Here is a 55,721-nt window from a genome sequence, read left to right as displayed (position 1 = left end):
GTCTCTTTCTCCGTTTTCTCGTTCTACATCCTCTTCACCAAGCTGTTCGAGCAGCAGAAGATCATCGGCCAGGGCAAGAAGGTCCGCTCCAGCTTCTGGAACAGTGCCAATCTCAAGGAAGCGTCGAGCAAGCTTGATCAGCGCAGCGCTTATCGCGCCATCGTTGACGACGCCCTCGTTGCGCAGGAGCAGCACGGCAAGCTGACCAACCCGATCGACCAGCATGACTGGATGGCAAACAGCCTGGCGCGTTCGCAGGGTTCCATCGGCGCGCGTCTTGGTGAGGGCCTGGCCTTCCTCGCGACCGTCGGTTCGACCGCTCCGTTCATCGGTCTGTTCGGCACCGTCATCGGCATCTACCGCGCGCTGATCAAGATCGGTGCTGCCGGTCAGGCCTCGATCGGCACCGTCGCCGGTCCGGTCGGTGAAGCGCTCATCATGACCGCGCTCGGCCTGGTCGTCGCGGTTCCTGCCGTGCTCGCCTACAACTGGCTGATCCGTCGCAACAAGTCGATCATGGAGGACCTCGCTGCCTTCACGAACGACCTGCACGGCTACATCATGTCGGAAGGCAAGGTTAAGCCGGCGATGATCGCTGGTGGCGCAGCCAACGCCGGTTCGGCTTCGGTTGCCCGCGGTTCGCAGACCCGCACCGGCGCCGCGCCGACCCCGGCCGGCACCCAGCCGCTGACTACCGGTCAGACGTCGACCGGCCAGCAGGCTGGCGGCACCGGTACTACTACGGTCGACCGCCGCTAAGCACAGGGACGTGAGGGGTCGGCGCTCATCGCCGGCCCCGCCCGACACTGAAAACAAGGAAGCCACACCCCCATGGCAATGACAGTCGGCAAGGAAGAGGGCGAAGACGTCCCCATGTCGGACATCAACACCACGCCGCTGGTCGACGTGATGCTGGTGCTCCTGATCATCTTCCTGATCGCCATTCCGGTGGTGGTCGAGACCGTTCCGCTGACCTTGCCCAAGGTCGCGTACATCCCGACCGAGACCAAGCCCGAGAACGTCTCCCTGTCGGTCCGCAACGAGCCTGACGGCAGCTGCGGCGTCTACTGGGGGATGAAGAAGGTCAATTCGCAGGACCTCCTCGATCTCTCGGTCAAGAAGCTCAAGGCGGCGGTCGACGCCGCCGGCGGACCCGACAATCTCAACGAAGAAAACATGCCGGAGGCGCACATCCGCGCCGACGTGAACACCCAGTACAAGTGCGTTGGTGGAGCGATCTTCACCATGCAGCGCGCCGGGTTCGCTCGCGTCGGATTCATCTCGGAACCGCCCCCGGGTTACCAGGCAGGCCGCCTGTAAGAGCCGCGGCCCTGGTGCCGCACTTGAACAGGGCTTGAGGAAAGGAACCGCCAGCCATGGCGATGCAGACGACCAGTAACAACGCCGAAGGCGAACCGATGATGGAGATCAATACGACTCCATTGATCGACGTCATGCTGGTGCTGATCATCATGCTGATCATCACCATCCCGATCCAGACTCACGCCGTGAAGCTGGATCTGCCGCAGAACAACAACCCGACACCGCCGCCGATCGACCCGATCAAGAACAAGATCGTCGTCGCCGGCAACGGTGCGGTGCTGTGGAACGGCGCGCCGGTGAACCTCACTCAGCTGCGTCAGTACCTGGACATCACCCAGCAGATGAACCCGGAGCCCGAGCTGCACCTGCAGCCGGAGCCGAACGCCCGCTACGAGCTGGTGGATCAGGTGCTGGTGGTGACCAAGCAGGCCAAGGTCACCAAGATGGGTTTCGTCGGCAACGAGGCCTACGGCACCTTCTAGGCTGAGAAGTTTCCATCGGGGCCATCCCGATGAATCCTGGGGGCGGCATCGCAAGGTGTCGCCCCTTTTTTCATGGTTCGAAGAAGTCCGAACTCGCAGAGACCCCGGTCCTGCGCGAGGCACCTCTCGTCGGCGAGGAATGACGAACGCCAGGCCCCGGCGCCGCAAGTCCGGCCGGGAACGCCGACGAACGCCGGTCGTGGGCGACCTGCTCTCGACTAGTGCCCTCCGAACTCCTTCGGTCCGGCGCGACGTCCTCGTGCGGGCCTGCGCGACCCGCTTGGGGCCCGCGAAAGCCGACGAACGCCGGTCCTTGGCGACCTGCTCTCGACGAGCCCGCTCGGAACTCCCTGAGGTCGTCGCGACACTCGCGGGCGGTATTGTGCGAGGCAGGTTCCCGGCACGCACAGGCCCACGAACGCCGGTCCTTGGCGACGGGCTCTCGACTAGTGCGCTCAGAACCTCCTTCGTCCGTCGCGGCGCCCGCGGTTCGATGCGAGGCCTTCTTCACCCAGAAGGGGACCGCTGCCGTCCTTCTGCCGCGCCCCGGTTCCCTGCGAAGGCGGCCGATGGTCAGCAGGTCGGCAAAGGCGTTATGGTCGGGCGGGCTATTTTGGCCGGTGGTCGACCATGGCTTCCCGGCGTTTGCCAGCCGCGATGGCCGCATGCTCGGTCAGGCGGTCGGCCAGATCCAGCGCGGCTTCGGGAGTGAGCGCAATGCTCACATGGTCAGGGCCATCGAGTAGAACCCGGCCCTCTTCGGACGAGACGTCGCTCGCCCGGCTGTAGGTGTTCCTGCTCATGATGACACGACGTTACACGGACCGCATCTGTTCCGTATATTGCACCAGCGTAACCGCCCGGTCGGTTGAAGGTGATGAAAAAAGTGGCCTTGCGAAGGGTCCGATAGCTGTGGAGCGTGACCCGGTTTGCTCACGCCAGTGAGCGCTGAGGGTAGATTCCGTGCACCCGTAAAGAAGGGGCGGCTCGCGCCGCCCCTCTTTCGTTTACTGACCGCTGATCACCATGGAAATGGCAATCGCGGGGCCGACCGGAAGGCCAGCCATTTGCCTTTTCGCACGGTCGATTGCCGCGGCGACCTGAGAGTCCGTGCTATGTATCGCGAAGCTGGTACATTCGCTCGTGTCCAGGTTCCCATTCAGGTCGAAGCAAAGCTGGTCCGCTGTTTGCCAAATTCGGCCTCTCAGCCGGCCCTGGTCGCGACGATCCACAAGGTTCAAGTCGGCATAGCTGACGCGGCGCTGTAGCGCCGGGTCGATCCGCTCGGCCTGGACTGTGACGTTGGGGGGCTGGGCAAACGCGTGAGTAGCGCTTGCGGTCAGTCCAACTCCGACGAACCCTGCCGCGATGATGCAGCCGATAGTCCGGGCTTCCATGACGTCCTCCTTTCGAGAAAAGGGCCTCAAGCCCCGAAAGGATTGGTGTCAGATCAGGTGAGTATCTTCATCGGTTTTTCGGTGTTTCGGGCCGGACGTTCTGCCGACTGATCTATCTTCGATGAATGGGCCTGAGGCTTGGTTGAACCGTTCGCAAGCAGGTGGGCGACGTCGCTGATGTGGCTTTTGGCGACAGTTTGCTGCGATCCATCGTTGAGACGCGCCACCCACCGACGCCCTGAGTGAGTAAGGCGGTCGATGAAGTCGACCCTGACGATCGCCGACCGGTGGAGTTGAATGAAGCGCTCGTCGAGTTGGCTGCGGAGCGAGCAAATCGTCGCGTGGATGAGGCAATGCCAGTCACCGATGAACAGACGCATATAATCGCCCTCGGCGATGACCTTGTCGATCAAGCCGACATCGATCCGCTTCCGACCGTCCTTGCATGGCACCCAGATGAACTTTTGGCTGCTGGCCGTCCGGACGATCTTGCTGCTCACGAAATTGCTCTCGATCCGCTCGACATATTTGGCGAGCGGAACGCGAATCGCCTCCATCTGCCTGGTGTATTCGGACAGTGAGTCGACGTGGCCCTGAACGATCATGTCGAATGTGCCTGTCACCTCCATTGCCACATCCACCAACGGGCATGAGCAAATGCAGCGACGGAAGGCGTCGAGGCCTTCGACGTCGGCGCGATGGTCGAATGACACGCATATGACGACGGTGAGTTCGGAGATGGTCCTGCTCCCCTGCGAGCAAGTGCGACATATTACGCCGACGCCAATTAACGATCAAGGAAAACGAGAATTTAACAATAAACTCTCGCCGACACGACGTCGTCGTACGGTCCTGCGCGAGGCGCTTCTAGCCGGCCAAGGCCGAAGCTCGACTGGTTGAAGGTAGCGAAAACAGCGGCCTTGCGGAGCCCCAAAGAGTATGAGACGTTACAATGTCTCATAGTGATGAGGAGGTTGAGCATGAGCCTGTCCGCCCCCGCCGTCCGCATGAATTCCTCGCCGATGGTGGAGATGAACACCACCCCGCTCATCGACGTGTTGCTGGTCCTGCTGGTGATGCTGATCATCACCATTCCCCTGCAGACCCATGCGGTGAAGCTGGATCTGCCCAACGGTGCGCCGCCGCCGGTGACGCTCGACCCCATCAAGAACAAGCTGGTGGTGACAGAAGGTGGTGGACTGCTGTTCAACGGGGTGTCCGTTAGCCGGTCCCAGCTGCAGGCACTGCTCGACTCCGCCGGCCAGGCGCGCGACGAGCCCGAGCTCCAGCTGCAGCCGGTGGCCGGCGCCCCCTACGGTCCGGTCGATGAGGTGCTGGTGATGACCCGCCGGGCCCATCTGACTCGGCTGGGGTTCGTCGGAAACGAGGCTTACGGTCAGTTCTGAGGCGAGGAGCGGTGCCGGACAGAAAGAAGCCGAAGTGGGACGCCGGCCAGTTGCCGCCCGGCGCCGCACTGAGATGATGGTGGGTGGTGTCGGTTGGTCTTGCGTTTCGCTTCAGACGTTTCCGCCTTAGCCGCGAGCCTCGCGTTATATTAACATTAACTTGCCAACTGTTTGCACCCGTGGTGATTGGTAACGTCTCGTCTCCGAGTCCCGCAAGCGCCGGGTATGCCTGCGAGCCGCGTTTGCGTGCTGAAAGCGACAAATGGCTTGTCGCTTGTTTGGGGGACTTACCATGAAAAAGCTGATGATCGCCGCCTGCGCGGGCGCGCTGATGTTCGCGAGTCCGGCTCTGGCGCAGAGCAGTTCCTATACGCCGGGCAGCTATTGGACCGTTTCGGACATCGAGGTCCTGCCAGGCCAGGCCGAGAATTATGCGGACTTCCTGGCCGGCCAGTGGAAGCGGACGCAGGAGTTCGCCAAGCAGAAGGGCTATATCGACGATTACTTCGTGCTCGCCAACGTCAACAAGCGGGACGGGGAGCCGGACCTTTACCTGGTTACGCGGTTCAAGGAGATGACGACCCGCGCGGAAGATCTCCGCCGTCAGGCCGAGTATGAGGCGTTCATGAAAAGTGACGCTCATGCCCTGGATACGGCGATGGGCGGTCGGGCCGTCATGCGCAAGCAGCGCGGCTCCATCCTGCTGCAGGAGCTGGACCTCAAGGGCAAGTAGGCTCGGCGGGCGCTCCGCTAATCCGCGGAGCGCCCTCAGCAAAGCCATGACGGCAAGGCGAAGCCTCGGGATCTCGCCTGCACTTTCGTCTTTCCCAAGCGGCTGGACGGCTGGCGCGAGTTCGCGAGCGAAGTCGTCATCAACCTCGGCCTGCGCGCCTTGCTACGCTCCGGTTGACTGCCTGCATGGGGTATTGCGCCGCCAGCAAAAGATCGAACCTCCTGCAGCTCTTCTGTTTGCGCTTCGTCGAAGCCAATGGGAAAGATCAGCCTGAAGTTGTCCGTCGAAGACCTGGCCGTCGTTGCGACCCTTCTTCGTGGTAGACGGAACGAGAGCTTCGGCGCAGATGGCATGCGTGATCGACACGAACTCCCCCAAATCGTCGGATCATCTGTTCCCGCACTCCGCCGTCGGTGCGCTGATGCGCACGAACGACTGGTCGACATCGTCGCTTGGTCCGCCCGAAGGCTGGCCGGCGGCGTTGCGGGCGATCGTCTCGCTGCTGCTCAATTCGCGCTTTCCCATGTTTGTCGCCTGGGGGCCTGAACTCGCCTTCCTCTACAACGACCCTTATGCGGACATCCTCGGAGAGAAGCACCCGGCGGCGCTGGGTAGGCGCTTTCGCGATATCTGGGGCGAAATCTGGGCCGACATTTCGCCGCTGATCGACGCCGCACTGGCGGGCGAGGCGAGCTTCCACCAGGACCTCCCGCTGCTGATGAACCGCAAGGGCTTCGACGAGCAGACGTGGTTCACCTTCTCTTATTCGCCGGTGTTCGACGACGACGGCCAGGTGGCAGGCATGTTCTGCACCTGCACCGAGACCACCGAAGCGGTCCTGCTGCGACGGCGCGAAGAGGAAGAGCGGGAGCGTCTTGCGCGGATGTTCGAGCAGGCGCCGGGGTTCATCACCATCCTGAAAGGTCCGGAGCACGAATTCGAGTTCGTCAACGCGACGTACCGCCGGCTGTTCGGAGACCGCGATTATGTCGGCAAGACCGTGCGCGAAACCTTTCCCGAGCTGGAAGGTCAGCAGTTCTTCAGCCTGCTGGAACAGGTCTTCCGGACCGGGCAACGCTTTGTCGCTGATGGCGTGCCGATCCGGATCGAGTCGCCGAACAGGGAACCGGCGCAAGAGCGGCTGCTTGATTTCATCTACGAGCCGCTGATCGATTCAAACGGGCAGGTCACGGGCATTTTCGTCGAGGGCCACGACGTTACGGCCCATCATGCCGCGGTTGACGCCCTGCGGGAGAGTGAGGCGCGGCTGCGCGCCCTGACCGATAATCTGCCCGGCGGTTCGGTCTACCAGATGTCCGGCAATGCCGACGGCAGCAATCGTCACTTCACTTACCTCTCGCAAAGTCACGAGCGGATGAGTGGACTGAGCGTCGAGCAGGTCATGGCCGATCCGACCCTGCCGTACCAGATGATCGTGGGGGAAGACCGGGAACGCTTTGCCCTGGCGTCGGTCGAGGCGATCCGTAATTGCTCGCGATTCGAGATCGAGGTGCGGTTCCGCCACGCCAATGGGGAGGTGCGGTGGGCTCACTTGCGGTCGGAGCCACGTTCGCAACCTGACGGAACGGTGGTGTGGGACGGTATCCAGGTCGACATCACGGACCAGAAGCGCGCGGAGGAAACGCTGCGCGAACTCAACGACACGCTGGAGCAGAGGGTGGCCGAACGGACGGCCGAACTGGAGCGGGCTCACGAACAGCTTCGCCAGAGCCAGAAGATGGAAGCGATGGGGGCGCTTACCGGAGGGGTTGCCCATGACTTCAACAATCTTCTGAGCCCGATCATCGGCTCGCTCGACCTGTTGCAGCGGCGGCAGGTGGGTGGGCAGCGGGAGCAGCGGCTGATCGACGGCGCGCTGCAATCGGCGGAACGCGCGCGCATCTTGGTGCAGCGCCTGCTGGCCTTTGCGCGGCGCCAGCCACTGCAGCCCCGGCCAGTCGAGATCGGCGAGTTGGTGGCCGGGATGGCCAACCTCATCGCCAGCACCAGCGGACCCCAGATCAAGGTGAAGGTGGAGATCGGCGACGCCTTGCCGCCGGCCATCGCCGATGCCAATCAGGTCGAGATGGCGGTCCTGAACCTGTGCGTGAACGCCCGCGACGCCATGCCTGACGGGGGCCTGCTCCGACTATCGGTCAGCGACCGGGGAACGAACGGTCCACGACCAACCGGGCTGGCGCCGGGCCGGTACCTCACCCTGTCGGTGTCGGACACGGGTGTCGGCATGGACCCGGCGACCCGCGAGCGGGCCATTGAGCCGTTCTATTCGACCAAGGGCGTCGGGCGCGGAACGGGGCTGGGCCTGTCGATGGTGCACGGGCTCGCCGTCCAGCTGGGCGGCACCCTGACCATCGAGAGCGAGCCCGGGCTTGGAACCAACGTCGAAGTCTGGCTGCCGACCACCAGCGATCTGGGCGATCAGGAACCCATGCGCGCCGATGCCGCGCCGGCGCCGCGGACAGGCGGCCGGGCGCTGCTGGTCGACGATGAGGAGGTGGTTCGGATCAGCACCGCCGACATGCTGACGGAGCTTGGCTTTTCGGTCGTCGAAGCCGCTTCCGCCAGCGAAGCGCTGCCGTTGCTGCTGAGGGGCGGGGAAATCGACCTCCTCGTCACCGATCACCTGATGCCGGGCATGACTGGCGCCGAACTGGCGCGCACGGCCAAGGCGAACAACCCCGCGCTCAAGATCCTGCTCGTGTCCGGCTATGCGGAAGCCGGCGGCATCGGCCCGGACCTCGTGCGACTGGAAAAGCCCTTCCGCCAGGAAGAACTCGCCGCCAAGCTCGCCGAACTGGATGACCTTGGAGTCGCGAGCTAGCACTGGCGGAGCGCTCCTGCCGGTCGATCAGAGCAGCTGGCAGAAGGCGGGCGGGGCCTGGCCGCTGCAGACGTCCGGCCTGGTGCGGCTTTTCGTCCAGTAGGCGATGAGCCCGAGGCTCCTGGCAATCTGTGGAAAAGCCGGATCGTCCAGGCTTTTGCGCATGCTTGGATACCAGAACAGCGACGGTCCATTGCCCGTGACCGCGGCGAGCCTGGCGACGATCCGGAGCGCCTCATGCGGTTTGCCGAGGTCGGCGAGCAGCATTCCGACAGCGGCGGTCTGCTGGTCCTGGGGAAGCGCGAGCAGAGCCTGGGCGGCGGCCGTGCGCGCGGCGGGGTCCTGTCCGGCGAGCGCGCGATAGCCTTGCAATAGCGCCGCCCGCACCGGGTTCGGGATCGGCAGGTCGGGCCTGCGCAGCGCCTCCGCATCCCTCGTCCGCAGAGCCTTGGTGGCGGTCAGGTCCTCCATGAACTCCGGGTTGGGTGCCAGGGCGATGGCGGCGTCATAGATTGGTTTAGCCTCATCAATCCGCCCGGCGGCGACCAGCACGTCGGCGAGCGTCAGGGGCGTGTAGACGTAAAGCGCCAGCATGTTGTTGGCCTGGTGAAGCTCTTCGAGCGCTTCGGCGGTGCGCCCGACATTGGCCAGCATCCAGCCATATTGATGATGCTCGCACCCGCAATCGAGGCGGCGCGCGGCGACTGCCCGCTTGAACAGGGCTTCGCGGGCGAGCCAGTCGGTCGGGTCCAGCAGCATGGCCTTGATGTATAGCGCCTCGCTGTTGCGGGGATCGATCGCCACGGCGCGGTCGGCCGCCTCACGTCCGCTGGCCCGCGCCTTGGCCGCGAGCCTTTCGTCGCCGGCCGTTCCGGCCACTTTCCAATAGGCACCGGCAACGGCGGCCCAGCCCCAGGAGAAGTCCGGGACGGCGGCCACCACCCGCTGCGCAGGGATCAGGGCATTGCGGCCTTCCGCCATGTCGGGGTTCCAATGCCCCTGGCAGAACTGGAGATAGTCGCTCAGCACATTGTCGGGCAGCGGCTTGCGGTAGGTCGACGCTCCGAACAGGCCGCACCGGACGACGTTGCCCGCGTCCACGGCGATGTGTCGCGGGATGTTCGCGACCTGATCGGCGCCATAATCGAAACTGCGGGACCAGAGCGTTTCCGTCGAGCGCTCATTGGTGAGGTGCGTGATGACCCGGATGTTGCGGTCGGTACGCTGCACGGTGCCGGCAAGCAGATAGGCCGGCGCCTGACCCGGTGGCGGACCGGCCGCCGTGGAGACGCCAACCACCCCGTCCTTGTTGAACGCGGCGACGATCTCATCGCGGATGGCGGTGCCGAGGGTGTCCGGCAGCTCTTTCGAGAGAAGCTGGAAGTCCGCCAGCCGGACCTCCATCGCATGCTGAACCGCGCTGGCGGGGCGGAGGGCGAACCACAGCCCGCCTATGCCCAGAAGCAGCAGCGCCAGGCTGCCGAGCACCAGTGACCGCCGCCGGTTCGTCGAGCCTTTCCCCGCCGCCACCGGCGGGTCTGCGGCAACGACGGCGTCGTCCGTTCTGGTGGCAGTGACCGGCAGGTCAGGTGCCTCGAGCGTCTGCGAATAGGCCCGGAGCTGTTCGCCATCGAGGCTCCAGGCACGCAGAGGCTCCCTGATGTTCTTCAGATCGAGCAGGCCCGCATCACTGAACGTCAGGGGCAGTCGCCGCAGGTCTTCCCACGCGCGATGGGAGATCAGGATGCCACACGGCGGGCTTTTCGGCTCAAGCCGCGCGGCGATGTTCACCCCGTCGCCGAACACGTCACCGTCGTCGAGGATGATGTCCCCGATGTTGAGGCCCATGCGAAGCCGGAGGTCTGCTTCTCCGCCGCCCTGTCCCTGAACGACAGAAGCGAAGTCGAAGGCGTCGAACACGCTGTCGAATTCGAACAGGAAGCCGTCGCCCGTGGTCTTGATCAGGCGACCGTCGAAGCGCCGGAGGAGCGGTTCAAGGCGATCGGTTCGTAAGCGCTTGACGGCGAGGTGGGTGCCTCGCTCGTCAAGGCCCATCAGGCCACTGTAGCCGATGACATCCGCGGCCAATATTGCCGCAAGACGCCGTCTCGATCGCTCTTGCGGCATGCCTTCCTCGGCCAATTTCCGCCGAAGGATCGTTCAACAATGGCTCGATTGCAAGGCGGCCGCTGGCAGGTGGCCTAGAACAGGCGGCCGCCGAGGGGGACTTCCTGGCTGGGGGTGACCAGCACCACCCTTCCATCCTCGTCCGGGAAGCCCAGCGTCAGGACTTCGCTAATGAAGGGGCCGATCTGGCGTGGGGGGAAATTGACCACCGCGGCGACCAGCCGGCCGGGGAGGTCGTCGAGGGTATAATGCTCCGTGATCTGGGCCGAGGAGCGGCGGGTGCCCATGGTCGCGCCGAAGTCGATGGTCAGCTTATACGCCGGCTTGCGGGCCTGCGGGAAGGGCTCGGCCGCGACGATCCGGCCGACGCGGATGTCGACGGCGAGGAACTGGTCGAAGCTGATCTGCGGAGCCGGCGGAGCGGCGGGGTCGTGGCTGAGGTGCATGAGGCTGTCTTAGCGCGCGTTCTGGTCAGATGGCAGCGGCGGGATCGTCGGGAAGGGCGTTGCGCCAGTCGGCCACCCGCCGGACGCGGGCGACCCGCTCGATCAGCTCGGCGGTCAACTCGGCGTGGGTCCGCTGGCGTTCGCTGGGGTGCGGGCGCCAGGCCTTGCCGAACCGGCGGCGGGTGTGGAAGGCCAGCAGCTGGAGCGCGGATTCAAAGCTGACTTCAGTGATCGGCCCGCTGTAGCGGGTGCCCTCGACCGTGTGCCGGGCGGCGGTGAGAAGCTCGCTTTCGAGCCGCAGCAGCCCTTCCTCCAGCGCCTCGTCCCAGCGGCGGGCGAAGTCGGCGTTGCGGCGGCGGCGCTTGTGCGCGCTCTGGAAACTGAAGCCAGCCGCCAGCGCGCTGGCCCGGATGTTGCAGCTGCCCTGCAGCGCCTGGAGGAAGATGCGCTCCGTCTCCGCGTTCCAGCGGCCGTTGCCCGGGACCCGCTGGAGCCCGTCCTTGCCCGGGCGCAGGATGGTGGCGGAGGGCGGAGTGGAGGGCGCGCTCATGTCGGCTTGGGAGCGCGGCAACTCCTACTAGTCAATCATCCTCCGCGCGCGTCGGTCAGGCGGCCTCGCCCTGGAACTGAAGGCGGGCGAGGCGAGCGTAGAGTCCGCCACGGGCATTCAGCTCGGCATGGGTGCCCTGCTCGACGATGCGGCCACCGTCCATGACGATAATTCGGTCGGCGGCGCGGACGGTGGCCAGGCGGTGGGCGATGACCACGGTCGTGCGGGTCTGCATCAGGCGCTCTAGCGCTTGCTGGACGGCGGCCTCGCTCTCGGCGTCGAGCGCGCTGGTCGCCTCGTCGAGGAGGAGCAGGGGAGCGTCGCGGAGCAGCGCGCGAGCGATAGCGAGGCGCTGGCGCTGGCCGCCCGACAGGCGAGCGCCGCCTTCGCCGAGGAAGGTGTCGTAGCCCTCCGGAAGGGAGAGGAGGAAATCGTGGGCGTTGGCGGCCCGGGCGGCGGCCTCGATGTCCGCGTCCGACGCGTCCCAGCGGCCGTAGCGGAGGTTGTCCTTGGCACTGGCCGCGAAGATCACGGTTTCCTGGGGGACGAGGGCGATGCGGCTGCGGACGTCCTGCGGGGTGGCGTCGCGGACGTCGACGCCATCGACCAGCACTCGGCCGGACTGCGGATCGTAGAAGCGCAGCGCCAGCTGGAACAGGGTCGACTTGCCGGCGCCGGAGGGGCCGACCACGGCCACGGTTTCCCCGGGCGCGACGTGGAGGGTGACGCCGTGCAGCGCCTTGTCGTCGGGGCGGGTGGGATAGCGGAACTCGACGTCCTCGAAGGCAAGGCTGCCAATGGCCGGGGTGGGAAGGGTGACCGGGTTCGCGGGAGCGCGGATCTCCGCCTTCTCGGCGAGGAGCTCGCCGATGCGGCCGGCCGCGCCGGAGCCGCGCAGCAGGTCGCCATAGGTTTCGGACAGCGCCGCGAAGGCGCCGCCGACCAGCACTCCGGTGAAGATGAAGGCGGCGATCGCGCCGCCGGTCATGCGGCCCGCGGCGACGTCGCGCGCGCCCTCCCAGATGACCAGCACGATGGCGCCGAAGAAGAGCGCGATCAGGACCACGGTCATCACGGCCCGAAGGCGCATGCGCGTGCGGGCGGTCATGAAGGCGCGTTCCACCGTGTCGCCGAAGCGCTGCTGCTCCCGCGGTTCCTGCCCGAAGGCCTGCACGATGCGCATGGCGCCGAGCACTTCGGCGACGTTGGCGCCGACGTCGGCGATGCGATCCTGAGTGGCGCGGGACAATGCGCGGACCTTGCGTCCGAAGAGCAGGATGGGGCCGAACAGGAGCGGGATGGCGACCAGCAGAAGGCCGGCGAGCTTGGGGCTCAAGGTGAACAGATAGACGATGCCGCCGATGCCGGTGACGATGTTCCTGAGCGCGACGGAGACGGAGGAGCCGACCACCTGTTCGAGGATGGCGGTGTCGGCGGTCAGCCGCGAGGCAATCTCCGAGGGGCGGTTCTCCTCGAAGAAACGCGGGGGGAGGGTGAGGAGGTTGGCCTGCACCTGACGGCGGAGGTCGGCGACGGTGCGCTCGCCCAGCCAGGAGACGAAGTAGAAGCGGCAACCCGTCGCAACGGCCAGCAACAGCACGATGGCGAGCAGCAGCTGGAAGGCGTGGTTGACCGCGGTGCTGTTGAGCGAGCCCTGACTGAAGCCCCGATCGATGATCTGCCGGAAGCCCCAGGGAATCGCCAGCGTGGCACCCGAGCTCAGCGCCAGGAAGAAGAGCGCGCCGGCGATCCGGCCGGGGTAGCGGCCAGCGGCCTTGTAGACGAGCTTGAGGTTGCCGAGGCTCCGGCTCCCCTTGTCCTTGGAGTCGGCAGGAGAAGCGGGAGCAGTGGCCATGGGCGGGCGATTAGCAGGGGGACGGTGCGAAACAAAGCCGGTCGAATGGTCCGGTGCGGGACGCGTGGTTGCGGGCCGGTAACGAACAGTCTTGCCGAGCAACCTTTTGCCCGCCACACCAGTTTGAAAGCAAATTGGTTTTGATCGGAAGTTGATGCTTTACGACGCCTATGAAGTGCAGCGCTCCTGGCTGGCGGGGGCGAGCCGCTGGGCCGACCTCTCCGCAAGCTGGCTGAACAGCGCCGCCAACCCGCTGCGCTATTCGGGCATGAGCCCCTACATCGCGGCCAGCCTGGACGTGTTCGCCCACGCCGCCGCGCCAAGAGGCAAGCCCTGCTTCGACCTGTTCGACACGAAAATCGACGGCAAGCTGGTGCCCGTGCGCGAGGAGATCGTGCTGCGGAAGCCGTTTGGGCAGCTCAAGCATTTCGTAAAGGAGGGCGGGCCCGAAGGGCAGCCCAAGCTGCTGATCGTGGCGCCGATGTCGGGGCATTATGCCACGCTGCTGCGCGGAACGGTGGAGCGGCTGCTGCCGCACCAGGACGTGTTCATCACCGACTGGCAGGACGCCAAGCTGGTGCCGACCGACAAGGGCAGCTTCGACCTTGACGATTATATCGATTATCTGATCGAGTTCATGGGCGCGATCGGGCGCGGCGGGCATATGCTGGCGGTGTGCCAGCCGTCGGTGCCGGCCTATGCCGCGGTGGCGCTGATGAACGCCGACCATGATCCGTGCACGCCCAGGTCACTGACCATGATGGGCGGCCCGGTGGACACGCGCGAGGCGCCGACGGCGGTCAACACGCTGGCGACCGAGCGGCCGCATTCCTGGTTCCAGCAGAATGTGATCGCGACCGTGCCCGGGATCTATCCGGGGTCGGGGCGGAAGGTGTATCCGGGCTTCCTGCAGCTGGCGGGCTTCATGACCATGAATCTCGGCAGCCATCTCCTCAGCCATTACGAGATGTTCAAGCATCTGGTGGTCGGCGACGAGGAGAGCGCCGATGGCACTCGGGCGTTCTACGACGAATATCGCTCGGTCTGCGACATGACGGCGGAATTCTACCTGCAGACGGTGGACGTGGTGTTCCAGCGCCACCTGCTGCCCAAGGGCGAGCTGACCCACCGTGGGCGTCCGGTCGACCTGGCCGCCATCACCGAGACGGCGCTGCTGGCGGTGGAAGGCGAGCGCGACGACATCAGCGGGCTTGGGCAGACCAAGGCGGCGCTGACGCTGGCGACGCGCCTGGCGGAGGGCAAGAAGCGCTACCTGATGGCCGAAGGCGTCGGGCACTACGGCATCTTCAACGGGCGCAAGTGGCGCGAGCGGATCGCGCCGGTGGTGGAGGAATTCATCGCCGCCAACGCCTGACGATAAGTTCTTGAAATTGCAGGAAGCGAAACCACATTCCTGTCATCGTCAACAAGTGAAAGGAGGTGGTCAGATGTCTCATTGTCCCAAGTCGGTGAGCACTGCCTCCAGCGAGGTTCTCGCTTAACGGTTCGGCTTGCCGAGCAAGACAATGGAACGGCCGCCGGGAGCACTCCCCTGGCGGCCGTTCTTGTTTGTGGGTCAGGCCTCGGCCACCTTGGCGCCCTGGGATGAGCCGGCGACGGTGAACCAGCTGGTGAGCCCGGCCGCGACGCAGACGGCGGCGCTGACCAGCAGGGCGGTGTGGAAATGGCCGACGAGCGCGTCGCCCCTGGCAGCCAGGACCGACCCGAGAAGCGCGGTGGCGATCAGGCCGCCGGTACGGGCGACAGCGCTGTTGAGGCCGCTGGCGGTGCCGCTGTGCTTGCGATCGACGGAGGACAGGACGGTGCTGGTGAGTGGGGCGACCGCCAGCGCCATTCCGCTGGCCATTACCAGGACGGCGGGCAGGACCTGCGCAAGGTAGCTGCCGCCCGCCTCGATCCGCTGGCCGAGCAGCAGGCCGGCGGCGACCACGATCGGTCCGGCGGTAAGCGGCAGGCGGCCGCCGATGCGGGCGGCGAAGCGGCCCATGATCGGCGACAGGACGGCGATGATGACCGCCAGCGGGGTGAGCGCGAGCCCAGCCTGAAGCGGCGAGTAGTGCCCGGCTTCGATCAGCACATAAGGCAGCAGCAGCATGACCGCGCCGAATGCTCCGTAGAGCAGGAAAGTCATCAGGTTGGTGCCGACGAAGCAGCGGTTGCCGAACATGGCGAGCGGCATCATCGCCTTGTCACCGCGCCGTGCCTCGATCCACAGGAAGGCGGCCAGCAGGGCTACGCCGGCAACCAGCAGGCCGGTCACGGCGGGAGTGAAGCGCAGCTGCACCGACCAGAGGGTGAGGCCGTAGGTCAGGCCGAGCAGTCCCAGGGTGGCGAGCGCGGCGCCCGGGTAATCGGTTCGGGCGGCGGCCTCGTTGCGGCTTTCGGCGGCGAAGCGCCAGGCGAGGAGGATGGCGCCGGCGGCGAGCGGCAGGTTGATGTAGAAAATGGAGGGCCAGCCGACATGCTCGACCAGCCAACCGCCGATCAGCGGGGCGATGGCGGCGGCGGCCGCGCCGACCGCGGCCCAGATGCCGATCGCCCGGCCGCGCTCTTCACCCTCGAAGGTGGCGTTGAGCAGCGCGAGGCTGTTGGGCAGCAGCAAGGCCGCGCCGATGCCCTGGATGACACGCCCCGCCAGCAGCCACTCCAGCCCGGGCGCGAGCGCGCAAAGCAGGGAGGCGGCGCCGAACAGGGCCGTGCCCAGCATCAGCAGGCGCTTGCGGCCATAATGATCGCCAACCGCCCCGCCGAGCAGCAGCAGGGCCGACAGCGGCAGCAGGTAGGCGTTCACCACCCACTGCACCTCGCTTGCCCCCGCGCCGAAGCCGGCGCGGATGGCAGGCAAAGCTACGTTCAGGACCGAGCCTTCGACAAAGCTCAGCGAGGAGGCGAGGATGCAGGCGAGCAGCGTCCAGCGCGGGTGCGCTGGCTTGCTTTCCTCAGGCGTCGCTGGTGGCACTGGCGGCAGCGATGGAGGCATCAACCATACGCTGCCACAAAGCGGGGTCGCCGGCGGACGCGCCGGCCCGGTCGGTTTCGCGGATCGAATGCAGGACCGCCAGCGCCGCGTTGCGATGTTCGTGCCAGACGAGGTCCACCTTCTGACCGGCGGACGGGTCGCTGCCCTCCGCATTGCTGCTGTGCGCCGCGCCGGCAAGGACCCGGGCAATGCGTTCGACGAGATCGGTTTGACCGCCTTCGGGCATCTGTCTTCTCCTGTTTCGGGTGCGTAACCCGTCAGGGACCGGTTGGGTTCATGCGCGTGGTGATGCGCCGGACGAACCGCCGCGCGGCAAGGACGAGCCAGAGCGAGGCGAGCACCAGGATCAGCGCGACGAGCGCGGCGGCGATGGGGTTGGCGAGGGCCAGCGCCATCAGTCCCGCGGTGGCAATGTCCTCGCCGGTGGAGACGGCGATGTTGCTGAACGGCTCGGGGCTGGCGTTGACGAGGGTGCGGGCGCCGGCCTTTCCGGCATGCGCGACGAACGCCGCTCCGCCGCCGAGGAGGAAGGCGGCGACCTGCCATTCAGGACGGCGCGGATCGACGATGGCGAGCGCCAGCAGCGCGCCGCCGAGCGGACGGACGAGGGTGTGGATGCCGTCCCAGACGCTGTCGACCCATGCGATCTTGTCGGCGAAGAATTCGAACAGGGCCGCGGCGCCCGAAAGGACCAGGATCCACGGGTTGGCAAGAACGGCGAGGCCGTGGAGCTGCTCGGGAAGCGGTAGCCAGTCGAGCTTCATGGCCAGACCGGTAAGGAAGGTGACGAGGTAGAGCCGCCAGCCGGCGAGAAGGCTGGTCGAGGCGGCGAGGGCGAGGAGGTTCACGCCGGTCATGGCCTGAGGGTAGCGACAAGCGGGGAGGCCGTCACGGGAGTAAATCCCGTGACGTCAGACCTGTCCCGGCGAGCCGGGCAGGCTGGCCGGCCTTCGCCGTTTCTTCGCAAAGCCGCGCTCGCTTCGCTCCGCTTGGCTTGGCCGCGGCGGCTTTGGCTTACAGGACTTCGAACAGCCCCGCCGCGCCCATGCCGCCACCGACGCACATGGTGACCACCACATACTTCGCCCCGCGACGCTTGCCTTCGATCAGCGCGTGGCCGGTCATCCGGGCGCCGCTCATGCCGTAGGGGTGGCCGATGGAAATGGCGCCGCCGTTGACGTTGAGGAGCTCGTCCGGGATGCCGAGCTTGTCCTGGCAGTAAAGGACCTGGACGGCGAAGGCCTCGTTCAGCTCCCACAGGCCGATGTCGTCAACCTTCAGGCCGAAGCGGTTCAGCAGCTTCGGCACGGCGAACACCGGGCCGATGCCCATCTCGTCGGGCTCGGTGCCGGCGACGGCCATGCCGAGGTAACGGCCGAGCGGCTCGAGGCCCTTCTTCTCCGCATAGGTGGAATCCATCACCACGCAGGCCGAGGCGCCGTCGGAGAGCTGGCTGGCATTGCCGGCGGTGATGATCTGCTCGGGACCCATGACCGGCTGCAGCGACTTCAACCCCTCCAGCGTGGTCTCGGGACGGTTGCCCTCGTCCTTGGCGAGGGTGATGTCCTTCATGCTGGTTTCGCCGGTTTCCTTGTTCTTGACCGACATGCGGGTGGTGACGGCGATGATCTCGTCGTCGAACTTGCCGGCGGCCTGGGCGGCGGCGGTGCGCTGCTGCGAGCGAAGGGCATATTCGTCGCACCGGTCGCGGCTGACCTGGTAGCGGCTGCCGACCACCTCGGCGGTCTGGATCATCGGCATGTAGACCGCATTGTGCATGGAAAGTAGCTCGGGGTCCGGGCCGACGCGCATGTCGGGGGTCTGGACGAGCGAAATGCTCTCGACGCCGCCGGCGACGCAGACGTCCATGCGGTCGACGATGACCTGCTTGGCGGCGGTGGCGATGGCCATCAGTCCGGACGCACACTGGCGGTCGATCGACATGCCGGCGACGCCCACGCCGAGGCCGGCGCGAAGCGCGGCGGTGCGGCCGATGGTGGTCTGCACGCCCTGCTGGAGAGCGGCGCCGATCACGCAATCCTCGATCTCGCTCGGGTCCACACCGGCGCGCTCGACCGCTGCGCGGATGGCGTGGGCGGTGAGGGTGGGCGAGGGCGTCGCGTTGAACGCGCCGCGATAGGCGCGGCCGATCGGGGTGCGGGCGGTGGAAACGATGACGGCGTCGCGGGCGGCGGTGGACATGGGCGAATTCCTACTGGTTGGGCGAAAAGGCTCAGGCGAAGACCTGGCCGATCCAGGTGGCGGTGAGGGCGGGCTTGTCCTCGCCCTCGATCTCGACGGTGACGTCGTGGGCGAACTGGTATTGGCCGGGGCGCTTCTCTTCGAAGCTGACGAGGGTGAAGTGACCGCGGACGCGCTTGCCGGCGCGAACGGGCGCAAGGAAACGGACGCGGTCGAAGCCGTAGTTGACGCCCATCCTGGTCGTTTCGGGGACGAGCATGACGTCGGCGGCCATGCGGCTCAGCAGCGACAGGGTCAGGAAGCCGTGGGCGATGGTGCCGCCGAACGGGGTCTGCTTCGCCAGATCCTCGTCGACGTGGATGAACTGGTGGTCCTCCGTCGCGTCCGCGAAGACGTTGATGCGGTCCTGGCCGACGGTGATCCAGGCGGATTCGCCCAGCGGCTTGCCAACGGAAGAGCGGATGGTGTCGAGGGAGGCGATGGGCATGAGCGGCGGTGTAGCGCGGCACCGAGCGGTGCTGCAAGGCGGGCCGTGCCGGCGCCGGGCAGCAGCGCCACTGTGCTTCCAAGGTTACAAACGCAGTTAGCAGCGTCCCGTTGGTGGACAGCACGGAACCCTTTGCCTCCCTTGGCTTTATCGCCCTGGAGGCCCCCGTTATGGGTGGGCCATTGGGGTTTGCGTCACATTCATATCCACCACCCGGTTGAGTGAACACGGACGAGCGTCGCGGGCAGCGGCCTTGAGCCGGCTGCCTTTGGTCAGGGAGTAGAAGATGTTCAATGAATTCGGCACCGAGAATGTGGTGCAGGCGCCGGCAGCGGGTCAGGTCGACGGCATTCCGCTGACGGTCGGCCTGGCGGGCGGTGGCTATGTGGTTGTCTGGCAGAGCTATGACGGCGACATCCAGAGCGATGTGAAGGCCCGCGTCTATGACGCGTTCGGAAACCCGAAGAGCGATGCCGTCATCATCTTCAACGACTATATCGGGTTCGAATTCCCCCATAACGTCGACGTGATCGCGCTTCCCAACGGCGGCTTCGCGGTGGCCAGCGTGCGGATCGATTCGCTCAATTCCGCCGGTGGCGCCGCGACCAGCGACATCGCGCTGCAGTATTTCAACGCCAACGGCACGGCCGCGTCGGGGGTCCTGTCGGCCAGCACCTCGGGCACTGCGCCGACCAACTACGTGTCGCAGCCGGAACTGGCCATTGCCGGCAACCAGCTGGTCGTCACCTGGGACAATGGCGAGGGCGCCGGTTCGTCGCTCAATGCCCGTGCCTATGACTTCAGCGGGACGGCGGCCACCACGGCCCCGATCACCCTGGTTGCCGGATCGTCCGCGACCGTCACTCAGGCCCCGTCCATCGCCGGCTTCGCCAACGGCGGCTATGTCGAGGTGTGGCGCGAAGGCGCGGCGCCCGGAACCGGCGGCGACGCAGGCGATATCCGCGCGCAATTCTTCAATGCCAACGGGACGGCGATCGCCGCCTCGTTCCAGGTCAACAACGTCACCAACAGCGTGCAGGCGCTGCCGCACGTCGCCGTGCTGAGCAACGGCAATGTCATCGTGACCTGGGCCGATTACAGCAACGCCAACGTGCAGATCCACGGCCAGTTGCTGTCCGCGACGGGCGTGCCGATCGGCAACGAGTTCTTTGTAGCCGACAACCACCGTTCCTCGACGGTGACCGTGAACGGCGTCACCAAGGTTGACGACACCAACCTCAATGACTTCTCGCTGACGGCGCTTCACGACGGCGGGTTCGCCTTGTCGTGGCGCGACGAAGGCGACCAGCACATCTATGTTCGCGAGTATAACGCCAACGGCGTCGCGGTCCGCAACGCGACGAGCCTGAGCGACGGCGCCGGCTTCTTCCCGCACATCAGTGCGCTGGCGGGCGGCGGCTATGACGTGGTGTGGAGCCTCAACGGCGCCGTGACGTCGCAGATGGTGGCCGAGATCAAGGCTCCCGTCGACGACCTCAACGGTGACCACCTCAGCGACCTGCTGCTGCGCAACACCGACGGCCGGATCACCGACTGGCTGGGCGCCGCGGGCGGCACCTTCGTCAGCAACCACCAGACGGCGCTCTACTCCGTTCCGACTGACTGGAAGATTGCGACGACCGCCGACTTCAATGGCGACGGCCTGACCGACATCCTGTTCCGCAACGACAATGGCGCGATCACCCAGTGGCTGGGCTCCGGGAACGGCCAGTTCATCTGGAACCAGGCGTCGAGCTATACGGTGGACGCGTCCTGGACCGTCGCGGCGAGCGGCGACTTCAACGGTGACGGCCGCGCCGACGTGGTGCTTCGCAACACCAACGGCCTGCTGACGGAGTGGCTGGGCAAGGCCGATGGGACCTTCTTCAGCAACGACGCCATCGCCACCTACTCGGTCCCGACGGACTGGAAGGTCGCGGGCTCCGGCGACTTCAACGGCGACGGCAAGGCCGACCTGCTGTTCCGCAATGACAATGGCATGGTCACGGAGTGGCTCGGCCAGTCGGACGGCACCTTTGTCTGGAACAGCGCCGCGACCTATGCCCTCAGCACCGATTGGAAGGTGGCCGGGATCGGCGACGTGAACGGCGACGGGCGCGACGACCTCGTCCTGCACAATTCGACGGCGGGTCTGGTCGTCGACTGGCTGGCCGAGGCGAGCGGCACCTTCTTCAGCAACCACGCAGCGACCACCTATTCGCTGCCGGCCGGTTGGAACATCGCGTCGGTCGCCGACTTCAACGGCGACGGCCGGGCCGACCTTGCCCTGCGCAACGACAACGGCCTGGTGACCGAGTGGACGGGAACGAGCGCTGGCGGGTTCGTGTGGAACTCGCAGGCGACCTACAACCTCGACACCAGCTGGCACATCTTCACCTGATGATGGCAGGGCGGCTCCTGGCGGGTCGCCGGTTCAGTGAAGCGTAGGATAGGAGCCGGTGACGCCAAGTCACCGGCTCCTTTCTCGTTGGGCGCGGGTCAGCTGTGCCAGTCGGTCGCGAGATTGTAGATGACGGCCGAATTCCAGGTGAAGGTTCCGCCCCACTGGCCGAGCCATTCGGTGACCGTTCCGGTGCTGCTGTTGCGCAGCAGGAGGTCGGACTGGCCGTCACCGTTGAAGTCGCCGACATTCGCCACCTGCCAGCCGGACGGCAACGCGTAGGTGGTCGCTGCGTGGTTGCTGAAGAAGGTGCCGGTGCCTTGCCCAAGCCAGTCGACGATGAGGCCGGCGCCAGCATTGTGGAGCACGAGATCGTCGTGCCCGTCGCCGTTGATGTCACCGATCCCGGCCACCTTCCAGTCGGTGCCGAGGGCATAAGTCGCCGCGCTGTTCCAGCGGAAGCTTCCGTCGGCCTGGCCCAGCCATTCCGTGATGGTGCCGTTATCGTTGCGGAGCAGGAGGTCGGCGCGCGCGTCACCGTTGAAGTCGCCGGAACCCGCGACCTTCCAGTCGGTGGGGATCGAGTAGGTAGCGATGGCGTCGTTGCTGAAGAAGGTGCCATCGGCCTTGCCCAGCCACTCCGTCAGCAGGCCGTTGACGTTGCGAAGCACGACGTCGGCGCGGCCGTCCCCGTTGAAGTCACCGGCGGCCGCGACCGTCCATGAAGGATCGACCGGATAGCTGGCCGCCTCGTTCCAGATGAATTGGCCGTAGCCCGTACCGAGCCACTCGGTGATTGCTCCATTATCATTGCGATAGAGGACGTCGGCGCGGCCATCCCCGTTGAAGTCGCCGGTGGCGGCAACCTTCCACTCGGGCGGGACAGAATAAAGCGCCGTCTCGTGATTGCTGAAGAAGGTGCCGTCAGGGTTGGCGATCCAGTCCGTCAGTCTGCCGTCGCTGTTGCGCAGCAGGATGTCGCTGCGCCCGTCGGCGTTCAGGTCATTGCTGACCGCGCGGGTGAACAGAACGAAGTCGGCGGCGCTGAGCTGGATGGCCGCGAGCCCCTGGAAGGTCAGGAAGGGCACAAGCTGGTAAGCGGTCCCGGGGCCGTCACGATCGACCATCAGGACGGTCTGTCCAGTCTCTTCCTGCAGGCTGAGGAAGCCGGCGGCGAAGGGATCGTCGTGATAGTCCCAGCCCAGCAGCTCGCTCTTGAGCCAATTGCCCCACATGATGCGGTCTTCGCCGGGCGTGTAGTCGAGCAGCGAGACGTGCTCGCTACCCATGACCGATACGTAGTGAAGCGAGAGGTCGAGGACGTCGGCGCCGGCGCCGAAACGGATGCTGAGGTCGCCTCCCTTGGCAGCCAGGATCATGCGATCGTTGCCGGCGCCGAAATCAACCAGCGTCGGGCCAGCGTCGAACTGCTGGAGATTGACGATGTCATTGCCGTCGCCGCCCACGATGGTCAGGCGCTCGTAGACGTCGCGATAGTTGCGGTAGACCAGGATGTAGTCGTCGCCGGTTCCGGCATCGACGAAATCAGAACCGGCGTCATGCTCGAGGTCGATGATGTCATGGCCGGCGCCGCCACTGATCACGTCGTCGCCGTAGCCGTCGGTAATCCAGTCGTTCCCGTTGCCACCGTCGATGTGGTCGTCTCCCGCCGAGCCGTCCAGACGATCGTTGCCGTCGCCGCCGATGATGACGTCATTGCCGTAGCCACCGCTCAGCGTGTCGTCGCCGCTGCCGCCTGTGAGAGTCAGCGGCGCGGCGGGAATGCCGTCCGGAGAGAAACCGCCGAAGTTCTCGGCCGTGAGGGTGGCCATGCTGACCCCACGGAAGATCAGCAGGTCCTGCGGCCCGGTGACCCAATAGGCATCGAGCTGGACCACCAGCACGGTGTCGGGGCCGCGCTGCTCCAGCCGGATGATGCCGAGCTCGAACGGATTGCTGTAGCCGTCCCATGCACCCCAGCGGCTGATGAGGTCGTACAGGAGCACCGTGTCGCCGCCCTGGCCGGGGCTGAAGTCGGTGACTTCCCGGACCGTCGACCCGTCCAGCCCGCGAGGGTCCAGATGGTCGAAATCGATGACGTCCTGGCCTGGGCCGAGCGCCAGGCGGTGATTGCTGGCCGGGGTCCAGATGACGATGGTGTCGTTGCCCGGCCCCGCATCGATGGTCACGAGACCGGACGACCATGTCCACGAGGTGATGGAGTCGTTACCCGCGCCGCCGATCAGCATGGCGTTTTCCACCAGCGTCCGGTCGAAGTGGTAGAGGGTGAGCGAGTCGTTGCCGTCGCCGCCGTCGAGCCAGTCACTTCCGCCGTCGGAGTCGTTTACGAAATCGTCGCCGGCGTCCCCGTACAGGTGGTCGTCACCAGTGCCGCCGCGAAGCTGGTCGTTGCCGCCGCCACCGTGGATGATGTCGTTGCCGCCAAGGCCAAGAATGACATCGTCGTCTGGAGTGCCGACCAGGTCATCGTCGCCAGCCGTCCCGGTAATCGTTCCCATGGCCAGCCACGCACCCCACTCGGCACAGAGGAAGCGCCAAAATGGAGGAAACGCAAGCGGCGGGCACGCGAGGTGTGCCGAAGCCTGACAGTGTCGACCCTGCGGACGTCAGGTCCTGGGCGCCGCCGCGTAGGGCATGACCAGCTTGCCATCCGGCGCGGCGGTGAAGGTGGTCTGGGTCGGATAGGCGAATTCGATGCCCGCGGCGGCGAAGCGGCGGAGGAGGTCGATCACGATCGCCTGGCGCTTGGCGAACAATGCTTCGGCATCGCGCCCCTTGTGGAAGAACAAGAGCTCATAATCCAGGCTGGAAGCCCCGAAACCGGTCAGCACACAGCGCTGGATCCGGCAGCCCGGCTGGGCCTCGACCGCCGCCTTGGCAAAACCGGGGATCTGCTCGAGCAGGTCGGGAGCGGTCTGGTAGACCACCCCGAACCGCAGCGTCTCCTGCCGCTCGCTGCCTTGGGCAAGGTTGCGGATCTCGCGCTCCAGCAGCTTGGTGTTGGCCATGATGACCATCTCGCCCGTGAGGCTCTTGAGGCGGGTGGTCTTGAGGCCGATCCGGTCGACGGTGCCGATGGTGGTGTCGAAGCGGATGGTGTCGCCGCGGCGGAACGGGCGATCGAACAGGATGGAGAGGGCGGCGAACAAGTCGGAAAAGATGCCCTGCGCGGCAAGGCCGATGGCGATGCCGCCGATGCCGAGGCCCGCGATCAGCGCGGTCACGTTGATCCCGAGATTGTCGAGAATGACGATCAGCGCGATGCCGAACACGGCGACGCTGACCAGAACCCGGATGACGCCGAGCGCATTGCCGATCGCGGTCTCGCCCGGCTTGTCGCCGGCGCGGCTGCCGATCACGCCGAGGATCAGTTCGCGGGCCCAGATGGCGCCCTGCAGCGCGGCGGCGATGGTGAACAGGACATCGAAGACGCGCTCAAGCCGGGCAGGCGGCTGAGCGTAGGTGACCACGATCTCGACGGCGGCGGCGACCATGAAGAAGATGGTGGTCTTCGCCAGCACGCGACCAACGACGGTGCGCCAGTGGAGCACGGTCGGATCGTCGGCGATCAGCTTCTGCCCGCCGAGGCGGACCAGCAGCATCAGCCCGACGAGGCCGAGTGCAACCAGGCTGCCGATGGCGAAGCCATCGAGGTTGGCGAGGAGCCAGTCGAACACCGTGGGGAGCTTCTTGACCATGAGCGCCGGAATGGCGGGTGCGGGGCAGCCGGGTCAAGGTTGACGAAGCGAGTCAGGCGACCGCTTCCGCCACCTCGTCGACCTTCGCGGGACCCTGCTCGGCGGCGGCGACCACCGCCTCGACGGCCTTGGGCTTGGCCCTGGTCGGCCGCTTGCGCTTGCCCTTGAGGAGGAAGTCGAGGAGCCCGACTTCCTCGCTCGACAGCCATTTGCGGGGCCGGGGGCGTTCGACCTCGCCGAGCGGCTGCTTGGGATTGTCGCGCGCGGCCTCGATCAGCTTGGGATGGACGTAGCTCTTGCGGCTGATCGCGGGAGTGTTGCCGAGTGCTTCGGCGACCGGTTCGAGCACGGTCTTGAGGCTGATCTTGCGGCGTTCCTCCTCCTGCGCCTCGAGCATCTGCTCGAAGGCGATGACACTGGCGCCCCAGGTGCGGAAGTTCTTGGCCGTGAAGTCGCCGCCGGTCGCCGCCTTGATATAGTCGTTCACGTCGGCCGAGGTGATGGGACAGGCCTCGCCCTCGTCCGTGGTGTACTGGAACAGGTTCTGGCCGGGCAGTTCCTGGACCTTGCCCACGATCCGCTTGAGGTTGCTGTCGCGGATGGGAACTTCGTGGACGATGCCGTGCTTGCCCTTGAAGCGCATCATCAGCTTGCTTCCGGAGCGCTTGAGGTGGCGGTTGCGAAGCGTGGTGGCGCCGAAGCTCTTGTTCGACTTGGCATATTGCTCGTTGCCGACGCGGATGAAATTGGTGTCGATCAGGCGGACCACGGCCGCGACCACGGCATCCTTGTCGAGCTTGCGCTTCTTCAGGTCGGCGTCGACCTTGCGGCGGAGCTTGGGAAGGGCGGCGCCGAACTCGATCGCGCCAAGATACTTGTTCTTGTCCTGCCGCGCGGTGAAGTCGGCATGGTAGCGGTACTGCTTGCGGCCCTTGGCGTCGCGGCCGGTCGCCTGAATGTGGCCGTTGGGATAGGGGCAGTACCAGGCATCGGTGTAGGCCGGGGGCAGGGCGATGGCATTGAGCCGGTCGATCTCCTCGCGGTCCGTGATGCGGCTGCCGTCGGGCGCGAAATAGGCCCACTTGCCCTTGATCTGCTGGCGGGTGATTCCGGGCGTGTCGTCGGTGCAGTGGCGAAGATTGACCATGCGGCATGGACGCATCGCGCAAGAGGACGGTTCCCGTGACGAAACGAATGCTGATCATGGCGAGCGACGGGTTCGAGCAGGACGAGCTGTTCGTGCCGCTGGAGGTGCTGCGGGGCGAGGGGTGCACGGTGGCGCTGGCGGCGCCCGGCACGACGCCCATTCAGGCGACGGTGCTGGACGATCCGGGCCGGACGATCCGCCCGGACTTGACGATCGCCGAGGCGGAGGTCGACGGCTGGGACGCGTTGTTGCTGCCGGGCGGGCTGATCAATCCCGATCACTTGCGCACCCGGCCGGAGGCGGTGGCGCTGGTCTCAGGGTTTGTGAGCGCGGGCAAGGTGGTCGGTGCGATCTGCCACGGGCCGTGGCTGCTGGTGGAAGCGGACGTGCTGCGCGGGGTCCGGGCGACGGGCTGGCGCTCGATCCGCACGGACCTGCGCAACGCCGGAGCGATCGTGACGGACGGGCCGGTCGAACGAGACGGGCGGATTGTCACCGCGGTGGGGCCGAGCGACAGCGCCGATTTCGCGCGAGCGGTGCTGGCGGCAACGGAGCGCTAACCAGTTCTGGCTAGAACTGACGCCATGATGGATAGTGAACGCGTCAGTGTTGTTGCAATCGACTGGAGCCTTGCGCTGCTGCTGGCTGCAGCCACGGGGTGGAGTGCGCTGCGGGTCGGAGTGCCGCTGCTGGCGGGCGGGGCCGCCTTGGTCGGCTTTGGCCTCGGGCTGCTGGCGATGCGCTGGGCCGGACAACGGCCGCGGCGATTCGTGCTTCCGGCTTTCGCCCTTCCCGAATTTCCCGCGCCCGATGCCGAGACCCTGCCCGAGGGCGTGGTGCGACTGCCGGCGCGGCGACTGCCGACGCCCGGCGAGCTCGAGGCGCGGATCAGGGCCTTTCGGGCCGAGGGTCCGGCGGCCACGGCCGAGATCGTCGAACTGAAGTCCGACGCCTCGGCCGCGCTTCGCCAGGCGCTGGCAGGGCTCAAGCGCGCCCGCCCCTAATCGTCGAGGGTCAGGGCTTCCAACTCGACCGGCACCGTGCCGTCCGGCTGGGCGTCGCCCGTCGTGACCGTGAGGTCGGCGACGAAGCGGCCACCACCGAGCGGCAGGTCGGCTTCGTCCAGCCCGTCCGTCCACCGACGGGCCAGATCGGCGGCACCCGGACCGGTGAGAAGGAACGACGCGCGGTGACGTTCACCGGCAAAGGTGAGCGATTGCCAGTCGACCGAAGTCCAGCTGGTCAGGATTATCCTATTTCGCTCGTCGTTAACCCTGGAGAGCAAGCAGCGGAGCAAGGCTCCACCGGCGACACTGAGCAGCGGGCGGCTCACGAAATCTGCTCCAGATAGGCACGAACCCTTTGAACTGTCTGGTCACGCGGCTCACGCCCGTTACGCAGATCGAACACGAACCGCGGATCTCTCACGGCTTCACGGCCGAAACGGGCCGCACTGTAGTTTCTGGAACGCAGGAATTTTTCCACATCACGCAATAGGTACACTTTACTGGGCCCCCCGGACCAACTTCGACTCGGCAACGTCTGATTCCCCGTTGCTTTCCTACTTGTCTAGGAAAATACCTCTCACTAGGTGAAACAAATGCAGAACAAAGCCGCAGCGGCGCTGGAGCGCCTATGCCTGGAACGGGGTGATGATTTCGCGGGCCTATCGCGCATGATCGGCCGCAACCCCGCCTATATCCAGCAGTTCGTCAGGCGCGGCATTCCCAAGCGCCTGGGCGAGGAAGAGCGCCGTCTGCTTGCCCGCTACTTCGGTGTGCCCGAAAGCCTGCTGGGCGGGCCGGAGCACGACGAGCAATTCTCCGGCATGGTGCGGATCCCCGCCTTGCCGGTGCGGGCATCGGCGGGGCCCGGCGCCTTTGCCGACGACGAGCGCCAACGCGCCTTCTTTGCGTTTGACGAGCGCTGGCTAAAGCAGCTCACGGGCGCGGCCCGAAGCGAGCTCAACCTCATCCGGGTCGAGGGTGATTCGATGATGCCGACCCTGACGGACGGGGACGACATCCTGGTCGACCGCAGCGACGCCAAGTCGCGGCTGCGCGACGGCATCTACGTGCTTCGGATCGAGGACGTGTTGATGGTGAAACGATTGGCGCTGCACCCGATCAAGCACCGGGTGACGGTGCAGTCGGACAATCCGGCCTATGCCGACTGGCCCGATTGCGATCCCAAGGACATCGATGTGATCGGGCGGGTCATCTGGAGCGCGCGGCGGATCGCCTGACGCGCTACCGCCCCGAGCGATTGCGGTCGTAGAGCCAGTAGCCGACCGCCAGGATGGTGCCCGCGAGTGCCCCGTAGATCAGGCCTGGGCCGGTGAGGCCCTTCGAGAGCCCGATGGTCAGGCCGACGAGGATGGCAAGGAAGAGAAGGCAGCCGGCGGCCTGCGGGGAGCGTTGTTCCATGGGTGGCCCTTGGCAGAAGCCGGACTGTTGGTGAAGGCCGTCTTAAGCACACCCGATGACCGGAGCGGTAAGGTCGCGCTGGTAACAGGCTGGCTATGCAGCAGACCTACATCGCCACTCGCGCCGCCCTCCGCGACGCCCAGGAACTCGTCGATCGCTTCGGCGACGATGCGGGGATGGAAGCGGCGATCCGGGCTGAGGCCAGCCGCGATCGCGATAACCTGATCCGCTTCTGCCACTGGCGGCAGATCGAGCGGGTGATCGTCACCCTGACCACGACCGAGGTCGACGGCACGGTTCACTAGACCAAGGTCCACTTCTCCCATGGGTGGCGGCGGCGGATTGCTGTCTGTAGGGTCCCACCATGGGAAGGTGGGGAGTGGGGATTGCCGCGCTGGCGGCGGGGCTGGCGAGCGCGCCGGTGACCGCGGCGCAGGGCGTGCCGCAGGCGCAGCCGCCGCAGCCCGCGCCAGCACCGCCGCCGTCCGCCGGAGCAGCGATCGATCCCTCCGCGCCACTCGATCCCATGCCCGACCTTGGCGTCGCCTGGCCCGACCTCGGCAAGCCGGACGCACCCGTTCCGGGGCAGCCTGCACCGGTCGCCGTCACGGCACCAGCGCCGAGCCGGGCAGACCAGCTGGCTGAGGAGCGGCGCTATGCCTGGTCCATTACCGGACTGGGCGAGGGAGAGGACGACAAGGCGCTGCTGCGGCGCTTCCGTGAGTCATCGGCGCTGGAGGGGGACCGCAACAAGCAGGCCAATGCAGCGCAGCTCGACCGCCGGGCGCGCGCCGATGCCGAGCTGCTGACCCAGTTGCTACGCTCGACCGGCCACTATGATGCGGCGGTTGAGCCCTCGGTGGAGGCGGTGGGCGACACGGTGCGCATCACCCTGGCGGCGAGCCCGGGCGCGCGATACCGGTTCGAAGCCGTCGACTTGCCCGGGTTGGAGGCGGCCGGACCGGATGCGGAGGCCCTTCGCAACGCCTTCGCGGTGAAGGCGGGCGATCCGGTCGATGCGCAAAAGGTGATCGATGCCGGGCTGGCGCTGCAGGTCGCACTTGGGCGGCTGGGTTTCGCGCGGGCGAAGGTCGGCGAGCAGGACGTGGTGGTCGATCACCAGACCCAGCTGGCGCGGCTGGTCCTGCCGGTGGCGACCGGGGAGTTCCAGCGGTTCGGCGCCATCCGGGTCAGCGGCAAGCCGGACTTCGGCGCCCGCCACGTCTCGGCCATCGCGCGCTTCGAGGCCGGCGACCGCTATCGGCAGGACCGGGTGGACGACCTTCGCCGAGCGCTGATCGCGACCGGGCTGGTCGGGGCGGCCGACGTGCAGCTGGTGCCGCTGCCCGATGGCAAGACGGTCGACCTCGCGGTCCGTTTGGAGCCGGCGCCGGTCCACACCATCGCCGGCGAGCTTGGCTATGGCACGGGCGAGGGCGTTCGGGCCGAAGCAAGCTGGCAACATCGCAATTTCATCAATCCCGAGGGCGCTCTGACGGTACAGGCGGTGGTCGGCACGCAGGAACAGAGCGCGGGCACGACCCTGCGCTTCAACAACTGGCGGCGGCGCGACCGAGTGCTGACCTTTGTCGGCAATGCGAGCCATCTCGACCGCCCAGGGTATGAGGCGCGCACCGTGCAGATCGGTGCGACGGTCGAGCGCCAGTCCAATTTCCTTTGGCGCAAGACCTGGACCTGGAGCCTGGGCAGCGAGCTGCTCGCCTCGGACGAGCGGGACGTCGACCTGTCGCGAAACCTGCCCCGGCGCCGAACCTTCTTTATCGCGGCACTTCCGGCCAGCCTGACCTGGGACCAAAGCAACGACCTGCTCGATCCAACGAAGGGCTTCCGCCTCGGTGGCCGGGTCAGTCCGGAGGCGAGCCTTCAGGGCAGCGCCTTCGGCTATGTCCGGACGCAAGTGGACGCGAGCGCTTACCATCCGTTCGGGGAACGGGTGGTGGCCGCCGGACGTATCCGACTCGGCACCATCGTCGGGGCGAGCCGTGACCGGATCGCGCCGTCGCGGCGCTTCTATGCCGGGGGCGGCGGATCCGTGCGTGGCTATGGCTATCAGCAGCTGGGGCCGCGCGACGCCAATGGCGACCCGATCGGCGGACGCAGCCTGGCCGAGTTCAGCCTGGAAGCGCGGGTGCGGCTGGGCAGCTTCGGCGTGGTGCCGTTCTTCGATGGGGGAACGCTGTCGACGAGCAGCCTGCCGAAGCTGAGTGGCTGGCAATATGGCGCGGGGCTGGGTCTGCGCTATTATTCGAGCTTCGGACCCATTCGGATCGATGTCGGAACGCCGCTCAACCGGCGGCCGGGGGACAGCCGAATCGCGGTGACCGTCAGCCTGGGCCAGGCCTTCTAGCGTGAGTGACGCCGCGACCCTCGACGATGCGCCGGTGCGGGTGGTGAGGGTGCGGCGGCCGTGGTGGAAGCGGCTGATCAGCGAACTGATCGTGCTGGCGGCCCTGCTTGCTTTGCTGGCGGCGGTGGCGGTGGCCTTTCTCGACAGCGCGCCGGGGCATCGTTGGGTGGCCGACCGCATCGCGGAGCAGGAGACGGCCAGCGGTCTCAAGATCCGCGTGGGGCGTATCGACGGATCGCTGTTCGGGGTCATGCACCTGCACAATGTGGCGGTGGCGGACACGCGCGGCGTGTTCCTGACCAGCCCGGATGTCATGGTCGACTGGGCGCCGGGAGCGTGGCTGTACAACAGCCTGCACATCGACCAGCTGGAAGCAGCGCGAGTGACGCTGGCCCGGCTTCCGCAGACCCGGCCGAGCGTTCGGCGCGGGCCGTTGCTGCCGGACTTCGACATCACCATCGGCCAGCTGCGGATCGACCGGCTGGAGCTTCTGAAGGATGTCACCGGAACGCCGCGCACCGGGCGCGTGAAGGGCAGTGCCGTGATCCGCGCCGGGCGGGCGATGGTCGATCTTGGTGTGCAGCTGAACGGCGGCGGCGACCGGCTGGCGCTGAGGCTGGATGCGGAGCCGGATCGGGACCGCTTCGATCTGGGGGTGGACCTTTCCGCTCCCGCCGACGGTCTGGTGCCGGCCCTGCTTGGGCTCAAGCGGCCGCTGCAGGTGCGGGTGGCCGGCTCCGGGCGGTGGTCGCAATGGAATGGCACGGGTGCGGTGAACGTCGCGGGGCGGCCGTTCGCGCGGGTGAAACTGACGGCGCAAAGCGGGCTATACAAGCTTGGCGGGCAGGTGGTGCCGGGCCCGTTGCTCAAGGGGCGGTTGGCGGCACTGACCGCGCCGCGTGTCACCGTGAGCGGGGAAGGTCGGCTGGAGAATCGGCTGCTCGACGGGCACCTGACAATTTCCTCCGCCAGCCTTCGGGCGGTCGCGCGGGGCGGCGTGGACCTGGCCGGCGGTGCCTATCGCCAGCTCCGGCTGGGCGTCGACCTGCTTCGGCCCCAGGCGCTGTTTGGGAACATGCGGGGCCGACAGGTGCGGCTGGTGTGGACGCTCGACGGCAAGTTCGACCGGGCGGCCTACAGCTATCGGCTGACCTCGCCGGAGGTCCAGTTCGACAACACCGGCTTCCGCGACGTGCGGGCGGAGGGCCGGGGGCAGCTGACGCCGTGGCCGATGCGGGTGCCGCTGCGGCTGGCCGCCCGGCAGATCACGGGGATCGGGGCGGAGGCCGGGGCGATCCTGGCGAATGCGCGGCTGGAGGGGATGCTCCAGCTCACGCCCCAGAACCTCAAGGGCGACCGGCTCCGGCTGACCAGCGACAAGTTGAACGCCGAACTGTCGCTGCTTATCGACTTCGCCAGCGGGCGGTTCGACGTGCTGCTGAACGGCGGGCTGACGCGCTATTTCATTCCCGGGCTCGGGGTGGTGGACGTGACCAGCCAGCTGCGGGTGGAGCCGGGGCCGGGCGGTCACGGAAGCCGCGTGGTCGGCACCGGGCGAGCGCAGGTGCGCCGGCTGGACAATGCGTTCTTCCTTGGCCTGATGGGCGGGCTGCCCCGGATCGAGGCGCGGCTGGAACGCGGGCCGGACGGAGTGCTGCACTTTCCCGAGCTGCAGCTGTTCAGTCCCAAGCTGCGGCTGTCCGGCAGTGGGTATCGGCGCAACGACGGCAGTTTTGTGATCGACGCGGTCGGGCGGCAGGCTGACTATGGGCCGGTGCGGCTACACCTCGACGGGCCGATCAGCCGGCCCCGGGTAGAGTTGCTGCTGGCGCGGCCGAACGACGGGTTGGGCCTGCGCGACGTGCGACTGTCGCTGAGCCCGTCGCCACGCGGGTTCGACTATCGCGCGGCCGGCGGAACGCGGCTTGGGCCATTCACCAGCAACGGCGCGATTCTCCTGCCGCAAGGCGGGGCGACGACGATCCAGGTCGCGGCGCTCGACGTGGCTGGCACCCATGCGACGGGCGCGCTTCAGCCGGTCACTGGCGGACTGTCGGGGCAATTGGCGCTGAGTGGCGGTGGCCTCGCTGGCCGGCTGCTGTTCGCGCCGGCGGGCGGCGGGCAGCGGATCGAGGCGCATCTGCAGGCCAACGGCTTCGTGACCAGCGGACCGCCGGCCCTGGCGGTGCGGAGCGGGCAAGTCGACGGCGTGGTGCTGATCGCGGGTGGGCGCACCAGCATCAACGGAACCCTTAGCGCGCGCGGGGTGGAAAGCGCGGGCGTGAGCCTCGCCCGACTGACTGCCTCCGCCAATCTGGTGGATGGGCGCGGGCCGGTGCGTGCCGCTTTTGCCGGGCGGCGGGGGAGCGCCTTCCAGTTCGTCGCGAGCGCCGATGTGTCCCCGGACCAGATCGTGGTGCGCGGCAATGGCGCGGTGGAAGGCCGACCGCTGACGCTGGCCAGCCCGGCGGTGATCAGCGCGACCAACGATGGTTGGCGGGTCGCGCCAACGCAGCTGCGCTTTGCCGGTGGCAGCGCGACGGTAAGTGGGGCGACGGGCCGCAACCCGCAGTTGAGCGCGGACCTGTCCGCCATGCCGATGAGCGTGCTCGACATCATCTGGCCGCGGCTGGAGCTGGGCGGAGTAGCGTCCGGGCGGTTGGCCTACGGCTGGAACGGGGGCCGGCCCAACGGACAGATGAACATCACGGTGCGGGGACTGAGCCGCGCCGGACTGGTGCTGGCCAGCCAGCCGATCGACGTCGGCATTGCGGCGGTGCTGAACGGCAGCCAGGCCGGGATGCGGGCGGTGGCGGTGAGCAACGGCCAGACGATCGGGCGCGCCCAGGCCAGATTCGCGCCATTGGGCGGTTCGTCGCTGGTCTCCTCCCTGATGAACGCACCGCTGTTCGCGCAGCTGCGCTATGCCGGGCCGGCGGACACGCTGTGGCGGCTGTCCGGAACCGAGCTGTTCGACCTGTCGGGGCCAGTGGCGATCGGGGCCGACGTGCGGGGATCGCTGACCGATCCCCAAATCCGGGGTTCGCTGCGTACGACCCAGGCGCGGCTGGAAAGCGCGGTGACGGGCACGGTGATCACCGACCTGGCAGTGAGCGGGAATTTCGTGGGCTCGCGGCTGGTGTTCAACCAATTGCAGGGCCGCACGCCCGGCAACGGAAGCATCGCCGGCAGCGGGTCGGTGGACCTGAGCGGCGGCAAGCCCGCGCTCGACCTCAAGTTCCAGACGCAAGGCGCGCGGATTCTTGCGCGGGATGACATCGCCGCGGACGTGACCGGTCCGCTGAGCGTCCGTTCCGACGGCAATGGCGGGACGATCAGCGGCGACCTGCGGCTCAATCGGGGGCGGTTCACGCTCGGCCGGGCGAGTGCGGCGGGGGCGGTTCCGCAGCTGGTGGTGCGCGACGTCGGCGTCGACAGCGACGAAGTGATCGAGGAAGCGGAGCTCAAGCCGTGGCGGCTGGACGTGGGCGTGCGCGGCGGGGAGCTGACCGTCCAGGGATTGGGCATCGACAGCCGCTGGACGACCGACCTCAAGGTTGGCGGCAGCGTTGCGGCGCCACGCTTCACCGGGTCCGCCAACCTGGTCCGCGGAAGCTATGATTTCGCCGGGCGCAACTTCCGGCTGAGCCGGGGAACCATCCGCTTCCGTGGCGAAAGCCCGCCGGACCCGCAGCTCGACATTGCCGCCGAGGCGCAGATCCAGGGGCTGGACGCCAGCGTGGTGGTGCGTGGCACGGGACTGAAGCCGGAGATCAGCTTCGCCTCCGTGCCGCAGCTGCCGCAGGACGAACTGCTGAGCCGGCTGCTGTTCGGGACCTCCATCGCCAACCTGTCGGCGGCCGACGCGCTGCAGCTGGCGGCGGCGGTGGCGGGGCTGCGCGAGGGCAAGAGCGGGAGCCTCGATCCGATCAACGCCATTCGCCGGGCGGCCGGACTGGACCGGCTGCGGATCCTGCCGGCGGATATCGCGACGGGACAGAAGACGGCGATCAGCGCCGGCAAATATCTGACCCGCAAACTGTTCGTCGAGGTCATCACCGACGGACAGGGCTATAGCGCGACGCGGGTGGAGTATCAGGTGACCCGCTGGCTTTCGCTGTTGTCGAGCATCTCGACGATTGGGCGCACCAGTGCCAACGTGCGGGTCAGCAAGGACTATTAGGGGGCGGCATGAAGCATTGGAATTTCCGCAAGGGCGTCGTTGCGCGGGAGGACATGGCCGAGCATCACCGGCTGGCGCAGACGCTATCCTGGCCGCACCTGGTCGCGCTTGGCGTCGGCGCCATCGTCGGCACCGGTATCCTCACCCTGATCGGGGTCGGTGCCGGCAAGGCCGGACCGGCGGTGATCCTGAGCTTCGCCATCGCGGGCGTGATCTGCGCCTGCGCCGCGCTGGCTTATGCCGAGGTCGCGACCATGATCCCGGCGTCGGGTAGCGCCTACACCTACAGCTACGTCGTTTTTGGCGAGCTCATCGCATGGATGATCGGGGTCGCGCTGATCCTGGAATATAGCCTGGTGGTGAGCGCCGTGGCGGTCGGCTGGTCGGGCTATGCCGCCGGGTTCCTCCAACGGATCGGCATGGCCTTGCCGGAAGCGATCACCAAGGGGCCGGCGCTGGGTGGCCTCGTCAACCTGCCGGCCGTATTCATCATCTGGGTCGTGGCCGGGCTGCTGATCGCGGGCACACGGGAGAGCGCCACGCTGAACGCCATTCTGGTGCTGGTGAAGCTGGCGGCGCTGGCCTTGTTCGTCGCGGTTGCCCTGCCGGTGTTCGATGCGGCGAACTTCACGCCGTTCATGCCCAACGGCTTTCCGCGCAGTGGACCGGCCGGAAGCGAGGTCGGGGTGATGGCCGCGGCGGCGATCATCTTCTTCGCCTTCTATGGCTTCGACGCGATCGCCACCGCCGCCGAGGAGGCGCGCAACCCGGGCCGCGACCTGGCGATCGGAATCGTCGGCTCGATGGCCGTGTGCGTGGTGATCTACATGGTGATCGCCGCCGCGGCGATCGGCGCCGTGCCGGTGGCGAGCTTCGCGCACAGCCCCGAGCCGCTGGCGCTGGTGCTGAGCGAGATCGGACAGCCGTGGGCCGCGCGCCTGCTGGGCGCATCGGCGGTGATCGCGCTGCCGACCGTGATCCTGGCCTTTTTCTACGGGCAGAGCCGGATCTTCTTCACCGTGGCCCGCGACGGGCTGCTGCCGCCGTCGCTGGCGCGGGTGTCGCGCCGGGGATCGCCGGTGCGCATCACCCTGTTCACCGCGGTGGTGGTGTCGATCGTGGCCGGCATCTTCCCGCTCGACGCCATCGCGGCGCTGGCCAATGCGGGAACGCTGGCGGCGTTCATTGCGGTCTGCGCGGCGATGCTGGTGCTGCGCCGGCGGGAGCCGAATGCGGAGCGAAAGTTCCGCGCGCCCGCCGCATCGGTGATCGGTGTGGGCGGCATCCTGGGGTGCCTCTACCTCTTCTACAGCCTGCCGCTGAAGACGCAGTTGTTCTTCGTCATCGCCCAGGCGATCGGCGTGGCGCTCTACTTCATCTACGGCCACGGCGCGGCGGCGAAGGCACGGGCGGACGGCACCGCCGCCTAGAGGTCAGCGGCCGAGCGTCTTCTTGAGCTGTGCAACGCTGAGGCGACCCCATTGGGATGCCCAAGGCGAGCTCTCGCGGCTGTCGTCCTTGAGGTAGTCGGGCTTTACATAGCCTTCGATCGCGACCTGCGGCTTGGCAGCGGCCAGTCGGGCGAGGTCGAAGGGCGCGGTGAAGGCAAGGCCGAACTGGTCACCCTGGCTCCAGCTGACCTGGGCGAAGACGTGGCCCGCGCCTTCACCGAGGTCGAGCATGATCTCGGCCCCGATCGGGAACTGGTGGGCGGATTCGATCAGTGCGCCGCTCGTCGAAATGTTACGCAGCCGGACCTTGTGGCTGTCGTAGTCGAAATGGACGTGGCCGTGCCAGATCATCGGATGGCGAAGCTCGTCGCGGCGGGACTCTTCGCGATCGCCGCCGTCAGCATCGGCTCCCGCCTCGAACTGCCCCGCAGTGGTGAAGGCGGCCGGCAGCGGATCGGCGTTGGCCTCGACATCGGCGAAGCTTTTCTCAAGCACTTCGCGGAGCAGGGCGTCGCAGGTCGCGCGGTCGGCGTCGATATGGGTTTCGGGCGCGAACTCGAGCCCCGTACGGCCGTGCTTGATCCAGCGTACCGCGCATTCGATGCGGCCGCGCGGATCGCCGCCGGCAAGCTCCAGCACGACCTTGTCCCACAACTTGAAGGGCGCGTCGCATTCGATCATCGCGCCGCCGCCGGACAGGTTGACCAGGGCGACTTCGAGCCGCTTGCGCTTGTGGCGAACCGTGATGGCAGCCTCGCGGGCGAGGCGGTGGCGATCTTCGAAGCGGTGGTCGGCGGCGCGCACTTCCTCACGCGGAATGACGACCTCGCCGAGGTTCTCGTCCCCGGCGGCGGGCGCGTCACGCTTGTCGCGCGGGTTCTTGGCCTTGAGCAGGTGCCCCGCCGGATTGTCGGCTGACTGAATGCGGGACCGGAAATCGTTCATTGTGAGCAACCCTGCGCGCCTGGGTGAGGGAACACCGTAGACGCGCAGGGTTAAGAGGAAGCTTACATCGAATAGTACATGTCGAATTCGACCGGGCTGGGGGTGGTCTCCCACCGCATCACTTCTTCCCACTTGAGGTCGATGTAGGCGTCGATCTGGTCGGCGGTGAACACGTCGCCCTTGAGGAGGAAGTCCTTGTCGGCGGCGAGCGAGGAGAGTGCCTCGCGCAGGCTGCCGCAAACGGTGGGAACGTTGACCAACTCGGCCGGCGGAAGGTCGTACAGGTTCTTGTCCATCGCCTCACCCGGGTGGATGCGGTTCTGGATACCGTCGAGGCCGGCCATCAGGATTGCGGCGTAAGCGAGGTAAGGGTTGGCCATCGCGTCCGGAAAGCGGAACTCGACGCGCTTCGACTTCTCGCCCGCGCCGTAGGGAATGCGGCACGAGGCCGAGCGGTTGCGGCTGGAATAAGCCAACAGCACGGGCGCCTCGAAGCCCGGCACCAGCCGCTTGTAGCTGTTGGTGGTCGGGTTGGTGAAGGCGTTCAGCGCACGGGCGTGCTTGATGACGCCGCCGATGAAGTAGAGCGCGGTTTCGCTGAGGCCCGCATAGCCGTTGCCGGCGAACATCGGCTTGCCGCCCGACCACAAGGAAAAGTGGGTGTGCATGCCCGAGCCATTATCCTTGGCGATCGGCTTGGGCATGAAGGTCGCGGTCTTGCCGTAGGCGTGGGCCACCTGGTGCACGACGTATTTGTAGACCTGCATGCGGTCGGCGGTCTGGACGAGGGTGCCGTAGGTCAGGCCCAGCTCATGCTGGGACGCGGCGACCTCATGGTGGTGCTTGTCGCAGGGCAAGCCCATCTCGAGCATGGTCGAGACCATCTCGCCGCGAATGTCGACGGCGCTGTCGACCGGCGCGACTGGGAAGTAGCCACCCTTGGCGCGCGGACGGTGGGCGAGGTTGCCGCCCTCATATTCGCGGCCGGTGTTGGTTGGCAGCTCGATGTCGTCGAGCTTGAAGTAGCTGACGTTGTAGCCGTCCTCGAAGCGGACGTCGTCGAACATGAAGAATTCGGCTTCCGGACCGACGAACGCCGTGTCGGCGATGCCGCTGGCCTTGAGATAGGCCTCGGCGCGTGTGGCGGTGGAGCGGGGATCGCGGGCGTAGAGTTCGCCGGTCGCCGGCTCGACCACGTTGCAGACCAGGATCATCATCGGCGTGGCCGAGAAGGGGTCGACGTAGATCGCGTTGAGATCCGGCTTGAGGATCATGTCGCTTTCGTTGATCGCCTTCCAGCCGCCGATGGACGAGCCGTCGAACATGAAGCCGTCGTCGAGCATATCCTCGTCGATGGCCGAGGCGACCATCGTCAGGTGCTGCCACTTGCCCTTGGGATCGGTAAATCGAAGGTCGACCCACTCGATCTCCTCATCCTCGATGCGCTTCATGATGCTGGCGGCGGTCACCTTGTCGGCCATGACGAATCCTTTTGCGTGAGAGCTGGCGGTGCGAAGACGGGCGACCGATTCCAGCAGGCTCGCGGCGGGTCGAGTCAGGTGTGAAGACTTCACCGGTCCGCTTGGCTGGCCATCTTGCCTGGCTAAGCTGTGAGCGGCGGAATTCCGGGATTGCCTACAGTTCGCCGTGCCGCTTTTGGCACAGTGGGAGGGAAACTCCCGGAGGGCGGATCGGTGCTGAGCACCGGCACCTACACATTGGCGCCAACGGCCAGAACTTCTTCAGTGCGCTCGGTGGCGCCTTCACCAGCGTGACGATCAGCACCACTTCGCAACTCAGCGATGTGCGGCAGATTCGTCTGGGCGGCATCCAGGCAGCGGCGGCCGTTCCCGAGCGGGCGACCTGGGCGCTGATGCTGATGGGCTTGGGCGCGGTCGGCTTCTCGATGCGCCGCCGGCGCGTGACGGCCCGGCCGACGGCTCAGATGGCGTAATTGTTTCGTGGGCTGGAGCCGCGTCAGAAGGCGCGGCGCTGGGCCTGCAGCAACATCCGGAGCAACATGGCGACGGGGCGGGGGACACCGACCTTGCCCTCGAGCCACAAGGAAACGGCCGAGCGGCTGACGCCGATCGCCTCGGCCAACTCGGCCTGCGTGCGATAGCCAAGCCCGCGCATGTGGGTGCGCAGTTCGTCGGGGCTCATCGAGGCGAGACGGGGATCGGGGGCCATTACGCTTGCGCCACCTTAGATCGCGTCATGCCCCCGGTCGCCAGTGCGGATGCGGATGGCGTCCGAAACATCCGACACGAAGATCTTGCCGTCGCCGATGCGGCCGGTGCGGGCAGCGGTCATGATCGCGTCCACGACATTGTCGACCAGACCGCTTTCGACCACCACCTCGACCTTCACCTTGGGCAGGAAATCGATCACATATTCGGCGCCGCGGTAGAGCTCTGTATGGCCCTTCTGCCGGCCGAAGCCCTTGACCTCGGTGACGGTCATGCCGCTGACGCCCACGTCGTGAAGCGCGTCCTTCACGTCGTCGAGCTTGAACGGCTTGATGATGGCTTCGATCTTCTTCACTCAGCCCTCACTCCTGCTGCGCGAACGAGCATAGAGCCCTCGCGCACGGTGAGGCAATCCGCCGCCTTACGCGTAGGGCGGTTTGTGCAGGCCGGCGGGGCTGAGCGTAAAGATCTCGCAGCCGTCCTCGGTGATGCCGATGGAATGTTCGAACTGGGCCGACAGTTGGCGGTCGCGGGTGACCGCCGTCCAGCCGTCCTCGAGGATCTTGGCATCGGGCCGGCCGATGTTGATCATCGGCTCGACCGTGAAGAACATGCCGGGGCGAAGCTCGGGCCCCGTGCCGGCACGACCGGCGTGGACCACCTCGGGGCTGTCATGGAACAGCCGGCCAAGGCCATGCCCGCAGAAATCGCGGACGACCGAATAGCGCTGTTTTTCCGCATGTTGCTGGATGGCGGCGCTGATGTCGCCGAGGCGGTTGCCGGGCTTGGCCTGTTCCAGCCCCAGCATCAGGCATTCGTAGGTAATGTCGACCAGCCGCCGGGCCTTCACCGACACGTCCCCTACCAGGTACATGCGGCTGCTGTCGCCGTGCCAGCCGTCGAGGATGGGCGTCACGTCGATGTTGACGATGTCGCCGTCCTTCATCGCCTTGTCAGCCGGAATGCCGTGACAGATGACGTGGTTGATCGAGGTGCAGCAGCTGTGCGTGTAGCCGCGATAGCCAAGCGTGGCGGGGACACCGCCGCCGGCGCGGATGCGCTGGTAAACGAAGTCGTCGATCTCGGCGGTGGTCACGCCCGGCTGGACCAGCGGGACCAGCGCGTCGAGCACTTCGGCGGCGAGCCGACCGGCGGCGCGCATTCCAGCGAAGCCTTCGGGTCCGTGAAGCTTGATGACCCCGTTGCGCGCCTCGCTGCGGTCATCGGCGCCGATGGTGATGTATTGCGTCATGGCCGATACATAGGAGGCGGTCGCCGTAAAGTCATGGCCTCAAGACCAGACTTGTGGGGGCAGGAGGCCGGTTCTAGGTCGACCCGATGACCGACAGCCGCACCTGGACCGCCGCCCTGCTGATCATCGGGGACGAGATCCTCTCGGGACGGACGCAGGACAAGAATGTGGCGCAGATCGCCAGCTGGCTGAACGTGCAGGGCATTCGGCTGAGCGAGGTTCGGGTGGTGCCCGACGTGGAGGCGAAGATTGTCGCGGCGGTGCAGGCGCTACGGGCCGAGAACGACTATCTGTTCACCACCGGCGGCATTGGGCCGACCCATGACGACATCACGGTGGATGCGATCGCGGCGGCACTGGGCGTGGGCGTGGTGGTCCATCCGGACGCCCGGGCGATCCTCGAACATTATTATGCGAACCGGGGCGGGCTGACCGACGCGCGCTTGCGGATGGCGCGGGTGCCGGAGGGGGCGGAGCTGATCGCCAATCCGGTGAGCGGCGCGCCGGGCATCCGCTGGCAGAACATCTTCATCCTTGCGGGCGTGCCGCACATCACCGCCGGCATGCTCGCCGGGCTGACGGGCCAGATCGAGGGCGGACGCCCGATAGTCAGCGCAACGGTGGGCGCAATGGCGCCCGAGAGCGAAGTCGCCGACCTCCTGCGCGAAACCGAGCGAGCCAATCCGGGCGTCAGCATCGGCAGCTACCCCTTCTTCCGCGAAGGCAGGACGGGCGCCAACTTCGTCGTCCGCTCAGAGGATGGTGAGCTGGCGCAGGCGACGGCCGACCTGCTCGCCGCGAGCCTCGAGAGCGCCGGCTATCCGGCCGTGCCGGGCGGGATCTGAAGGCTGGCATACCAGTCGGCGTAAGGCGTGTTCTTCGCCAGATGCCGGTTCCAGTCTGGTGCGCCGTCGTCCCACCACACGGGGCCGCGCTCCCCGAGCGCGCGCTTGGTGCGATCGACCTCGGCGCGGTCGCGGGTGCGGCGGGCGACCATCAACTCCTTCACCAGCACGGCCCGGCGCTCCGCGTTCAGCGCCGGGTTGCTGCAGCGCCACAGCCGGCCGCGCACCACGAAGTAGCGGCCGTCGGGCGTGACCGGATATTCGGCCGTCAGGCGTCGACCATGGCCGTGGGTGGGACGACCTGGCTGTGCTGGACCACGGTCCAGTCGTCATGCCCCCGGCGTATCATGGTGGAGCTGGCATAGCAGCGATAGGTTTCGTCGCCGCGCTTCGCCTCGACCTGATAGCCGATCACGATCAGACCCTCCTCGGGGCGAGAGACCTTCTGCTCGGAAAAGTTCACCTGATCCCAGACGGGGGTGTTCTTGACGGCCTGCCGAGCGGCGTCGCGTGAGAAGATGAAGGGTTCGGCGGGAAGGGCCATGACGACATTCTCGTCCACGAGCGTGTCGTAAACCTCGTCGCCGCCGCGCCAGAGCTTCTCTTCCATCTCCCAGATGCGGGCGTCTTCCATCTTCGTGTCTCCGTCGATCGGTTGAGGAGTGAACGAGCGGATGGCCGCAGCGGTTCAGGCGGCCTTTAGGTCAGGCCGCGACGGCATGGCGCTTGGGGGTGAGGGTCAGCGCGCCAAAGGTGAGGAGCGCGAAGCCGGCCGCGATGACGAAGGGGGCGCCGGGGAAATGGCGACCGTCGGCGGTGAAGTGGGCCAGCGCCGGGTTGTAGAGCAACGGTGCGATCACCGCGCCCAGCGACATGATGCTTCCGCCGATGCCCTGGATCTCGCCCTGTGCGTTGGCGGGTACGCGCTGGCTGAGCATGGCGGACAGGCTCGGCTGGACGAGGCTCTGCAGGGCCATCAACGGCAGGATGGCGAAGGCCACCAATGTCGAGGACGCGAAGGTGTAGCCGATGAAACCGACCGTCGCGGAGCAAAGCCCGATCTGCGCGGTATGCCGCTCCCCGAAGCGTCCGACTATTCGGCCGGTCAGGGTGCTCTGGACCACGGCCATCAGGATGCCGACGCAAGCGAGGCTGGCGCCGACCAGGGCCGGGGTCCAGTTGAACGCGGCGACGCCGTAGTAGGCCCAGATGCTGGGATAAACGAGGCTCGCGATCTGCCACAGCAGGTAGCAGGCGACGATCGGCTTGAGCGCTGGGGTGCGGGCGATCACGCCGAGCGCACCCAGAGGGTTCGCCCGTCGCGGGTCGAACGGGCGGCGCAGCTCCGGCCGCAGGGTCTCTGGAAAGACGGTGAGGCCGTAGACGAAGTTGATCCCGGCCAGCACCGCCGCCGCCACGAAGGGCGCGCGGGGGCCAAGCTCGCCAAGGAAGCCGCCGAGCGCCGGCCCGACCACGAAGCCGATCCCGAAGGCGGCGCCGACAAAGCCGAACAGCCGCGCGCGGTCCTCTGGCTCGGTGATGTCGGCCAGCGCCGCCTGGCACGGCCCGTAGGTTGAGCCGAAGATGCCGGCGAGCAGGCGGCCGAGGAACAGCAGCGGCAGCGTCTGGGCGAACACCATCAGCACATAGTCGATGCCGAGACAGGCGAGGCAGCCGAGGATGATCCGCCGTCGCCCGAAGCGGTCGCCAAGGTTGCCGATGGTCGGGCCGAGCAGGAATTGCGCCGCGGCGTAGGTCAGCGCCAGCCAGCCGCCGATCCGCGTCGCCTGCTCGATGCCGACGTGCCCGACATCCATCACCAGGTGCGGCAGCACCGGGATGACGATCCCGAAGCCGATCGCATCGATCAGGATCGTCACCAGCACGAAGGCCGCGGCGTGCGGCCGCGGAGAGGCGGCGGCTGTCGTCACCGCCGGCTCAGGGCGTCTTCACCACCGGCAGCCAGACGGCGCTGGCCTGCTCGCCGCCGCGCTCCAGCGTCACCGTGGCGGCGCGATAGTCGCTCTTCTTGGCCAGGAAGATGTTCGGCACGAACGTCTGCGGATTGCGGTCGTAGAGCGGGAACAGGCTCGACTGCACCTGCACCATGATCCGGTGGCCGGGCTGGAACACGTGGTTCACCGTCGGCAGGCGGAAACGGTAGCGCTGAACCTGGCCCGCCGGGATGGCGGTCGGGTTGGAGAAGCTGTTGCGGTAGCGGCCGCGGAAGATGTCGAGGCTGATCGGAAGCTGATAGCCGCCCATCTTGGTCTCGGTCGCGACTTCGTCCGGATAGACGTCGATCACCTTCACGACGAAGTCGCCGTCGGTGCCGGTCGTCTTGGCATAGATGTCGGCCACCGGCGGGCCGGAGACGCGCACCGCCGAGGTCAGCACCGGGCTGGTGTAGGTCATGACGTCCGTGCGCCCGTCGACTCCGCGCTGGTCACTGACCAGCCAGTCGCCCCAGCGGCCGTCGTCGAAGTTCACCGGCCGCGGCAGGTGCGGGACGGGCTTGTCGGGGTCGGACACGTAGCTGTCGCCGCCGGCCGCGCCCTTGTCCCAGCCGAGGCCGCCGCTTTCGCGCAGGTAGATGGGGGTGAGCGGCGCCGCGCAGCCCTGCTCGCAGGCCAGCGGCCACTGGCTGAGCTTGTCCCAATGGTTCTCGCCCGTGTTGTAGATGGCGGCCTGGGGCAGGTTCGCCGGCGGGCCATCCTTCAGATATTGATTGAACAGGGGCAGCACCATCTCCTCACGGAATTGGGCGGCGGTGTCGCCGTTCCAATTCAGCGGCCCGAGGCTGGTCCCGGTCCGGTTGACCTGGCTGTGCCGCCAGGGGCCCATCACCAGATAGTTGTTGCCGAGCTTGCCGGCGGCTTTCAGCGCCTCCCAGCTGTGGATCGCGCCGTACATGTCTTCCTGATCCCACAGCCCCTGTTCCCACAGGGTGGGCACGTTGGACGGATTGGCGGCGAGCATCTTGTCGAGCGCCTGGCCCTGCCAGAACTCGTCATAGGCGGGGTGCGCGACCATCCGCTGCCAGAACGGCAGCTGGTCGTAGCCCGACTTCTTGGCCCAGTCCCCGGCCGAGCCGACGGCGCGGAAGTTCTCGTAATCGTCGTAGCCGCCGCTCGGCGGCGCGTCGCCCGCGCCCTTGTAGCCGGTCTGGCTGCCGATCCAGCCGATGTTGGCGAGGCGGAAGGCGCCGTAATGGAACCAGTCGTCACCCATCCAGCCGTCGACCATCGGGCTTTCGGGCGCGGCGACCTTGAGCGCGGGGTGGGGGTGGAGGAGCGCCATCACCACGGTAAAGCCCTCGTAGGAGCTGCCGATCATGCCGACGCGGCCGTTCGACTGCGGAAGGTTGCGCTTGTTCACCAGCCAGTCGATCGTGTCGTAGGCGTCGGTGACGTGGTCAACCTTGGTGTTGTTGAGCGGGCCGACGACGGGGCGGGTCACGACATACTGGCCCTCTGAGCCGTACTTGCCGCGGACGTCCTGATAGACTCGGATGTAGCCGTTCTTGACGAAGATCTCGTCGGCCAGCGGCAGGGTCGAGAGCATGGACGGGCTGTCCATCCGGCTGGCCCGGCCCTTGGCGTTATAAGGCGTGCGGGTCAGGACGATCGGCGCGTTGACCGCATTCTTCGGGATGACGATCACGGTGTAGAGCTTGGTCCCGTCGCGCATCGGGATCATCACTTCGCGCTTGATGTAATCGCGATTGTCCGTCGGCGGCGTGAAGTTCTTCGGGATATCGCCGCTGGGCGGGGCGAGCAGCTGCGCCGGAGCGGCGGTGGCGGCGAGGGCGATTGAGGCGGTGAGCAGCAGCTTGAGCTTCACGAGGGCACGACTCCGCGAGGACTGGGCAAGGAGGCGGTTAGAGCCGTTCGTTTCGGCGCGCGCAACGGGGGGCGGTTACGACTGGACAAAGAGACAGGTCGCCTGGCGCGCCGCAAGCGCCTAAGTGGCCAAGCGGGGGGCAAGGAGTATCGTGTCCCGCATGTCCGCGAATTCATGCAGCCAGTCCGACGCCCGCGCGTTCCTGCGCCGATGTCGCAGAGGTTGTCGAACAATGGGTGACGGGCCGGGCACCACAAGGTTCCTTGCCCAGCGACTCGGCGCTCCGCTTGGCTTGATGAGCCTGCTTGGTGGTTGTTCGTCGGCGAGCGTGCTGAACCCGGCCGGCCCGATCGCGGGCGCCAATCGCACCATTCTCGTCAACGCGACCGTGATCATGCTGGTGATCATCGTGCCGACGATCATCGCCACCCTAGCCTTCGCCTGGTGGTACCGCGAGGGCAACGCGAAGGCCGACTACAAGCCGGACTTCGTCTACTCGGGCCGGATCGAGCTGCTGGTCTGGTCGATACCGCTGCTGACCATCATGTTCCTCGGCGGCGTGATCTGGATCGGGAGCCACCAGCTTGATCCGCACAAGCCGATCGCGGGCAAGACCGCGCCGCTGGAAGTGCAGGTGGTGGCGCTCGATTGGAAGTGGCTGTTCATCTACCCGCAGCAGGGCATCGCCACGGTCAACGTGCTGCCCCTGCCGGCCGGCGTTCCGGTGCACTTCCGGCTGACCTCCGCCAGCGTCATGAACACCTTCTTCATCCCTCGGCTTGGCAGCCAGATCTACACCATGAACGGGATGGAGACGCAGCTCTGGCTGCAAGCGGACAAGGTTGGCAGCTACCCGGGCCTGTCCGCCCACTTCAGCGGGGACGGATTCCCGCGCATGCGCTTCCAGGCCGTAGCGATGCCGCCGCAGCAGTTCGCCGCCTGGACCGCGCAGGCGCGGGCGGGCGGACGGGTACTGGACGCGCGGACCTATCCGCTCCTCGCCAAGCAGAGCCAGGGCGTGAAGCCGTTCACCATCGGGGCGGTTCAGCCGAACATCTTCGACGCGATCGTGCGTCAGCAATTGCCGCCGTCGGCCGGCCCCCAGGAGGGGCGCGGCGGGCCGGACGTCAAGCCGAGCGGAGGCAAGTAAATGCTGGGCAAGCTCACCTGGGCGGCTATTCCGGTCGACCAGCCCATCCCCCTGGCGGCGGCCGGCCTGGTCGGGCTGGTGCTGCTTGGCACGCTTGGCTGGATCACCTGGAAGGGCCACTGGCGTTACCTGTGGGACGAGTGGATCACGTCCGTCGACCACAAGCGCATCGGCGTCATGTATGTGGTGCTGGCGCTGGCGATGCTGATCCGCGGCTTCGTTGACGCCATTATGATGCGCACCCAGCAGGCGATGGCGGTGAATGCGCCGGGCTTCCTGCCGCCGGAGCACTACAACCAGCTATTCTCCGCCCATGGCACCATCATGATCTTCTTCGGTGCGATGCCGTTCATCATCGGGCTGATGAACTTCGTGGTGCCGCTGCAGCTGGGCGTCCGCGACGTGGCCTTCCCGACGCTCAACTCGGTCAGCTTCTGGCTGACCGCCGCGGGCGCGCTGCTGGTCAATGTCAGCCTGGTGGTGGGCGAGTTCGCGCGGACCGGCTGGCTTCCCTACGCACCCTTGTCGGAAACGGGTTACTCGCCGGGCGTGGGCGTCGATTATTACTTGTGGGCGATCCAGATTTCCGGCGTTGGAACACTGATGGCGGGGGTGAACCTCGTCACCACCATCCTCAAGATGCGGGCGCCGGGGATGAGCTACCTGCGGATGCCGATGTTCTGCTGGACCAGCCTCGCGTCCAACCTGCTGATCGTCGCGGCCTTTCCGATCCTGACCGCCACGCTGGCGATGCTGACGCTCGACCGCTACCTCGGCTTCCACTTCTTCACGAACACCGGTGGCGGCAACGCCATGATGTTCATGAACCTGATCTGGGCCTGGGGTCACCCGGAGGTCTACATCCTGATCTTGCCGGCGTTTGGAGTGTTCTCCGAAGTCATCTCAACCTTCAGCCGCAAGCCGCTGTTCGGCTATCGCTCGATGGTCGCGGCGACGCTGTTCATCTGCGTCGTCAGCTTCATGGTGTGGCTGCACCACTTCTTCACCATGGGCGCCGGCGCGGACGTCAACGCCGCCTTCGGCATCGCCACCAGCATCATCGCGGTCGGCACCGGCGTAAAGATCTTCAACTGGCTGTTCACGCTCTACGGCGGCAAGATCCGCTTCACCACGCCGATGTTGTGGTCGCTGGGGTTCATGACGACCTGGATCGTCGGGGGCATGACGGGCGTGCTGCTGGCCGTCCCGCCCGCCGACTTCGAGCTTCACAACAGCATGTTCCTGGTCGCCCACTTCCACAATGTGATCATCGCCGGCGTGCTGTTCGGCGCCTTCGCCGGGATGATCTTCTGGTTCCCCAAGGCGTTCGGTTTCACGCTGGACGAGCGGTGGGGGAAGTGGGCGTTCTGGCTGTCGATCACCGGCTTTGTCGTGGTGTTCACGCCGCTCTACATCCTTGGCCTCGACGGCATGACCCGCCGGCTGCAGAGCGTGGACAATCCGGCCTGGTCGCCATGGCTGTACGTGGCACTGCTCGGAATCGTCATCATGATGGCCGGCGTCGCGGCGCAGGTCGGCCAGCTGGTCGTCTCCATCCGCAACCGCGAGGCGCTGCGTGACCGCACCGGCGACCCGTGGGACGGCCGCAGCCTGGAATGGTCGACCACCTCGCCGCCACCGGTGTTCAACTTCGCGGTGCTTCCGAACGTCTCGGGCGAGGAAGCCTATTGGACGATCAAGGAGCGCGCGTTCGAGCAGCAGCAGCTCACCCCCAAGCCTGATTACGAGCCGATCCACATGCCCAGGAACAGCCCGACCGGCGTGGTCTGCGCCTTCTTCGCGACCTTCACCGGTTTTGCGCTGGTGTGGCATATCTGGTGGCTGGTGGTGCTGAGCCTGATCGGTGCCTATGCGACCTTCGTAGTGTTCGCCTGGCGCGACCACGACGAGTTCGAGATTCCGGCCGACGAGGTCGAGCGGCAGGACCGCATCCGGCGCGAGGAACGGCAGCGCTGGCTGGACCAGGGCCGGGAGGGCCTGGCATGAGCGCGCCTGCCGCCGCCCGCCCGCGCGATCCGTACCAGCTCGGCCACGGCCACGAGCATGGCCACGGCCACCACCATGCCACCGGCCATGGTGAGGGAGGGCCGGCGTCCAAGCGGATCATCACTGGCTACGGTTTCTGGATTTTCCTGCTCAGCGACTTCGTGGTCTTTTCCGGCTTCTTCGCGGCCTATGCGGTGCTTCGCGACCAGACGGCCGGAGGTCCCGCGATCCATGACATCGTTGATCCGGCGCGAGTCGCGTGGCAGACGGCGCTGCTCCTTCTGTCCAGCTTCACGGCCGGTCTCGGGAGCCTCGCCGCCCAACGCAAGAACCTCCTGTGGACGGAGCTCGCGCTGCTGGTCACCGGCCTGCTCGGCTTCGGCTTCCTCGCGCTCGAGTTCGCCGAGTTCGCCAGCATGGTACGCGAAGGCATGGGGCCGAACCGCAGCGCCTTCCTGTCGTCCTTCTTCGCGCTGGTCGGCTGCCACGGGCTGCACGTGTCCGCCGGGCTGCTGTGGCTCGGAACGATGATGGCGCAGATCTGGGCCAAGGGGTTCCGGGCCGACATCCAGCGCCGGCTGCTGTGCTTCAACCTGTTCTGGCACGCGCTCGACATCATCTGGGTGGCGATCTTCACCATGGTCTATCTGATGGGACTGGTCATATGAGCGAGGCAACGAGCAACGATCATCGGGGCCGCGACGACCACGACCTCGCGCCCGGCGACGAGGAGATCAACCAGCACGAGCCGGGCGGCGGGCTGACCGGCTATCTGATCGGGCTGGCGCTGGCCGGCGGCCTCACGGCGGCGTCCTTTCTGGTGCTGACCTCGACGGTGATCTGGCAGCCTGCCATCCCCGCCGCGCTGATCGCGCTGGCGATCGCACAGATGGGCGTGCACCTGGTGTTCTTCCTTCACATCACTACCGGACCCGACAACACCAACAACGTGCTGGCGCTGGCGTTTGGCGTGCTGATCGTCGGGCTGGTGCTGCTCGGCTCGATGTGGATCATGGCGCACCTCAGCCATCAGGTAATGCCGATGGGCGAGCTGATGAACAGGATGCGGTAAGAGAAGGGCGGACGGCCTCCAAGCGATTTGACTTGACCTCTTTGCCCGCGAGCACCGCTGAAGCCTCTGATGTATCTGAAGAGTGCTCCCGGGGGCCCTCAAGGCGGACTGTCGTTGGATCTTGCGTTTAGCCCCGCACCAAGTCTGCTTATGGTGGATTCGGAATGGCTGCTATCGGGTGAGCACTGGCTGAAAGCCGACACTCCGTCATGTGGTGCTGAGCGGCGCCTCAGCGCCCTTCCACGACAATCAGGCCGGCCCGGCGATCACCCGTGAGCGGACGTTCGTTCAGCTAAATAGCTAATGTCTGCCTTCGACCCATTGCGGACATTCGGCCATTCGGTCACTCTCAGAGCATGGCACGGCTGACCCGGACGAAGGCGCTGATAGTGATCACCGTGATTTTGGCTGGCGCTCTTGTCTTCAACTGGCAGTCACTTCTCTTTGCCAGCGCGGTTGCAACATCAGACCAGCGGCCAACGCTGCTGCGCGAAGCTGAGTGGGGCCAATCCGCGACTGCGAAAGCGTTTAAGCAGCGCTTTCATGCCGGCAGTTCTGAGGCGAGCCTCCTTGCATGGCTGCAAGCCGAAACGTTCAAGACCAACAGGCAAGCGCATGAGGCAACTCTCAAGGTCGGGGGAGCACCTTGCGCCGAGGATGTGACCGTCACTTGGGCCGCTGATCGAGGCATCATCAACAAGGCAGATGCGTTCGTTACTGAAGCGGGGTGCCTCTAATTGGCGTCCGCTTTCGACCCATTGCAGACTTTAGGCACAGCGGTCACGGTGGTTGAATGGCACTCCCCAGAATAGTCCGATTGGCATTGGGGCTGCTCGTGTGTGCGGCGGGGGCGTATGCGGCGATTTATACGACGTTCGGTGCGAGTTGGTTTAGGTTGGGCAGCCGTGAGCTGGCGCAAGTGGAGGGTTGTTACGAAGTCTCAGGCCAGCGGCTTTTTAAGGTTTTAGGCGGCACGATACTTACCTCAAACGGAACATTCGGCTTTGAAGGGGCGCACGAAAAAGACCGAGACGTTTTGATCGTGGATGGTCCCATCCGCGTGGCGCGGCATCCACATCTGACGCTGGAACGCGAAGGCACTCTCACAAAGATTCCGATCTCATACGGGCAGCCGATGAGCCTCAGCCTTTGGGATGAGAGTAACCAGCCGGTTGAGGCACACCGCATCGAGTGTCACTGACGTCCGCTTTCGACCCATTGCGGACATTCCGCCTAGTGAATATTCGTTTTGAGCGCTTTCAAGCATTCAGGGTCGATGGCGCTTCCGACTGCCTCAGTCATGATAGCGATCGCTTCGTCGACCGACAGCGCCGCTCGGTAAGGCCGTTCCGAGACCAGCGCGTCGTAGAAGTCGCATGTGGTGATGATACGGGTGTCGCGGCTGATCGCGGCTCCCGAAATGGCAAGCGGGTAACCCGTGCCGTCGAGCCGCTCGTGATGCGCGGCTGCGACGTCAGCAAGATCCGCCAGTGCGCCGATACGTCCGAGGATCGCTCGCGTGTGAGCGGCGTGGCTTCGCATTTCGACCCACTCGCGCTCGTCCAGGCCGGCTGGCTTTTCCAGGATCGCGCTCGACACACCTAACTTGCCGACATCGTGAAGCACGGCAGCGCGGCGAAGCCAACGGGCGCGCTCCCGGCTCATGCCAAAAGCACCGGCCAAGCGCTCGCTCAACTGGCCAACGCGATGCGAATGGCCGGCCGTGAACGGGCTCTTGGCGTCGATGACCTGGCCGAAAGCATCGGCAATCGCATCGAGGTAGTTGTCATCCAGTGGCACTTCGTTTTCTTGGGGCGCCATCCGGACGACTCGGGCCTCGATCGTCGGCGACGCAAGCGCCGACCAGAACATCGTGGACGCGCTGACGGCTTCGAACGCCTGCACGAGGGCCGGGTCGAACCACACGCTACTGCGGCGCCGCGCCTCGTCGATGGCGGCGGCTGGACCAGCATGGACATGGAAAACGTCCACGACCTGCGCCAGCAGGGCAATTCGCGAGAATAGTGGAATGGCGTCCCCCCGCAGCCGGCCGGGCCGGCCCGAAGCATCCCAATGCTCGTCGAGGTGGTAGATGCCGTCGCAAACCGCATCGGGAAAGCGCAACGTGCGCGCGATGTCGGCACCCCGCGTACAGCGTGATACGATCATCTCCTGAGCAATGGCGTCCCCGTTGCGCAGGATGTTGCCGATGGCCGCCGCGCGCTGCCGTAACGGGCGCCCTTGCGCCGTCTTGCGGAACACGAAGTGGAGCGTCGCCGCCAGGCTGGTGCCAACCGTCTTGTAGCCCTGCTTGAAGGCTCGATCGTCCGCCTCGTAGAGCTCGCAGATGCGTGCCGCGTTGCTGCTGCAGCCAAGGTCTTTCAGGAGCAAAGTGTAGTAAAGATCGCCGAGGTCCTGCGACGACAGGCCGATCTGACGGCCCACCTGCATCCCGATCCAGCACGCGCGGATGCAATGGCCGGCAGGCTGCCCCTCGGTGAGATCGAGCGCGTAGCTAAAGGCGGCAATCACCTCGGCCCGGCTGGCAGTGGGAACGGCGATCGATCGGTGCAGCATTGCAACTCATTATCGATTCGCGATTAGCAGGCTCTTCAGGAGGATGGTAAATGCGGCGTGTAGGCCCGGGAGCGCGATGTTCTTCGATGCGCCGCAAGGTCAAACGTCCGCCGTCCACCCATTGCGGACACTCGGCTAGCGTCTGCTACGAAGCTACCCGCACCTTACTGACGCTGACTGGGCATCAGCCAGCAGTGCCGCGCGCGACCTCAGGCTGCCTCAAGAATCAAAGCGGCTGCCTTCGCAGGCTCATCCCACATCGGAAAATGACCGCTGTGTTCGAACCAGATCAGGCGTGATCCAGCGAAGACCTCATGCGCTCTGCCGGCCTGCCTGGGTAAGCACAAGCGATCGTGTCGGCCCCAGCCGATTGTCACCGCATTGGACTCGGTTGACCCCATCTGAGCCGGCCCATACGCCAAGTCGTGGATGAGGCTGTTTGCCGTTCGCGTGTTGGCGAGGCTGGCAAGCTCATGACCGACGAAGTTGCCATCAAGCGTCCAAGGCCTCGCCGATAATTGAGCCAGCAGCGCACTACGGCTGACCACGTTGCGGGATAGTGCAGGAAGCGCCGCTTTGAGCGCACGCAGCAAGGCAACGGAAGCCGTAAGCGTGGTACTTACGAGCGTTCTTTCCCACCCCTGCCAAAAGCCGCCCGGATCAAGGGCGACAGTCGGACCGGACAAGCCTCGCCGGTGCATCTCTAAGACGAGGCGTGCGCCCATTGAACTGCCAACCATGGGGACATTGCTGAGACCCTCGGCCGCAAGCCAATGCTCCATGCTTCGCACCAGGCCTTGGAAGGTGCCCGAGTCCGCTTCGGAAGGGGTCGCACCGTGGCCGGGTAAGTCTACCAAGATGAGCTCTCGGTTAGGGAGCAACGGCAGAATAGGAGTCCAGGCAGCTCGGCTGCTGCCCAGACCGTGAACGAGAAGAAGCGGTCGGCCGGTACCCCGGCGCTCAAAGGCGATGGTCATGCAAGGCCAACGAACGCCGCAAGGATCGGACCCTTCGGCTTTCAAAGAATGTCCGCTTTCCACCCAAGCGGCGGCTACTCTCAGGCGTTTTGCGACCTCAAGACATTACCCACCGCGGCCGCCAGTTGCTCCTGTTTAACCGGCTTTTGAACGACCACCGCGTTCGGAGCCCGATCTTGCAATTCGTCCGCATAGCCGGTGATAAAAACGACGGGGATGTGGCGGTCTTGGCAGATCTGCTCGACCGCCCTTACTCCATCGCCGGGTAGCAGGCGGACGTCTGCCGTAATCAAGTCTATCGTTTGTGCTCCTGCCCCCATTACGGCGGCGTCCTCGGAGCGGGCAAAGCTGAACGTGGTGAAGCCCAAGGGCTCCAGCATGTCCCGCAGTGACTGGCCGATCAGATACTCGTCTTCGATGATAAAGGCGTGCATGTCGCTCGGGTTCCTGCAGGTTCCTAAACGTGACTCATCTGTCGGCTTAACGACTTAGCGGTGCTGGGGTTGCAGTGCGTGACACAAAGCCAGACGACCAGTGAACGTTTCCCAGATGGGTCCACCACGACGGCTCGTTCGCGTCGTGACTAACAATGAGCCGCAACGTTGAGTGGAGGAGGAACGTAGCCCTCCGCCGATTTTCACGTCGCGCTGCCCAAGCATTGCGGCCCGGCTCTTCAGGGGGAAGTGAGCCGGGCCGACTTTACGTGATCCCCTCCGACTTGGGGCTGAGAGGATCACTTCGGCTTAATTCCAGAAGCTTTCGGGAGTTCCTCCGGTCGGTTTGAAAAGCGCTCGGGAACGGAAGGTTTGGACAGTGTCGAAATAGGACACTGCCCCGCTTCCCTCTCGCCTGCCGTCAGACTGCCGGTACGAAGGCGGAGAACTCGGAGGGGCTTTCAATGCGCATTTCTCATCTAGCATTCGCCGCAGCGGCTTTGGCCGGTGCAACCACTGCCAACGCGGCAGCTACTGTTACCTTCACGGGCGGCGCGGGCGTTCAGCCGGGTGAAAGCGTTTTTGCTACTTTCGACGGCGGTCTGCCGACCTATGGCGGCGTGTCAGGCTCCGGCTATGTTGTTCAAAGCGGGAGCAATGGACAGGGCGCAGACCCCGCTGTTGCTCCGACTGGTGACCCGTACCTCTCGGTTCTCGGCGGCGGAACGGCGACCTTTGATTTCGGTGCTGGTCTTTCGAGCATCGGCTTGGACTACGGTTCGGCGGATGCCTACAACACATTCATCCTGACCTTCCTGAATGGTCCCAACCAGATTTTCACCGGTTCGGATATCATTGCGAGCGCTGATGGTAATCAGACTGATCCCCGCACCAATGGGCGGCTGACGTTCACGAGCGTCGGCGACAATGCAATCACCAGCCTTACGTTGCAGTCCAGCGCCAACTCGCTCGAGGTCGACAATCTGGGCACCGTGGCTGCGGTACCCGAACCAGCTACCTGGGCACTCATGCTTATCGGCTTTGGCGGCGTTGGCTTCAGCATGCGCCGTGGCCGGCATGCGTCACCTCGTCTCACTGCTCTCGCATAAACCATCCGACGGGTCCCAATGTTGGATGAACGGTGGGCGGTCCTTCGGGGCCGCCCATTTCGTTGCAGGTACCTGATCGCGAGTTGCTTCCAAGCGTCGGTATTCGAATTCAACTCGACGCTGTGCCTCTTTAGGAAATCACCACCGCCGGTCATGATGGATAGACGAGGGATTAGTCAGATATACCGACGGTTGCTCAGTGGCCGTCCAACACTTGGACGGCTTTGTTAAACTCGCCGCGCAAGGGCTTTACTTTGCCAAGAAGCTACCGACTACGCGCGAGCCCGACAGACTTGTCCGCTGTTAGCCACCCCGAGAGAATTAATCGCGGGTGCAGCGTGCTTGCCGGTAGAGGCTGTTACGATAACGCTGCACGAGCCCGCCTAGCTTTCTTTTTCGGTTCCAACTGCCAGCAGACCGCGGCCTCATTTACATCGGTCAGCTTCATCATGCCGCAGTACTCACAGAACTAAGCGGTGCGGCGGCTTCAGATTCGTCTGAGCAGGTTTCGGTGGTATTCCAGCCGACAGCTGGGCCGTCGGGGCATCACATTCTTGATGTCCGCTTTCCACGCAAATCAGACGTTTCGCCTGCTCGGGTCTGCCGACGCATTGCCAACTCCTGTGATTTATGCGACCAACACACCCGATCTTTACCGGAGGTTTGATGGCAAAGATCCGCCTGCAAGTCCTCGCGACGACGACGTCACTACTCGGCATGAGCCAGCCGGCGATAGCGGGGGACCTGCCGCTCGACCTCTTCCTCAACCCATCCC

The 55,721-nt window shown here is 66.1% G+C and carries 53 protein-coding genes and 1 pseudogene (2 of these 54 running past the window's edge); 25 read left to right on the top strand and 29 right to left on the bottom strand.

The genetic code is table 11. The features are described from left to right. The 3 genes from M8312_RS06190 to M8312_RS06180 all read left to right on the top strand — a co-directional run. A protein-coding gene (locus M8312_RS06190) for a MotA/TolQ/ExbB proton channel family protein (protein WP_250119501.1) crosses the window boundary here: on the top strand, nucleotides 1–759 show its 3' portion. The gene continues 126 nt to the left of window position 1, outside the view; only the last 759 of its 885 coding nucleotides appear in the window; the start codon falls outside the window, past its left edge; the stop codon is at nucleotides 757–759. Between the two features lie 72 nt (nucleotides 760–831). Next, nucleotides 832–1,320, top strand: coding sequence for an ExbD/TolR family protein (locus M8312_RS06185; protein WP_250119500.1), 489 nt, complete (start codon nucleotides 832–834; stop codon nucleotides 1,318–1,320). Between the two features lie 62 nt (nucleotides 1,321–1,382). Next, the gene (locus tag M8312_RS06180) at nucleotides 1,383–1,805 is read left to right on the top strand and encodes an ExbD/TolR family protein (RefSeq protein ID WP_250119717.1); all 423 of its coding nucleotides are present in this window, start codon (nucleotides 1,383–1,385) and stop codon (nucleotides 1,803–1,805) included. A gap of 608 nt (nucleotides 1,806–2,413) precedes the next feature. Here M8312_RS06180 and M8312_RS06175 read toward each other — a convergent pair. The 3 genes from M8312_RS06175 to M8312_RS06165 form a co-directional block, all read right to left on the bottom strand. After that, nucleotides 2,414–2,608, bottom strand: a complete 195-nt coding sequence (locus M8312_RS06175) for a hypothetical protein (protein ID WP_250119499.1) — start codon at nucleotides 2,606–2,608, stop codon at nucleotides 2,414–2,416. A 204-nt stretch (nucleotides 2,609–2,812) separates the two neighbouring features. Further along, the gene (locus M8312_RS06170) at nucleotides 2,813–3,202 is read right to left on the bottom strand and encodes a UrcA family protein (RefSeq protein WP_250119498.1); all 390 of its coding nucleotides are present in this window, start codon (nucleotides 3,200–3,202) and stop codon (nucleotides 2,813–2,815) included. A 53-nt stretch (nucleotides 3,203–3,255) separates the two neighbouring features. Then, nucleotides 3,256–3,921, bottom strand: coding sequence for a LytTR family transcriptional regulator DNA-binding domain-containing protein (locus M8312_RS06165; protein WP_502957453.1), 666 nt, complete (start codon nucleotides 3,919–3,921; stop codon nucleotides 3,256–3,258). A 261-nt stretch (nucleotides 3,922–4,182) separates the two neighbouring features. On the opposite strand from M8312_RS06165, the gene M8312_RS06160 reads away from it, so the two are divergent. The 3 genes from M8312_RS06160 to M8312_RS06150 all read left to right on the top strand — a co-directional run bounded on the left by M8312_RS06160 (nucleotide 4,183) and on the right by M8312_RS06150 (nucleotide 8,183). Beyond that, on the top strand, nucleotides 4,183–4,608 hold the full coding sequence (locus tag M8312_RS06160) for an ExbD/TolR family protein (RefSeq protein ID WP_250119496.1): 426 nt from the start codon (nucleotides 4,183–4,185) through the stop codon (nucleotides 4,606–4,608). A 292-nt stretch (nucleotides 4,609–4,900) separates the two neighbouring features. Further along, nucleotides 4,901–5,341, top strand: a complete 441-nt coding sequence (locus tag M8312_RS06155; protein ID WP_250119495.1) for a hypothetical protein — start codon at nucleotides 4,901–4,903, stop codon at nucleotides 5,339–5,341. Nucleotides 5,342–5,696: 355 nt separating this feature from the next. Next, a complete protein-coding gene (locus M8312_RS06150) occupies nucleotides 5,697–8,183 on the top strand; it encodes a PAS domain-containing protein (protein WP_250119494.1) in 2,487 nt (828 codons plus the stop codon). Between the two features lie 27 nt (nucleotides 8,184–8,210). Here M8312_RS06150 and M8312_RS06145 read toward each other — a convergent pair whose 3' ends face one another. The 4 genes from M8312_RS06145 to M8312_RS06130 form a co-directional block, all read right to left on the bottom strand. Further along, nucleotides 8,211–10,271 (bottom strand): hypothetical protein, encoded by a 2,061-nt coding sequence (locus M8312_RS06145; protein WP_250119493.1) that lies wholly within the window; start codon nucleotides 10,269–10,271, stop codon nucleotides 8,211–8,213. A gap of 113 nt (nucleotides 10,272–10,384) precedes the next feature. After that, the gene (locus tag M8312_RS06140; RefSeq protein ID WP_250119492.1) at nucleotides 10,385–10,756 is read right to left on the bottom strand and encodes a tRNA-binding protein; all 372 of its coding nucleotides are present in this window, start codon (nucleotides 10,754–10,756) and stop codon (nucleotides 10,385–10,387) included. 25 nt (nucleotides 10,757–10,781) lie between these two features. Next, nucleotides 10,782–11,306, bottom strand: a complete 525-nt coding sequence (locus M8312_RS06135) for a hypothetical protein (RefSeq protein ID WP_250119491.1) — start codon at nucleotides 11,304–11,306, stop codon at nucleotides 10,782–10,784. Nucleotides 11,307–11,361: 55 nt separating this feature from the next. Next, nucleotides 11,362–13,161, bottom strand: a complete 1,800-nt coding sequence (locus M8312_RS06130) for an ABC transporter transmembrane domain-containing protein (protein ID WP_250119490.1) — start codon at nucleotides 13,159–13,161, stop codon at nucleotides 11,362–11,364. A 154-nt stretch (nucleotides 13,162–13,315) separates the two neighbouring features. On the opposite strand from M8312_RS06130, the gene M8312_RS06125 reads away from it, so the two are divergent. Continuing rightward, entirely contained in the window at nucleotides 13,316–14,536 is a 1,221-nt protein-coding gene (locus tag M8312_RS06125; RefSeq protein WP_250119489.1) for a polyhydroxyalkanoate depolymerase, read from the top strand. Nucleotides 14,537–14,737: 201 nt separating this feature from the next. Here the strand turns inward: M8312_RS06125 and M8312_RS06120 are convergent, their stop codons facing one another. From M8312_RS06120 to M8312_RS06100, 5 genes are all read right to left on the bottom strand, one after another. Beyond that, the gene (locus M8312_RS06120) at nucleotides 14,738–16,141 is read right to left on the bottom strand and encodes an MFS transporter (protein ID WP_250119488.1); all 1,404 of its coding nucleotides are present in this window, start codon (nucleotides 16,139–16,141) and stop codon (nucleotides 14,738–14,740) included. Continuing rightward, on the bottom strand, nucleotides 16,122–16,388 hold the full coding sequence (locus tag M8312_RS06115; protein ID WP_250119487.1) for a hypothetical protein: 267 nt from the start codon (nucleotides 16,386–16,388) through the stop codon (nucleotides 16,122–16,124). Before M8312_RS06115 ends, M8312_RS06120 begins: the two co-directional genes overlap by 20 nt. Nucleotides 16,389–16,419: 31 nt before the next feature. Further along, the gene (locus M8312_RS06110; RefSeq protein ID WP_250119486.1) at nucleotides 16,420–17,019 is read right to left on the bottom strand and encodes a DUF4126 domain-containing protein; all 600 of its coding nucleotides are present in this window, start codon (nucleotides 17,017–17,019) and stop codon (nucleotides 16,420–16,422) included. A 157-nt stretch (nucleotides 17,020–17,176) separates the two neighbouring features. Beyond that, a complete protein-coding gene (locus M8312_RS06105) occupies nucleotides 17,177–18,364 on the bottom strand; it encodes an acetyl-CoA C-acyltransferase (RefSeq protein ID WP_250119485.1) in 1,188 nt (395 codons plus the stop codon). 31 nt (nucleotides 18,365–18,395) lie between these two features. After that, on the bottom strand, nucleotides 18,396–18,851 hold the full coding sequence (locus M8312_RS06100; RefSeq protein WP_250119484.1) for a MaoC family dehydratase: 456 nt from the start codon (nucleotides 18,849–18,851) through the stop codon (nucleotides 18,396–18,398). 286 nt (nucleotides 18,852–19,137) lie between these two features. On the opposite strand from M8312_RS06100, the gene M8312_RS06095 reads away from it, so the two are divergent. Further along, nucleotides 19,138–21,252: an FG-GAP repeat domain-containing protein gene (locus M8312_RS06095; protein WP_250119483.1), complete on the top strand. Its 2,115-nt coding sequence runs from the start codon at nucleotides 19,138–19,140 to the stop codon at nucleotides 21,250–21,252. Nucleotides 21,253–21,350: 98 nt separating this feature from the next. Here M8312_RS06095 and M8312_RS06090 read toward each other — a convergent pair whose 3' ends face one another. The 3 genes from M8312_RS06090 to M8312_RS06080 all read right to left on the bottom strand — a co-directional run bounded on the left by M8312_RS06090 (nucleotide 21,351) and on the right by M8312_RS06080 (nucleotide 26,118). After that, on the bottom strand, nucleotides 21,351–23,771 hold the full coding sequence (locus tag M8312_RS06090; protein WP_250119482.1) for an FG-GAP-like repeat-containing protein: 2,421 nt from the start codon (nucleotides 23,769–23,771) through the stop codon (nucleotides 21,351–21,353). A gap of 108 nt (nucleotides 23,772–23,879) precedes the next feature. Next, nucleotides 23,880–24,971, bottom strand: a complete 1,092-nt coding sequence (locus M8312_RS06085; RefSeq protein ID WP_250119481.1) for a mechanosensitive ion channel family protein — start codon at nucleotides 24,969–24,971, stop codon at nucleotides 23,880–23,882. Between the two features lie 52 nt (nucleotides 24,972–25,023). Next, a complete protein-coding gene (locus tag M8312_RS06080) occupies nucleotides 25,024–26,118 on the bottom strand; it encodes a DNA topoisomerase IB (RefSeq protein ID WP_250119480.1) in 1,095 nt (364 codons plus the stop codon). A 35-nt stretch (nucleotides 26,119–26,153) separates the two neighbouring features. Between M8312_RS06080 and M8312_RS06075 the strand changes: the two genes are divergently transcribed. Both M8312_RS06075 and M8312_RS06070 read left to right on the top strand, forming a co-directional pair. Next, nucleotides 26,154–26,678, top strand: a complete 525-nt coding sequence (locus M8312_RS06075) for a DJ-1/PfpI family protein (protein ID WP_250119479.1) — start codon at nucleotides 26,154–26,156, stop codon at nucleotides 26,676–26,678. A gap of 24 nt (nucleotides 26,679–26,702) precedes the next feature. Then, on the top strand, nucleotides 26,703–27,122 hold the full coding sequence (locus M8312_RS06070) for a hypothetical protein (RefSeq protein ID WP_250119478.1): 420 nt from the start codon (nucleotides 26,703–26,705) through the stop codon (nucleotides 27,120–27,122). On the opposite strand, the gene M8312_RS06065 is transcribed toward M8312_RS06070, so the two are convergent. Next, the gene (locus tag M8312_RS06065) at nucleotides 27,119–27,451 is read right to left on the bottom strand and encodes a hypothetical protein (RefSeq protein WP_250119477.1); all 333 of its coding nucleotides are present in this window, start codon (nucleotides 27,449–27,451) and stop codon (nucleotides 27,119–27,121) included. The genes M8312_RS06070 and M8312_RS06065 overlap by 4 nt on opposite strands. A gap of 267 nt (nucleotides 27,452–27,718) precedes the next feature. Here M8312_RS06065 and M8312_RS06060 point away from each other — a divergent pair, with 267 nt between their 5' ends. Further along, complete coding sequence (locus tag M8312_RS06060) at nucleotides 27,719–28,363, top strand: S24 family peptidase (RefSeq protein ID WP_250119476.1); 645 nt, start codon at nucleotides 27,719–27,721, stop codon at nucleotides 28,361–28,363. Between the two features lie 4 nt (nucleotides 28,364–28,367). Here the strand turns inward: M8312_RS06060 and M8312_RS06055 are convergent, their stop codons facing one another. Beyond that, on the bottom strand, nucleotides 28,368–28,544 hold the full coding sequence (locus tag M8312_RS06055) for a hypothetical protein (protein WP_250119475.1): 177 nt from the start codon (nucleotides 28,542–28,544) through the stop codon (nucleotides 28,368–28,370). Nucleotides 28,545–28,639: 95 nt separating this feature from the next. Here M8312_RS06055 and M8312_RS06050 point away from each other — a divergent pair, with 95 nt between their 5' ends. From M8312_RS06050 to M8312_RS06035, 4 genes are read left to right on the top strand one after another with little or no spacing between them, the layout of a single operon-like run. Next, nucleotides 28,640–28,849 (top strand): hypothetical protein, encoded by a 210-nt coding sequence (locus M8312_RS06050; protein WP_250119474.1) that lies wholly within the window; start codon nucleotides 28,640–28,642, stop codon nucleotides 28,847–28,849. A 59-nt stretch (nucleotides 28,850–28,908) separates the two neighbouring features. Beyond that, nucleotides 28,909–30,912 (top strand): autotransporter assembly complex protein TamA, encoded by a 2,004-nt coding sequence (locus M8312_RS06045; protein ID WP_250119473.1) that lies wholly within the window; start codon nucleotides 28,909–28,911, stop codon nucleotides 30,910–30,912. Nucleotide 30,913: 1 nt separating this feature from the next. Further along, nucleotides 30,914–35,095, top strand: coding sequence for a translocation/assembly module TamB domain-containing protein (locus M8312_RS06040; protein ID WP_250119472.1), 4,182 nt, complete (start codon nucleotides 30,914–30,916; stop codon nucleotides 35,093–35,095). 8 nt (nucleotides 35,096–35,103) lie between these two features. After that, nucleotides 35,104–36,525, top strand: coding sequence for an amino acid permease (locus M8312_RS06035; protein ID WP_502957440.1), 1,422 nt, complete (start codon nucleotides 35,104–35,106; stop codon nucleotides 36,523–36,525). A 3-nt stretch (nucleotides 36,526–36,528) separates the two neighbouring features. Here M8312_RS06035 and M8312_RS06030 read toward each other — a convergent pair whose 3' ends face one another. Continuing rightward, nucleotides 36,529–37,491 carry a PilZ domain-containing protein gene (locus M8312_RS06030; RefSeq protein ID WP_250119471.1) on the bottom strand — a complete coding sequence of 321 codons (963 nt, stop codon included), beginning with the start codon at nucleotides 37,489–37,491 and terminating at the stop codon, nucleotides 36,529–36,531. A 62-nt stretch (nucleotides 37,492–37,553) separates the two neighbouring features. After that, nucleotides 37,554–38,972, bottom strand: a complete 1,419-nt coding sequence (glnA, locus tag M8312_RS06025) for a type I glutamate--ammonia ligase (RefSeq protein WP_250119470.1) — start codon at nucleotides 38,970–38,972, stop codon at nucleotides 37,554–37,556. Between the two features lie 356 nt (nucleotides 38,973–39,328). On the opposite strand from glnA, the pseudogene M8312_RS14505 reads away from it, so the two are divergent. After that, nucleotides 39,329–39,445 (top strand): annotated as a pseudogene (locus tag M8312_RS14505) (PEPxxWA-CTERM sorting domain-containing protein); the annotation flags it as partial. A gap of 23 nt (nucleotides 39,446–39,468) precedes the next feature. Here the strand turns inward: M8312_RS14505 and M8312_RS06015 are convergent. From M8312_RS06015 to map, 3 genes are all read right to left on the bottom strand, one after another. Then, a complete protein-coding gene (locus M8312_RS06015; RefSeq protein WP_250119468.1) occupies nucleotides 39,469–39,681 on the bottom strand; it encodes a helix-turn-helix domain-containing protein in 213 nt (70 codons plus the stop codon). Nucleotides 39,682–39,696: 15 nt separating this feature from the next. After that, nucleotides 39,697–40,035, bottom strand: coding sequence for a P-II family nitrogen regulator (locus M8312_RS06010; RefSeq protein WP_250119467.1), 339 nt, complete (start codon nucleotides 40,033–40,035; stop codon nucleotides 39,697–39,699). A 66-nt stretch (nucleotides 40,036–40,101) separates the two neighbouring features. Further along, the gene (gene map, locus M8312_RS06005) at nucleotides 40,102–40,932 is read right to left on the bottom strand and encodes a type I methionyl aminopeptidase (protein ID WP_250119466.1); all 831 of its coding nucleotides are present in this window, start codon (nucleotides 40,930–40,932) and stop codon (nucleotides 40,102–40,104) included. 86 nt (nucleotides 40,933–41,018) lie between these two features. On the opposite strand from map, the gene M8312_RS06000 reads away from it, so the two are divergent. Beyond that, nucleotides 41,019–41,777, top strand: a complete 759-nt coding sequence (locus tag M8312_RS06000) for a competence/damage-inducible protein A (protein WP_250119465.1) — start codon at nucleotides 41,019–41,021, stop codon at nucleotides 41,775–41,777. Here M8312_RS06000 and M8312_RS05995 read toward each other — a convergent pair. The 4 genes from M8312_RS05995 to M8312_RS05980 all read right to left on the bottom strand — a co-directional run bounded on the left by M8312_RS05995 (nucleotide 41,750) and on the right by M8312_RS05980 (nucleotide 45,620). Beyond that, nucleotides 41,750–42,007 (bottom strand): hypothetical protein, encoded by a 258-nt coding sequence (locus tag M8312_RS05995; protein WP_250119464.1) that lies wholly within the window; start codon nucleotides 42,005–42,007, stop codon nucleotides 41,750–41,752. The two genes, M8312_RS06000 and M8312_RS05995, sit on opposite strands and share 28 nt — an antisense overlap. A gap of 38 nt (nucleotides 42,008–42,045) precedes the next feature. Beyond that, entirely contained in the window at nucleotides 42,046–42,411 is a 366-nt protein-coding gene (locus tag M8312_RS05990; RefSeq protein ID WP_250119463.1) for a DUF4440 domain-containing protein, read from the bottom strand. Between the two features lie 70 nt (nucleotides 42,412–42,481). Beyond that, a complete protein-coding gene (locus M8312_RS05985; protein ID WP_250119462.1) occupies nucleotides 42,482–43,708 on the bottom strand; it encodes an MFS transporter in 1,227 nt (408 codons plus the stop codon). Nucleotides 43,709–43,715: 7 nt separating this feature from the next. Then, nucleotides 43,716–45,620: a CocE/NonD family hydrolase gene (locus M8312_RS05980; RefSeq protein ID WP_250119461.1), complete on the bottom strand. Its 1,905-nt coding sequence runs from the start codon at nucleotides 45,618–45,620 to the stop codon at nucleotides 43,716–43,718. A gap of 232 nt (nucleotides 45,621–45,852) precedes the next feature. Here M8312_RS05980 and cyoA point away from each other — a divergent pair, with 232 nt between their 5' ends. The 6 genes from cyoA to M8312_RS05950 all read left to right on the top strand — a co-directional run bounded on the left by cyoA (nucleotide 45,853) and on the right by M8312_RS05950 (nucleotide 51,050). Then, on the top strand, nucleotides 45,853–46,770 hold the full coding sequence (cyoA, locus tag M8312_RS05975; RefSeq protein ID WP_284070206.1) for a ubiquinol oxidase subunit II: 918 nt from the start codon (nucleotides 45,853–45,855) through the stop codon (nucleotides 46,768–46,770). After that, the gene (gene cyoB / locus M8312_RS05970) at nucleotides 46,771–48,777 is read left to right on the top strand and encodes a cytochrome o ubiquinol oxidase subunit I (RefSeq protein WP_250119459.1); all 2,007 of its coding nucleotides are present in this window, start codon (nucleotides 46,771–46,773) and stop codon (nucleotides 48,775–48,777) included. Beyond that, complete coding sequence (locus tag M8312_RS05965) at nucleotides 48,774–49,445, top strand: cytochrome (ubi)quinol oxidase subunit III (RefSeq protein WP_250119458.1); 672 nt, start codon at nucleotides 48,774–48,776, stop codon at nucleotides 49,443–49,445. Before cyoB ends, M8312_RS05965 begins: the two co-directional genes overlap by 4 nt. Continuing rightward, on the top strand, nucleotides 49,442–49,849 hold the full coding sequence (gene cyoD, locus M8312_RS05960) for a cytochrome o ubiquinol oxidase subunit IV (protein ID WP_250119457.1): 408 nt from the start codon (nucleotides 49,442–49,444) through the stop codon (nucleotides 49,847–49,849). The genes M8312_RS05965 and cyoD overlap by 4 nt, the downstream gene beginning before the upstream one ends. 356 nt (nucleotides 49,850–50,205) lie before the next feature. Beyond that, entirely contained in the window at nucleotides 50,206–50,586 is a 381-nt protein-coding gene (locus M8312_RS05955) for a hypothetical protein (protein WP_250119456.1), read from the top strand. A gap of 56 nt (nucleotides 50,587–50,642) precedes the next feature. Further along, nucleotides 50,643–51,050, top strand: a complete 408-nt coding sequence (locus M8312_RS05950) for a hypothetical protein (protein WP_250119455.1) — start codon at nucleotides 50,643–50,645, stop codon at nucleotides 51,048–51,050. Between the two features lie 32 nt (nucleotides 51,051–51,082). On the opposite strand, the gene M8312_RS05945 is transcribed toward M8312_RS05950, so the two are convergent. From M8312_RS05945 to M8312_RS05935, 3 genes are all read right to left on the bottom strand, one after another. Then, entirely contained in the window at nucleotides 51,083–52,426 is a 1,344-nt protein-coding gene (locus tag M8312_RS05945) for an HD-GYP domain-containing protein (protein ID WP_250119454.1), read from the bottom strand. Between the two features lie 209 nt (nucleotides 52,427–52,635). Further along, on the bottom strand, nucleotides 52,636–53,403 hold the full coding sequence (locus tag M8312_RS05940) for an alpha/beta fold hydrolase (RefSeq protein WP_250119453.1): 768 nt from the start codon (nucleotides 53,401–53,403) through the stop codon (nucleotides 52,636–52,638). A gap of 80 nt (nucleotides 53,404–53,483) precedes the next feature. Next, a complete protein-coding gene (locus M8312_RS05935; RefSeq protein WP_250119452.1) occupies nucleotides 53,484–53,837 on the bottom strand; it encodes a response regulator in 354 nt (117 codons plus the stop codon). 464 nt (nucleotides 53,838–54,301) lie between these two features. On the opposite strand from M8312_RS05935, the gene M8312_RS05930 reads away from it, so the two are divergent. Beyond that, nucleotides 54,302–54,946, top strand: a complete 645-nt coding sequence (locus M8312_RS05930; protein WP_250119451.1) for a PEPxxWA-CTERM sorting domain-containing protein — start codon at nucleotides 54,302–54,304, stop codon at nucleotides 54,944–54,946. A 666-nt stretch (nucleotides 54,947–55,612) separates the two neighbouring features. Then, nucleotides 55,613–55,721 carry the 5' end (the start) of a M23 family metallopeptidase gene (locus M8312_RS05925; RefSeq protein WP_250119450.1) on the top strand. 974 nt of this gene lie beyond the right edge of the window, so only the first 109 of its 1,083 coding nucleotides appear in the window; it begins with the start codon at nucleotides 55,613–55,615; the stop codon falls past the right edge of the window.

It is taken from the genome of Sphingomonas sp. KRR8, from assembly GCF_023559245.1.
Taxonomy (GTDB): domain Bacteria; phylum Pseudomonadota; class Alphaproteobacteria; order Sphingomonadales; family Sphingomonadaceae; genus Sphingomicrobium.
The sequence above is the reverse complement of the archived record's forward strand: the minus strand, read 5'-3'. Positions and strand labels throughout refer to the sequence as shown.

What these genes read in the sequence shown, in the direction of transcription:
- M8312_RS06060 (WP_250119476.1), top strand. Translation starts at nt 27,719, where the DNA reads ATGCAGAACAAAGCCGCAGCGGCGCTGGAGCGCCTATGCCTGGAACGG.
- M8312_RS06055 (WP_250119475.1), bottom strand. Translation starts at nt 28,544, where the DNA reads ATGGAACAACGCTCCCCGCAGGCCGCCGGCTGCCTTCTCTTCCTTGCC.
- M8312_RS06030 (WP_250119471.1), bottom strand. Translation starts at nt 37,491, where the DNA reads ATGAACGATTTCCGGTCCCGCATTCAGTCAGCCGACAATCCGGCGGGG.
- M8312_RS05955 (WP_250119456.1), top strand. Translation starts at nt 50,206, where the DNA reads ATGGCACGGCTGACCCGGACGAAGGCGCTGATAGTGATCACCGTGATT.
- M8312_RS06125 (WP_250119489.1), top strand. Translation starts at nt 13,316, where the DNA reads ATGCTTTACGACGCCTATGAAGTGCAGCGCTCCTGGCTGGCGGGGGCG.
- glnA (WP_250119470.1), bottom strand. Translation starts at nt 38,972, where the DNA reads ATGGCCGACAAGGTGACCGCCGCCAGCATCATGAAGCGCATCGAGGAT.
- map (WP_250119466.1), bottom strand. Translation starts at nt 40,932, where the DNA reads ATGACGCAATACATCACCATCGGCGCCGATGACCGCAGCGAGGCGCGC.
- M8312_RS06170 (WP_250119498.1), bottom strand. Translation starts at nt 3,202, where the DNA reads ATGGAAGCCCGGACTATCGGCTGCATCATCGCGGCAGGGTTCGTCGGA.
- M8312_RS06140 (WP_250119492.1), bottom strand. Translation starts at nt 10,756, where the DNA reads ATGCACCTCAGCCACGACCCCGCCGCTCCGCCGGCTCCGCAGATCAGC.
- M8312_RS06135 (WP_250119491.1), bottom strand. Translation starts at nt 11,306, where the DNA reads ATGAGCGCGCCCTCCACTCCGCCCTCCGCCACCATCCTGCGCCCGGGC.
- M8312_RS06100 (WP_250119484.1), bottom strand. Translation starts at nt 18,851, where the DNA reads ATGCCCATCGCCTCCCTCGACACCATCCGCTCTTCCGTTGGCAAGCCG.
- M8312_RS05940 (WP_250119453.1), bottom strand. Translation starts at nt 53,403, where the DNA reads ATGACCATCGCCTTTGAGCGCCGGGGTACCGGCCGACCGCTTCTTCTC.
- M8312_RS05930 (WP_250119451.1), top strand. Translation starts at nt 54,302, where the DNA reads ATGCGCATTTCTCATCTAGCATTCGCCGCAGCGGCTTTGGCCGGTGCA.
- M8312_RS06085 (WP_250119481.1), bottom strand. Translation starts at nt 24,971, where the DNA reads ATGGTCAAGAAGCTCCCCACGGTGTTCGACTGGCTCCTCGCCAACCTC.
- M8312_RS06110 (WP_250119486.1), bottom strand. Translation starts at nt 17,019, where the DNA reads ATGACCGGCGTGAACCTCCTCGCCCTCGCCGCCTCGACCAGCCTTCTC.
- M8312_RS05990 (WP_250119463.1), bottom strand. Translation starts at nt 42,411, where the DNA reads ATGGAAGACGCCCGCATCTGGGAGATGGAAGAGAAGCTCTGGCGCGGC.
- M8312_RS06160 (WP_250119496.1), top strand. Translation starts at nt 4,183, where the DNA reads ATGAGCCTGTCCGCCCCCGCCGTCCGCATGAATTCCTCGCCGATGGTG.
- M8312_RS06155 (WP_250119495.1), top strand. Translation starts at nt 4,901, where the DNA reads ATGAAAAAGCTGATGATCGCCGCCTGCGCGGGCGCGCTGATGTTCGCG.
- M8312_RS06015 (WP_250119468.1), bottom strand. Translation starts at nt 39,681, where the DNA reads ATGGCCCCCGATCCCCGTCTCGCCTCGATGAGCCCCGACGAACTGCGC.
- cyoB (WP_250119459.1), top strand. Translation starts at nt 46,771, where the DNA reads ATGCTGGGCAAGCTCACCTGGGCGGCTATTCCGGTCGACCAGCCCATC.
- M8312_RS06175 (WP_250119499.1), bottom strand. Translation starts at nt 2,608, where the DNA reads ATGAGCAGGAACACCTACAGCCGGGCGAGCGACGTCTCGTCCGAAGAG.
- M8312_RS06070 (WP_250119478.1), top strand. Translation starts at nt 26,703, where the DNA reads ATGATGGATAGTGAACGCGTCAGTGTTGTTGCAATCGACTGGAGCCTT.
- M8312_RS06115 (WP_250119487.1), bottom strand. Translation starts at nt 16,388, where the DNA reads ATGCCCGAAGGCGGTCAAACCGATCTCGTCGAACGCATTGCCCGGGTC.
- M8312_RS06095 (WP_250119483.1), top strand. Translation starts at nt 19,138, where the DNA reads ATGTTCAATGAATTCGGCACCGAGAATGTGGTGCAGGCGCCGGCAGCG.
- M8312_RS05965 (WP_250119458.1), top strand. Translation starts at nt 48,774, where the DNA reads ATGAGCGCGCCTGCCGCCGCCCGCCCGCGCGATCCGTACCAGCTCGGC.
- M8312_RS06185 (WP_250119500.1), top strand. Translation starts at nt 832, where the DNA reads ATGGCAATGACAGTCGGCAAGGAAGAGGGCGAAGACGTCCCCATGTCG.
- M8312_RS06090 (WP_250119482.1), bottom strand. Translation starts at nt 23,771, where the DNA reads ATGGGAACGATTACCGGGACGGCTGGCGACGATGACCTGGTCGGCACT.
- M8312_RS05945 (WP_250119454.1), bottom strand. Translation starts at nt 52,426, where the DNA reads ATGCTGCACCGATCGATCGCCGTTCCCACTGCCAGCCGGGCCGAGGTG.
- cyoA (WP_284070206.1), top strand. Translation starts at nt 45,853, where the DNA reads ATGGGTGACGGGCCGGGCACCACAAGGTTCCTTGCCCAGCGACTCGGC.
- M8312_RS05935 (WP_250119452.1), bottom strand. Translation starts at nt 53,837, where the DNA reads ATGCACGCCTTTATCATCGAAGACGAGTATCTGATCGGCCAGTCACTG.
- M8312_RS06035 (WP_502957440.1), top strand. Translation starts at nt 35,104, where the DNA reads ATGAAGCATTGGAATTTCCGCAAGGGCGTCGTTGCGCGGGAGGACATG.
- M8312_RS06000 (WP_250119465.1), top strand. Translation starts at nt 41,019, where the DNA reads ATGACCGACAGCCGCACCTGGACCGCCGCCCTGCTGATCATCGGGGAC.
- M8312_RS06130 (WP_250119490.1), bottom strand. Translation starts at nt 13,161, where the DNA reads ATGGCCACTGCTCCCGCTTCTCCTGCCGACTCCAAGGACAAGGGGAGC.
- M8312_RS06080 (WP_250119480.1), bottom strand. Translation starts at nt 26,118, where the DNA reads ATGGTCAATCTTCGCCACTGCACCGACGACACGCCCGGAATCACCCGC.
- M8312_RS06045 (WP_250119473.1), top strand. Translation starts at nt 28,909, where the DNA reads ATGGGAAGGTGGGGAGTGGGGATTGCCGCGCTGGCGGCGGGGCTGGCG.
- cyoD (WP_250119457.1), top strand. Translation starts at nt 49,442, where the DNA reads ATGAGCGAGGCAACGAGCAACGATCATCGGGGCCGCGACGACCACGAC.
- M8312_RS06105 (WP_250119485.1), bottom strand. Translation starts at nt 18,364, where the DNA reads ATGTCCACCGCCGCCCGCGACGCCGTCATCGTTTCCACCGCCCGCACC.
- M8312_RS06180 (WP_250119717.1), top strand. Translation starts at nt 1,383, where the DNA reads ATGCAGACGACCAGTAACAACGCCGAAGGCGAACCGATGATGGAGATC.
- M8312_RS05950 (WP_250119455.1), top strand. Translation starts at nt 50,643, where the DNA reads ATGGCACTCCCCAGAATAGTCCGATTGGCATTGGGGCTGCTCGTGTGT.
- M8312_RS06050 (WP_250119474.1), top strand. Translation starts at nt 28,640, where the DNA reads ATGCAGCAGACCTACATCGCCACTCGCGCCGCCCTCCGCGACGCCCAG.